Genomic DNA, 49,135 nt, shown 5'->3' with positions numbered 1-49,135 from the left:
GGTAGTGTGGGGTCTCCCCATGTGAGAGTAGGGAACTGCCAGGCATTAAATTAAGTAGTAAAACTGGTAAGCGGTTTCGAATTGCTTTTAACTCGAAAAATTATGTAGTAATTCATCGTTGCCGGTTGTTTAGAAATTAGGTGCGCTGATATGGCTCAGTTGGTAGAGCGCACCCTTGGTAAGGGTGAGGTCCCCAGTTCGACTCTGGGTATCAGCACCAGAGATTTGAATTCGATTTAAAACAGAATTTGCCTGGCGGCGATAGCGCGGTGGTCCCACCTGACCCCATGCCGAACTCAGCAGTGAAACGCCGTAGCGCCGATGGTAGTGTGGGGTCTCCCCATGTGAGAGTAGGGAACTGCCAGGCATTAAATTAAGCAGTAATCCGGGGAAACTCGGTAGTTGTAGAGAAATTCGGTGGAGCGGTAGTTCAGTTGGTTAGAATACCTGCCTGTCACGCAGGGGGTCGCGGGTTCGAGTCCCGTCCGTTCCGCCACTTAAATTGTAAAAGCCCTGAGCGTAGACTCGGGGTTTTTGCGTTATAAGCGATATGGTTTTTGAGTATTGTTTCGATTGGTTCTTTTATCGAAACAATCCTTTCATGTTTAATGTATTCCTCTTTTCTCTTCTTGCATTACAACTTATTTCGTAGTCTGTTTCATTTTTTCTCTGTTTAACCACGGCCATTCATTGAATATTTGCTATAAAATCCCTATAACAAGAGGGTGCCTTTGTTTAAGTAATGGGCATTGGTGTTCTGAATTTATAGCAGGCGAGGCGTGCGAAAAAAAACCTATGCAATGAGATATGTGGCGGGGCAACCAGCAGAGCGTATCTTCCCAACACGGCAAGCGTTTCCTCTGGAACAAATGCTACCAACAAGCCCACTGTTGTTGGAGCAGAGTGTTTTGCGTGTCATGGTGTGGAACATTTTTAAGCAACAAAGGATGAATTGGCTCTCTGTGTTACAGAGTTTTGGCAAAGATACCCAATTGGTTCTGTTGCAAGAAGCTCAGAGCACACCCGAGCTTATCCGTTTTGCGACATCTAACTATCTTTCCGCCGATCAGGTTCCAGCGATTGTACTCCCACAGCACCCTTCTGGGGTAATGACATTGTCAGCCACACAGCCTATGTATTGCTGCCCTTTACGGGAGAAAGAACCTTTACTGCGTTTATCGAAATCCGCATTAGTGACCGTATATCTGTTGCATGATGGACGACAATTGATGGTCATTAATATTCATGCGGTGAATTTCAGTTTCGGTGTTGAAGTTTATAGCAAGCAGCTTGAGTCGATCGGTGAACTGCTCGGTCACCATCGCGGTCCTGCTATTATGGCTGGCGATTTTAATGCGTGGAGTCAACCTCGAATTAGAGCGCTGTATCGTTTTGCTGCGCGTATGGCATTAGAAGAAGTGGGGTTTGTTGACGATCATCGTCGAAAAGCCTTTGGGCGTCCTCTGGATTTCGTGTTTTATCGTGAATTGGATGTGCTTCAATCTTCAATTTTGGTCACACAAGCCTCAGATCACAACCCCTTATTGGTTGAGTTTCAGTTGAAATGACCGATGAGTTATAAGAAAGGAAAACCACCTCTTTACTTGTCGATATCCAACTTTCGGAGGTGGCTTATTTAGGCTTCGATGGTTTCTTGATACCCGTTTACTAAGAATCAGGACTTGTCCTATTACTTACATAGAGTGTCAATCTGTCACCTGGTTGGATGTTGGCGTTTTTATTAATAACCGTGTTCCAACGCATAACATCTGCAATATTTACTCCATGGCGCTTAGCAATGCTGGAAAGTGAATCACCTTTACGTACCTGATAAGTGATTGAGCCACTTCGATTACCATTACTGGGCACCTTTGCTACTTGTAACGTTTGCCCGACCTTGAGCGAACCCGCATTACGTAGATTGTTCCAGCTTTGTAGATCCTTAGTACTTACCTTCAACCGCGCTGCGATTGTCGATAATGTATCTCCAGAGCGAACTTTATACTGCGAACTTCCTGTTGATTGCGCCAAGCTAGTCGGTTGTTGAATCGCTGCAATATCGCCATCTGCCAGTGAGTCTTTTAACTGATCAACATGAGCTTTTGGTACCATGATGTAATGTGGACCATTTGGTGCCGTCACATCGCGTTTATAACCGGTGTTATAGCTCTTGAGCTTAGTTAACGATAAACCTGCCATTTCTGCCGCTTGTGTTAATTGCATTTGCTGTCCAATATCGACTCTGGCTAATGCACGGCTTTCATTGGGTTTGGGCAAACTAACGCCGTATTTTTTACTATTTTTAAGAATATCGCTCAGAGCAAGCATCTTGGGAACATAGATGGACGTTTCACGAGGCAACGCTAATGCCCAAAAATTTGTCGTCTTACCCTTGGCTCTATTTGCTTTTATCGCTTGCATGACTCGCCCTTCACCGCTGTTATAGGCAGCAACTGTCAAAAGCCAGTCACCGTCAAACATGGTGTTAAGACGCTGCATCATATCCAATGCCGCAGTCGTAGACGCAACAACGTCGCGACGTCCGTCATACCATTGGTTTTGTTTCAAACCATAATTGCGTCCCGTGCCAGGAATAATCTGCCAGAGCCCAGCGGCATTGGCAGATGATGTGGCTTTCGGATCAAAAGCGCTCTCCACTATGGGTAGCAGTACCAGTTCCATCGGCATTTTACGTTGCTTAATCTGCTCGACAATCCAGTACATGTACGGCTCTGCCCGTAATGTTACATCGTGGAGATAGCTCTTATTTTTTAAATAACGCTTTTTTTGCTCGCGGATCCGGGCGTTTTCCGGAACCTCCATCTTCAGCTCGTCGCCAATGAAGTTCCACAGATCTTGTTGCGCGAGGCTTTCATCATCAAGCCATCGCGCCGAGGTCTCTCGACCATCTGCGAACTTTCCTGCTTCACTTTGACTTGCCGAAGACAGACTCTGTGCACGCTGTTTGGGTTGAGAGGTATCATGGGGAGAAACCTGACAACCGACCAGCAAGACAGAAGCGAATATCATCGCTTTAGCCTTCATATGTGTGTCAATAGTTGCTTAAAAGACGAGCAATAATACTTTGATTAGCTAATTAGCACAACCTAAACCTTCAGAAGCGGTCTTTCTGACTACGTAATAGAGCAAAAGCTTCCCAATTTTCTAATCTTTCGGGTTCTGATGATATTTTTCTTTTTAAATCAATATCATTGCAGCGTAGGAAGAGATTGATTTTTCTCTCTAATCCCAGCGTTGTTGGTAAAGTTGATTGAGATTTTTCTCGTATCTGACTGATTTTATGAAGATAAGCCTCAATAGTTGATTCTTCAGGCCAGATTGTGTGAGCAAATTCTAAATTTGAAAGTGTATATTCATGTGCACAACAGATTAGCGTGTCATCCGGTAGTTTTGATAATTTATTAATGGATTCAAATAGTTGCTTTGGTGTGCCTTCAAATATTCTGCCACATCCACCGGAAAATAAAGTATCACCACAGAATAAGTATGGCTGACTATAGTATGCAATATGACCAATTGTATGCCCCGGAACATCAAATACAGAAAATTCCGAATTTAATAATTTGATGGTTTTCCCAGCACTAACAACCGTTGTGGCACCTTTTTTTGCCGTTTCTTGGGGGCCAAAAACGGGCAAGTTTGTGTATTGCTCGATGATTTTTTTCACACCGTCGACGTGATCATGGTGATGATGAGTCAGCAAAATGGCTTCAGGAGAAAGTCGATATTCTTGCAGCGCCTTAATGACAGGCTCTGCTTCTCCAGGGTCGACAATCACGCAGTGATTGTCATGGTTGCTCAACAACCAAATGTAGTTGTCCTGAAGTGCTGGAATACTGATAAGATTCATTGATTGCCTCGTTTTGCTATCAGCCTGAGGAAGATAATAGAACATGAAACCTGCTCAAACCCCTCAGACATTCATTGCTCCCCACTCATGGGATGATATTTCCTGTGGCAAATTCTACCGTGAATCACTGGAGCAGGCATTAGTGCCTTGGTGGCCTAAGTTATTCGGATTTCATTTGCTTAAAATCGGGGAACTGAGTGCGGAAATCACGGTGAATGAATGCCCTATCTCACATCAGGTTAATGTGGGGCCTTATGGCAATAATTTACAAATTATTGCCGATCCTCATCAGTTGCCTTTCTCTGAAAAATCAATCGATGCCTGTTTATTAGCCCAAACATTGTCTTATTCTTCAGATCCTCACCGTGTATTACGCGAAGTTGACCGGGTATTGATCGATGATGGGTGGCTCATTTTGAGTACTTTCAATCCCATAAGCCTTGTCGGTCTGGGGAAACTCATCCCAAAAATAAATAAGCGGCAACCTTATTGTAGCCGCATGTTTACCCAAATGCGGATGATCGATTGGCTTGGTGTATTGAACTATGAAGTTGTGCATTGTGTCAGTTTTCACGTTACACCCTGGAGAAGAAACAAAGGAAAGTTAAACAAACACTTTCCTGTTTTTGGCTGCATTACGTTGATAGTGGCGCGGAAAAGGACTATTCCACTGATTGTTACGCCGATGCGTGCCAGGTTACGTAAGGCCCCGCTGCGTCGTACGGTGGGTGCAACAAAAATTTTTAGGCGTCAAAAACCGTAAGCGTGATATTTATTCGGGGTTATAGCCAACATCGTCTAGCGTAGGTGCACTGGCGGCGCTACGAGCGAGTTCATCGCAGCGCTCGTTCTCTGGGTGCCCGGCGTGGCCCTTCACCCACTCCCAGCGCATGGTATGACGCTGAATGGCTAAATCGAGACGCCGCCAGAGATCCTCGTTTTTTACCGGTTTTTTATCCGCCGTTTTCCAGCCGCGTTTCTTCCAGTTATGAATCCAACTTGTGATCCCTTGGCGCACATACTGGCTATCGGTGCTTAATACGACTTCACACGGAGAGGTTAATGTTTCAAGTGCGGCAATAGCGGCCATGAGTTCCATGCGGTTATTAGTGGTTAATCTATAACCTGCACTCAGCGTTTTTTCATGTTGTTTATAACGTAATAATGCGCCATAGCCACCTGGACCCGGATTCCCCAGACAAGAACCGTCGGTGAAAATTTCTACCTGCTTAAGCATCTCTGGTAGACTCTCCCTTATGGTGAAAACGGCAAGTCTGACATAAACGAAAACGATGAGCACTGAAATTACGCGACAAATTGTCCTGGATACGGAAACCACCGGTATGAATAAACTGGGGGTACATTATGAAGGACATAAAATTATTGAGGTTGGTGCGGTTGAGGTAATTAATCGTCGACTAACAGGGCGTCATTTTCATGTTTATATAAAACCGGATCGTTTAGTCGACCCTGAAGCCTATCACGTTCATGGTATTAGCGATGAGTTTTTGGCGGATAAGCCAACATACGCTGATATTGCTGATGATTTTCTCGATTTTATCCGTGGTGCTGAACTTGTTATCCATAACGCAACGTTTGATATCGGCTTTATGGATTACGAATTCCGGATGCTAAACCGAGATATCCCAAAGACGGAAACATTCTGTAAAATCACTGATAGCCTGTTTATGGCGCGCAAGATCTTTCCGGGAAAACGGAATAGTTTGGATGCGCTATGCGATCGTTATCAGATAGATAACAGTAAGCGAACGTTGCACGGCGCATTGCTCGATGCCGAGATTTTGGCGGAAGTTTATCTGGCAATGACTGGCGGTCAGACATCGCTGGCCTTTTCAATGGAAGGAGAGTCACAGCGGCAGGAAAATGAAAGCGAGACCATCCAGCGCATTACGCGTCCAGCTTCTGCCTTAAAAGTGCTTTATGCCAATGAAGAGGAATTATTTGCCCATGAACAGCGTTTAGATCTGATCGCCAAAAAGGGTGGCAGCTGTCTGTGGCGTAATGAATAAGTCTTGTTATGACAAAATAACGCTCGTTGAGATGAAATTATAAGCAAACAGAGTCGGTTAGTTATAAAAACCATTGACGTAATAGTACCATCATCTTAGTATTCATCCCGCTCAATGAGCACAGAGTGGAGCGGTAGTTCAGTTGGTTAGAATACCTGCCTGTCACGCAGGGGGTCGCGGGTTCGAGTCCCGTCCGTTCCGCCACTTATTTAGAAGCCCTGAATCGTTCCTGATTCAGGGCTTTGTCATTTTAATGTCTTCTCTTTTAAAAATCCCAATCCTCATCTTCTGTGTTTACGGCTTTACCGATAACGTATGAAGAGCCTGAGCCTGAGAAAAAGTCGTGATTCTCATCGGCATTCGGTGAAAGGGCAGAAAGGATTGCCGGATTAACATCGGTCATACTGGCAGGGAAAAGGGCTTCATAACCCAGGTTCATCAACGCCTTATTGGCGTTGTAGTGCAGGAATTTTTTTACATCTTCTGTCCAGCCAACGCTATCGTAAAGCTCCTGCGTGTATAAAATTTCATTGTCGTAAAGATCCTGTAAGAGGTCATAAGCGAAATCTTTAACTTGTTGCTGACGTGCAGCATCGACTTTCGCCAACCCTTGCTGAAACTTATAGCCGATATAATAACCATGTACGGCTTCATCGCGGATGATGAGCCGTATCAAGTCAGCCGTGTTGGTTAGCTTGGCGCGACTTGACCAATACATTGGCAAATAGAAACCAGAATAAAACAGGAAAGATTCCAGAAAAACGCTGGCCACTTTCTTCATCAGCGGATCGTCGTGCCGATAATGTGACAGAATGATATCGGCTTTTTTCTGTAACGCTGGATTTTCTTCACTCCAGCGATAGGCATCATCCACTTCGTTGGTCAGACACAGCGTTGAAAAAATAGAGCTGTAGGAGCGAGCATGAACCGCTTCCATAAAGCTGATATTGGACAACACGGCCTCTTCATGTGGCGTGATGGCATCAGGCATGAGTGTGGGTGCCCCTACTGTATTCTGAATGGTATCCAACAGCGTTAGCCCAGTGAATACTCGAATAGTGAGTTGGCGCTCATTGGCATTCAGCGTTCCCCATGAAGGAATATCATTGGAAAGAGGCACTTTTTCAGGTAGCCAGAAGTTGGATGTTAGCCTGTTCCAGACTTCCAAATCTTTATCATCTTCAATCTTGTTCCAGTTGATGGCCTGGACGCGCGTTAACAATGTCATAATCAGATTTCCTTTGACGATGGCTTAATCGGTTATAGGGCGCAGGACACACAGCCCTGAACCTCGGTTCCTTCCAGTGCCATCTGCCGTATACGGATGTAATAGATGGTTTTGATCCCTTTGGTCCACGCATAGATTTGTGCTTTATTGATATCGCGAGTGGTAGCGGTATCCCGGAAAAACAGCGTCAGCGACAAGCCCTGATCGACGTGCTGGGTCGCGGCGGCATAGGTATCAATAATTTTTTGCGGGCCAATTTCGTAGGCATCCTGGTAATACTCCAGGTTGTCATTTGTCATATAAGGTGCCGGGTAGTAGACCCGCCCGATCTTGCCTTCTTTACGGATCTCAATGCGCGAAACGATTGGGTGGATGCTTGACGTTGAATGGTTAATATAAGAAATCGACCCGGTTGGCGGCACGGCTTGCAGATTCTGATTATAAAGACCATAGGCCATAACGGATTCACGCAGCGTTGCCCAGTCCTGTTGATTTGGCAGGATAATTCCGGCCTGTGAAAACAGTTCTTTCACGCGCTCGGTGGTGGGCAACCAGCACTGTTCAATATATTTGTCGAAATATTCCCCAGAAGCATAGGTTGAGTTTTCGAAACCGTTAAAACGCTGGTCACGTTCTATTGCCAACTGATTTGATGCTCGAATGGCATGGTAGGCAACGGCATAAAAATAGATGTTGGTGAAATCAATTCCTTCTTCTGAACCATAAAAGATACGCTCTTTTGCCAGATAACCGTGGAGGTTCATCTGCCCTAAACCTATCGCGTGCGACTCATCATTACCTTTCTCAATTGAAGGCACGGAACGAATGTGGCTCATATCAGAAACAGCGGTCAGTGCCCGAATTGCCATTTCTACCGTTTGCCCGAAGTCGGGCGATGACATCGTTTTGGCAATATTTAACGACCCCAGATTGCAGGAAATATCTTTTCCGATATGGCTGTAGTTCAGATTCTCGTCGTATAGGCTGGCATCATTAACCTGTAAAATTTCAGAACACAGGTTACTCATGTTGATACGCCCTTGAATGGGGTTCGCGCGATTGACCGTATCTTCAAACATCATGTAGGGATAGCCAGATTCAAACTGAATTTCAGCCAGGATCTGGAAGAATTCTCTGGCCTTGATGTGCGATTTACGGATACGTTTATCGTTTACCATTTCATGGTATTTTTCACTGATGCTGATTTCCGACAGCGGAACGCCATAAACCTGTTCAACATCATAAGGTGAGAATAGGTACATCACCTGATTGTCTTTCGCGAGTTGGAACGTGATGTCTGGAATAACCACGCCCAGCGATAAGGTTTTAATACGGATTTTCTCATCGGCATTTTCGCGCTTGGTATCCAGAAAACGCAGAATATCAGGATGATGCGCATTGAGGTAAACCGCGCCAGCGCCTTGGCGAGCCCCTAATTGATTGGCATAGGAGAAGGCATCTTCTAACATTTTCATGACGGGAATAATGCCGGATGACTGGTTTTCGATTCGTTTAATCGGCGCGCCCGTTTCACGAATATTGGTTAGCATGAAGGCGACGCCGCCGCCACGCTTGGAAAGTTGGAGTGCGGAGTTAATTGCCCGACCAATCGACTCCATATTATCTTCAATACGCAGCAGAAAGCAGGAAACCAGCTCGCCGCGTTGCTTTTTACCGCAGTTTAGAAACGTTGGTGTCGCTGGTTGGAAACGGCCACTAATGATTTCGTCGACCAGTGCGCTGGCCAGCGCAGTGTCACCAGCGGCAAGCGTTAGTGCAACCAGACAGACGCGATCCTCGTAGCGTTCAAGATAGCGTTTGCCGTCAAACGTTTTGAGCGTGTAACCCGTGTAATATTTGAAAGCACCAAGGAACGTTTGGAAACGGAACTTGTGCGCGTAAGCCTGCTGGAAAAGACTTTTGATGAAGCTAAAGGTGTACTGATCCAACACCTCGGCTTCGTAATAGCCTTCTTCCACCAGATAGCGCAGTTTTTCTTCCAGGTTATGGAAAAACACGGTGTTTTGATTCACATGTTGCAGGAAATAACGTCGTGCGGCCAATCTGTCTTGTTCAAACTGAATATGCCCCTCTGCATCGTAGAGGTTTAACATCGCATTCAGCGAATGGTAGTCCAGCTCAGTTTTGGCTGGTTTAGCGATCATGGATTCTGTTGTTGCCAAAATTCAGTTACTCCCTTGCGCACATTCGCAACATCGTCTGCGGTGCCTAGCAATTCGAAGCGATACAGATAAGGTACCTGGCACTTCTGCGCGATGATGTCGCCTGCGATGCAGTATGCTGCACCGAAATTCATATTCCCTGCGGCAATGACGCCTCTCAGATAATCACGATTTTTCCGGTCATTCAGAAAATGGATTACCTGGCGTGGGACGGCACCTTTGCTACTGCCACCGCCATAACTGGGAACGACCAATATATAAGGTTGTGCCATTTTGAGTGTCGGAAGCTCATCCGCGATGGGGATACGCAGGGCGGGTAGTCCGACCCTGCCAATAAAGCGATGCGTGTTTTCCGACTGGCTGGAAAAATAGACCAGTGGGTTCATTACATCGCCTTACTGCAACCCTTGGGAGGCATGAAGCGTACTGATTTTGTCTGGACGAAAGCCACTCCAGTGATCGTCCGCAGTCATGACAACCGGAACCTGTTGATAACCTAAAGCTCTTACCTGCTGTAACGCCTGGGCATCTTCCGTTAAGTCCACCAGCTGATAATCAATTCCCTGTTTATCCAGTGCACGGCGTGTTGCGTTGCATTGAACACAATCTGGCTTAGTGAAAATAGTAATACGCATGATTCGTATTTACCTTTTGGCGTGAAAGAAGTTTGTCGGAGCGGCTATCTTTATGGGTACGTGTACCCAGACCGATCCACGAAGTAACCATCAGTAGTGATCGAGTTACGTTTTGAATACTAGATGTAGTTGTTTTAAAATTCAACCATACAATATATAGGAATTTGTCGTGACCTTATGTAAAAGGCGGCTAAGCCTGATGGGATAAGGGCAACACGAAATTTTCGTGAAAAATAACGTTTAGAAAATAAGATTAATGGTGATCACCGCGAGGGATGGGTGTGCTCTGTTTCCGCTGACACCTATGCGATCATATTGAGTCAGCGTGAAAAAGCCGAAATTATTGTGCGTAGGACAGTAACCCGAGTGAATTGCGGGCTAACGATTGGCATTTTTTTTGCGTTGGAATGGCGATTTTGCTGAGGTCTCGATAACTGTCCTCACCCATGGCTGTCATGTTATACGTATTGTAGTTACTAAGATCCCAGCGGTTTTGCTGTGCGAACGCCACCAACGTGCGGCGAATTTGCTCATTGGGTAGATCCTGATAGCCACAATTATTTTTCAGATAAACAAAAATTGCGGTCAGATCGGCCAGATCTTCGGCTTCAAATTCGTTAAGCGCCTTGCTGGCGGAGGAGAAGCTCATCAGACTCAGCAGGAGCATCACCAGCGCAGAGTTTTTCATGGTTAAGCCTGTTCTGGACATCGTCTGATGACGTTATCACAGATGTTGCCTTGGGTTCCAAACTTTCTTGTCGCCAGCGAGCGCCGTGTGGAGAAAAGATCATCTGGTCAGATGAAGTCGCGGCTATCAAGCTGGAGAGGGCTGGCATTCACCTCAGGCAAGTCGTTTCTTTTTGGTTAATCGTGCGATTACAGGCTATTTATCATTGATTGACGTCATGACGCCGACATCAAGCTCTGTTATTAATAATAAAGGCCTAATTCTATCGTTCATACTTTTATGATTTCTGGTGTCTGGCGCGTCAGTAGCGGGTTGTTGGCGGGATTGTTGCTGTTGCCTTTGGCAACGGTATTCCTTCAATCATTTTTTATGACGAGTGACCAGCCTATGACCTATTGGCAGACCGGATTACCGGTGTCTCTGCTTCATTCCGCAGTGACGGTCACCGGAACCGTATTGATCAGCCTGATCATTGGATTACCTGCCGCTTGGCTGATGGCGATGTATCGTTTTCCCGGCCAGAGAATGTTGCGATGGGGGCTCTGCTTGCCTCTGGCAATGCCTGCATTCCTGCTCGCTTATCTTTATGCCGATGTCTTGACGTTCATTAGTCCTTTTGTTGACCCTATCGTTAAGCCTTGGCGTGATTCATCATTTTGGCCGCCAGAGTTGATGGTTTCGCTCAGCGGTGCATGTATCGTGCTGGCATTCGTTCTGTATCCTTATATTTATTTATTGGTGCATCACGCGTTAGTGAGGCAACCTGCCAGCCTGATCAACGCTGCGCGGTTGCTTAAACATTCCCGCTCACAGGTGATATGGCGACTTTGTTTGCCTATAGCCCGGCCAGCGATTGTTACAGGGGCGATATTGGTTGCCGTAGAAGCGTTGGGTGACTATGGCACCGCATCTTATCTGGCGATCTCCACGTTAATGACGTCCGTGTTGGATATAGGACAGCAAGGCGATCTTATTACTGCGGCACGTATTGCTGTGGTGATGCTCCCTATTATTTTTCTCTTGGTTTTCCTGGCTTCTATCTGGCGACGTAAACAGCAGGTTTATCAGGCTTATTTTCAGTCAGCGCCGATGACCGTTCCTCTATTGACTGGCTGGCGGAGTGGTTTAGCGCAGTGCTACTGTTGGACGCTTGTTAGCCTGACGTTTATTTTTCCACTCTTGTATCTGATTTTTGAGGCTGCGGTAAATGTTATGCCGAGTTTGGATATGGCCTTCTTGCATGCGATGGGGAATAGCTTGCTGACGTCTGTCCTGGCCACCTTATTGATTACGCTGATGTCACTGCTATTTATTTTCTATACCCGCACGGCGGGGGCATTCGCTAACCCCCTTCCTGTAAAATTGGTCAATTTGAGCTATGCGATACCGGGTGCGATATTGGGGATCGGGCTATTTATTCCGCTGAGCTTGATTGATCGTTATATCGGATTGTTTGCTACAAACCATGGTTTTACTGCGCCTGAAATCGTGTTGTCAACGTCCTTGTTCATTCTGGTATTGGCCTATTGCGTGAAATTTGGCCGTCTGATGTTGGATGGGTTGGAACATCATATGGCAAAGATCCCTGTATCGTTGGATCAGGCCACGCTGTTGCTGAAATGCTCTGTTGGTCAACGCTGGACGCGGGTACATATCCCTCTGTTGCGACACAGTTTACTGTTTGGAGCGCTATTGATCTTCACTGAGGGTATGAAAGAGCTGAATGCTTCTTTATTACTCCGTCCGTTTCATCTTGAAACACTGGCAACCCATGTCTTCCGATTGGTTTCTGAGGATCAGATGGCTTCGCTAGCGTTACCCGCGTTGATTTTGGTTGTTATTGGTATTGCCCCCATAGTCGGTTTGAGCCGAATTCTGAACATCAAAGGATAATCAAATGGTGATGTCGGTGGATATTCTGAGCGTGCAGTCATTAAGCCATAATGTGCCGCAGGGATTGAGCCTGGAGAATGTCACGTTTGCCGTCAGGGCAGATGAAACCATCTGTTTGCTAGGGAGGAATGGGTGTGGCAAAACGACGTTATTGCAGGCTATTGCTGGTTTGTTACCGATAGACAAGGGGGAGATTCAGCTTGCAGGACAAACGCTGAGCAAGTCGGATCAGATTGTTCCGCCAGAACAACGTCAGGTCGGTATGATTTTTCAGGACGATGTGCTTTTTCCTCATCTGACGGTCACGGGTAACGTCGCCTTCGGTTTATATGGTCAACCCGATGATGATATTGCACGCGTTTGTAGCGAAATGCTCGAATTGCTTAAGATCGATGATGTCGCCTCTCGCTATCCTCATGAACTATCTAATGAACAACGGCAGCGCTTATCGATTGCGCGGGCGCTGGCCTGTGAGCCTAAGTTACTGTTGTTGGATGAACCTTTCCCCGGTGTAGACAGCCAACGCCGTTATCATTTGATCTCCGAACTCAGACAAATACTTAAACGGCGTCATGTCGCCGCTATTTTTGCCATGCATAACAGAGAAGATGCATTTGCCTGTGCCGACCATCTTATTTTATTGGAAGACGGTAAAATTGCTCAGCAGGGATATCCATCCGAGCTTTTCTACCGTCCTGTCAGCCGGTTTGTTGCCGATTTTATGGGAAATACGAACTACTTACCGGTGACGATCATGAGCGATCACCAATGGCAGAGTGTGTTGGGCGATCACCATGCAAATCATCCACTGAATCAGCCGATTGACTCGACGTGCGACTGGATGGTCCGTCCTCTGGACGTTGCGTTGGCATTGGACCCAGATGGCACAGCGCATGTTGAGGATCGGCTTTTTACTGGCACATCTAACCTTTATAACGTGAGCTTGGGAGAATTAACGATTTTGGTGCAGACCAGTAACTGGTTTGAGCCGGGACAGAATGTACGTCTCAGTATTAAAACCGATCAACCGGTACTTTTTCCTGTCACGCCGGCTACGGGGGAATAACCCCATAGGGTAGAACGGCCTTAGGTCTTCATCACGAATCTGTATGATTGCCAGTCCCCTCTTCTTGGGGGAGGAATGGGGATAACGCGTCATTTCTGGTATACTCCGCGCTCTTAGGCACTATCTGCCTGCGCTGACAGCGGCTCAGCATAGGGGCACTATCGGTTGAATCGTCGGCTTTGCTGATGATGTCGGATTCTTTTATTCAAAGAGTTATGAGTATGATGAAGCATACTGTAGAGGTCATGATTTCCGAGCAGGAAGTGATGGCTCGAGTTAATGAGTTAGGCCGGGAAATCAGCGATCACTACCGGGATCGTGGTAACGATATGGTACTGGTTGGCCTGTTGCGTGGCTCTTTTATTTTTATGGCAGACTTGTGCCGTGCCATCAATGTTTCTCATGAAGTCGATTTCATGACGGCATCCAGCTACGGCAGCGGCATGAACACCACCCGAGACGTTAAGATCTTAAAAGATCTGGATGAGGATATTCGCGGTAAAGATGTTCTGATTGTTGAAGATATCATTGACTCTGGCAATACGCTGAGCCGTGTCCGTGAGATCCTGCAATTGCGTGAACCGAAATCCCTGGCGATCTGTACCTTATTGGATAAACCGGAACGTCGTGAAGTGGATGTCAAGGTTGAATGGGTTGGGTTCTCCATCCCTGATGAATTCGTGGTGGGGTATGGTATTGATTACGCCCAGCACTATCGTCATTTGCCTTATGTGGGAAAAGTGATTCCTCAGTAATAAATGTATTGAGAAATAAATGCATTGAGGAATAAACGTATTGGAGAACGAATGACGCCCAACATTCATGGGCGTCACAATGGCATTAAGGCATGGAAGAAATGGCACGACGGTAGCGTTGTTCCAGTGTTTCCCTGCTGGTGGCGGTGACTTCCAAATCGCGCAATCGACCGTCCTGAATACCGTATACCCAGCCGTGGATCATGACTTTTTGCCCGCGTTTCCAGGCTGACTGCATAATGGTAGAGTGACCAAGGTTATAAACCTGCTCTACGACATTGATTTCACACAGCGTATTCAGTCGTTGCTCGGGAGGAAGTTCGCCTAGCAGTGAACTGTGTTTGTACCATAGGTCGCGAATGTGTAGCAGCCAGTTATTGATTAACCCCAACTCGGGATTTTCGACAGCAGCCTGTACACCGCCACAGCCATAATGGCCGCAGATAATAATGTGTTTAACTTCTAACACTTCGACAGCATATTGCACGACAGAGAGGCAATTGAGGTCAGTGTGTATCACCAGATTGGCAACGTTACGGTGAACAAACAGTTCTCCCGGTTCGAGGCTGGTCAAACTTTCGGCAGGTACGCGACTATCCGAGCATCCAATCCATAAGAAACGAGGTCGTTGTGCCTGCGCCAGCCGTTCAAAATAACCAGGATCTTCTTCCACCATCGTGTTGGACCAAAGCTGGTTATTGGCGATGAGTGTTTCAATATCTTTCATGAAAGTAAATGACCTGTAACAGACAAGAAGCAGTGGAGGTAATATAAGGCAACAATCGTCGTTTGAAAAACGATAGTTTTAAAATCGAAACTGTAGAACTCACTGATAATAAGGCAATCCATTTCTTATGACATATGCACTGGAACTGGCGCAATTAACCAAAACATATGCCGGTGGCGTCAAAGCGTTGCGTGGCATCGATCTGCGGGTTGAAGCGGGTGATTTTTATGCGCTGTTGGGACCCAATGGCGCAGGAAAATCCACCACCATCGGGATTATCAGCTCATTAGTGAATAAAACTGCCGGAAAAGTACAGGTTTTTGGTTATGACCTGGATCGGGATATTGTTAATGCAAAACGCCAACTGGGGCTGGTGCCGCAAGAGTTCAACTTCAACCAGTTCGAAACGGTATTGCAAATAGTGGTAAGTCAGGCGGGGTATTATGGCGTCAGACGCAGTGAAGCGTTGCTAAGAGCGGAAAAATATCTCAAACAGCTCGATCTCTGGGAAAAACGGAATGAAAAATCCCGTATGCTTTCTGGTGGGATGAAACGTCGTCTGATGATTGCTCGTGCATTGATGCATGAGCCTAAACTATTGATCCTTGATGAGCCTACTGCTGGCGTAGATATTGAATTACGTCGTTCTATGTGGGGTTTTCTGAAAGAACTCAACGCGCAGGGAACCACGATTATTCTGACGACGCATTATCTGGAAGAGGCGGAAATGCTGTGCCGCAACATCGGTATTATTCAGAATGGGGAATTGGTGGAAAATACCTCTATGCGCCATTTACTTTCCAAACTGAAATCTGAAACCTTTATTTTTGATTTGGCGGCCAAAAGTCCGTTGCCGCAGCTTGAAGGCTATCAATCCCGTTTGATTGACACCTCGACGCTTGAAGTTGATGTACTACGAGAGCAAGGTTTGAACGCCTTGTTCAGTCAGTTAAGTGCGCAGGGAGTACAGGTGTTGAGTATGCGTAACAAGGCAAACCGACTCGAGGAACTGTTCGTGACGCTGGTTAATGGTAATGGAGAAAAAGCATGATGCAACTGTATTGGGTGGCCTTGCAGAGTATCTGGATTAAAGAGGTCAACCGCTTTGGGCGTATCTGGGTACAAACGCTGTTACCACCGGTTATCACCATGACGTTGTATTTCATTATTTTTGGTAACCTGATTGGTTCGCGTATTGGTGAAATGCATGGCTTTGATTACATGCAGTTTATTGTCCCCGGACTGATTATGATGTCGGTCATTACCAATTCTTATGCGAACGTCGCGTCTTCATTTTTTAGCGCGAAGTTTCAGCGCAACATTGAAGAATTATTGGTTGCACCGGTTCCTACTCATGTTGTTATTGCTGGCTATGTTGGCGGCGGTGTGGCTCGTGGCGTATGCGTGGGCGTATTGGTCACCATTGTTTCGTTGTTTTTTGTGCCGCTGCATGTTCACGCCTGGTGGATTATTGTGCTGACGCTGCTGTTAACCGCCGTGCTGTTCTCATTGGCCGGTTTGCTGAATGCCGTATTCGCCAAAACATTTGATGATATCAGTCTGGTTCCAACGTTTGTATTGACGCCGCTGACTTATCTCGGTGGGGTATTTTACTCACTGACGCTGTTGCCTCCGTTCTGGCAGGCGGTATCAAAACTTAACCCTGTTGTGTATATGATTAGCGGGTTTCGCTATGGTTTCCTTGGTATTAATGATGTGCCATTGGTATTTACCATGACAGTGCTGGCGGGGTTTATCGTAGTCTTTTATCTGTTGGCATGGTGGTTAATTGAACGTGGTCGCGGGCTGCGGACGTAACGGTAGATAAATAAGGCGGTGTTTCCACCGCCTTTAGCCTATCGATAAAACGTCAGGCAACTTGCACAGGGATGGCTTTGGCCTGTCGTTGCAGTTCGTTATCTCCAGAAAAGTAGGCGACGTTAGGGCGATGTGTTCTTGCCTGTTCATCGGACATCTGGACATAAGAACAGATAATAAGTTTATCCCCCACACAGGCACAGCGCGCCGCCGCGCCATTCACCGAGATAATCTTTGAGCCTCTTTCACCAGAAATCGCATAAGTTGAGAAGCGCTGACCATTATCCACATTATAAATATCAATGGCTTCATATTCCAGAATGCCTGCGGCATCCATAAAATCCTGATCGATGGCGCAAGAGCCTTCATAGTGCAAATCAGCCTGGGTGACTTTCACCCGATGCAATTTGCCTTGCAGCATGGTACGTATCATCGCGTTGTTACCTCGGTTCATACAGTCAAATCGACCTGCTGGTTATCAATCAAACGTGCTTTGCCTAACCAGGCGGCCATGAGAACAACCGCACGAGTGCTGGTTGTCGTCAGGGGTTGTAGTGTGTCAGCGTCACAAATAAACAGTTCATCAGGCGTAAAACCCGCCTGCCGCAGTTTTTCTTCAGCCTGACCCAGTAAATCATCAATCTGTCGATCGCCGTTGGCTAATTGCTCAACCACGTTCGTCGTGATCCTATTTAACGCTGGGGCGAGTTTACGTTCTTCCGGGGTGAGATAGCCGTTACGTGAACTCAATGCCAAACCGTCTTTCGCTCGAATAATGGGGACGCCGATAATGCTGATGTCATAGCCCATATCTCTGACAAGCTGACGGATTAGCGCCAGTTGTTGGTAATCTTTTTCACCGAAGCAGGCGATATCCGGCTGTACCATATTGAACAGTTTGCTGACAATGGTTGCGACACCGCGAAAATGGCCAGGACGGCTGACTCCCTCTAGCATATAAGAGAGACCGGGCACTTCGACAAACGTTTGCGCTTCCAACCCATTTGGATATATCACATTTGGGCTAGGAGAAAAAACCAGATCGACCCCTTTCCGGTTTAGTTTTTCGCAGTCTTCCTGCAAGGTGCGAGGATAGTGAGTCAGGTCATCTTGCCGTTCGAACTGCATCGGGTTCACGAAAATACTGACAATAACGATGTCAGCGCGTGCTCTGGCTTCGTCGACTAATGCCAGATGTCCATCATGCAGATTCCCCATCGTGGGTACTAGCGCAATACGCTTTCCACTTTGACGCCAGCGGCGAACTTCGCGGCCCAGTAGCAGAGGGGTTTCAATAATCAACACGCTTCACTACTCCTTAAAACCTAATGAAAAGAATGTGCTTCAGCTGGATAAACACCTTGTTCTACCTCTTGAACATAGAGGCGGATGGCGGCACGAATATCACCACTTTGTGCTAAAAAGTTTTTGGCAAATTTAGGCGTTTTCTCACCCGTAATGCCAAGCGCATCATGCATAACGAGAATTTGGCCATCGGTGACGTTGCCCGCCCCAATACCAATAACCGGAATGGCAACGGCTTCTGTGATCCGCTGGGCTAGCGCGACCGGAACACATTCCAGTACTAATAATTGAGCACCAGCTTGTTCAAGGGCAAGGGCATCTTCAAGCAGCTGATTTGCTGCCGTTTCGTCTCGTCCCTGAATCTTGTAACCGCCGAAAATATTTACAGACTGCGGTGTCAGCCCCAGGTGCCCACAAACGGGAACGGCGCGTTCGGTGAGCATTTTCACCGTTGGAACCAGCCAACTTCCCCCTTCCAGTTTTACCATATTGGCACCTGCTCGCATGAGCTTTGCCGCCTGACCAAACGTTTGCTCGGGAGTGGCATAACTCATGAATGGCATGTCCGAAAGTAACATGGCAAAGGGGGCGCCGCGGCGAACACTATGGGTATGATAGACAATATCGTCGACAGTAACCGGGAGTGTTGAATCGTGCCCTTGTAAGGTCATGCCGAGAGAATCGCCAACCAACATGACGTTAATCCCTTGTTCATAGAACAAACGAGAGAAACTGGCATCGTAGGCCGTAATTGAAGCAAATTTCCGTTTTTCTTGTTTCCATTGGCGTAAATGGGAGATGGTCGTCGGTTTCATGACAGCCTTCCTATGTCAATAGGTCGAAGAATGAAAGGCGATCATTCTAATGGATGCTGATGCATAGGGATACATTCTTATGATCCCCCATTTGGCATGAAATATTGCAGAAGGTTGACTACGGGGGACAATGCAGAATGTAGACGATTTAATCGTGCTGAAGATCGTCCCATAATGTCAGACCATTGCGATCGACACAGGCAAGGCGATGAGAAAGCGATTCGCCATCAGGGAAATGCAGATCGGGAGCAATCTCCGCGAGGGGATACAACATAAACTCGCGGTTTTTCATATCGTAATGCGGAATGGTTAAGCGAGGGGTCTTCATCACAGTGTTCCCAAACAGAAGGATATCCAGGTCCAGTGTGCGAGGCCCCCAACGATGCGCTTTGCGCTCGCGTCCTTGTTCAAGCTCAATCGTCTGTGTACAGTCGAGCAGCTGTTCCGCTTCCAGCTCAGTATCTAAGGCAACAACGGCGTTGAGATAGTCTGGTTGATCCTGTGGGCCGAGTGGGCGGCTACGGTAAAAAGAAGAGCACTTGATCACTCGGGTACGCGATATGTTATCCAGCGCGATTAAAGCGGCTTTCACCTGATGTAATGGTTGAGCCAGATTGCTGCCCAACGCCAGATACACACACGTCATCAGACTTTTTCTCTGCGGAATTCTGTCGGTTTACGAGGGCGGCGAGGCCGAGAGCGACGATGAGGCGTAGGGCCATCATCCAGCGATTTCAGCATATTTTGCTGTAGTGGCGGGGCGGCAACCTGGAATTCACTCCACCATGCGCTCAGACGTAACAGTTCCTGATGGTTTTCAATTTCAGCACGCAGACAAAGCAGGTCATAAGCTGCACGGAATTTGGGATGTTCCATCAGTTTGTACGCCCGTTTTCCCTGACGACGAGATAAACGCAACTGCAATTGCCAGATATCCCGCACTAAAGAGGTAATGCGTTTAGGAATAGCCAAAGAACGGCACTGTTCATCCAATATATCGTTCATTGCCAGCGAAAATGCATCGAAATAGGCCAGACCACTTTCCTGTGCCAGTTTTTGTGCGTGCTCAATTAGCGGATACCACAGCATAGCGGAGAACAAGAATGCCGGATTAACGCGCATGTTATTTTGCAGGCGTTGATCGGTATTTTTTAAAACCTGTTCGACCATCCGTTCCAGCGTACTATCACCCGCTGCGGTAAAATGGCGGCTGATAAGTGGAAACAGTGGTTGGAATAGCTGGTATTCACACAACATTTTGTACGTTGGGTAACCGTAGCCGGTTTGCAGCAGCTTTAATGATTCTTCAAACATCCGTGCCGCAGGAATATCGTGCAGTAGCGCAGCTAAGCGAGGAATTGGCTGTGCGGTTTCCGGGCAGATAGTCATCCCCAGTTTGGCGGCGAAACGAACCGCACGCAACATTCTTACCGGGTCTTCACGGTAGCGGGTTTCGGGATCGCCAATCATACGAATGACGCCCTGGCGCAGATCGTTCAACCCATTAGTGTAATCACGGACGGTGAAATCAGCGATGGTGTAATACAGGCTGTTGATGGAGAAATCACGGCGCTGAGCGTCTTCCTCAATCGACCCGAAAATGTTATCGCGTAACAGCATGCCACTCTGAGCCTGCTGCGCGGAATTCTTGGTTTCTTGCTGTTCCTGATGTTGGTCATGATGACCGCGGAACGTTGCTACCTCAATCACTTCCGGGCCGAACATGACATGAGCCAGACGGAAACGGCGACCAACCAGACGGCAGTTACGGAAGAGTTTACGCACCTGTTCGGGGGTCGCATTCGTCGTGATATCAAAATCTTTGGGTTTTTTCCCCAACAGCAGGTCACGAACGCCACCACCGACTAAATAAGCCTCATAGCCCGCTTTGTTCAGGCGATAAAGTACCTTTAGCGCGTTATCACTGATATCGCTGCGTGAAATATTGTGCTGGTCACGCGGAATCACCGTCAAATGCTGACGCGGTTCCTCAGGTTCGACTGCTTCGCTCTCACGATTCAGTACTTTACGGCAAAAATTAGCGACTCGGGTAAAAATAATACACCTCGATAGTGATGGATAAATAAAGGCGACGTCCCGCCTGATGGGCGGCCAAGGATGACCCGCCACAAAAAATAGCGGCTAATCATAGCTCACCAAGCCCTCTTTGAGAATGCTCATGTGATCGCTGGCAGATTTATTGCCGCCTCTGTAGGAATTTTATTCAGTGACCAATGTCTTATCGCCCACTCAAGTAGAGACTCAAGCGCCAGATCGCGCCAGCTTTCCGGCAGCGGCTGATGTAAAAATTGTAATGCAGCAATCAATATCGGCCGAGGATCGTTTCCCGGTAGGGCAGGTGCGTGGTTTTGTTTGGATAGTTTTTGCCCTGCGGCATCAAGCACCAGCGGCAGATGAATATATTGTGGCTCCTGATAGCCAAGCTGACGATAAAGCGCAATTTGTCGTACTGTCGGCTCAATTAAATCTGCACCACGTACGATTTCGGTTATCCCTTGTTCATGATCGTCTACGACGACGGCAAGATTGTAGGCAAATAACCCGTCCCGGCGATGAATAATAAAATCCTCTTCAGCCAGCGCTCGGTCGGCATGTATCTCTCCACGCAAGCGATCGGTGAAATGGAATACGGGGGCTGACTGACGTAATCGCAGCGCGGCTTGTTCTGCATGGTGGCCAAGATTGCGGCAGTGGCCATCGTATTTGCCACCCAACTGTTGGATACGGTTGCGGGTACAGGTGCAATAATAGCTTAATCCACGCTGTTGGAGTTGGTGAAGCGCATCAAGGTACAACGAGTGTCGCTGCGACTGGTACACCACTTCGCCATCCCAATACAAACCATAGTGTTCCAGTTGGGAAAGAATACGGGATGCTGCGCCAGGAATTTCACGGGGAGGATCGATATCTTCAATTCGCACCAGCCAGCGTCCGTGTTGAGCACGGGCCTGAAGGTAACTGCCCAACGCGGCGACGAGTGAACCAAAATGCAGATCGCCAGAAGGTGAGGGGGCAAATCGCCCAATGTAATGATCGGTTTCTGACATAGTGATATGCGTGGTGTTAACGATACGCATGGTTTGCGAGCATAAAGCCTATCCCTGTGTACGCATGCTGTGCCCACAGGGTAGGCTTTCGAGTGGATAATTATCCTGCCATTTGCTTTTCGCGTATTTCTGCCAGCGTTTTGCAGTCAATACACAAATCAGCAGTCGGGCGTGCTTCCAGACGGCGAATGCCGATTTCTACGCCGCAGGAATCACAGAAACCAAAATCTTCGTCTTCGATCTTTTGCAATGTTTTTGCAATCTTCTTGATCAGCTTACGCTCCCGATCGCGGTTGCGTAGTTCGAGGCTAAATTCTTCTTCCTGTGCCGCGCGATCCACGGGATCGGGAAAATTGGCTGCTTCATCTCGCATATGCGATACAGTACGATCCACTTCGTCCCTGAGTTGATTGCGCCATGCTTCAAGAATACGCTTGAAATGAGCCAGCTGAGCGTCGTTCATATACTCTTCGCCCGGCTTCTCCTGGTACGGCTCTACTCCGGCAATTGCGAGAATGCTCAGAGAAGATGTCTTACGGTTTTGCCCTTCTTGCATGTTGCTTCTCCTACATAACACGACACGCACTATACCCTGCTTAGTTGACGTTACCGCGTTGTCGGTCACAATAAAGGTTGACGACTTTCACAATCCGAACGGCTTATTTTTAATAAGCGCTTCGGTGTCCCCTCACGTGCTCTCCAGCAGTAATGTCAATCACTCTGGGTACATCGATCCCCCTAGGGGGGAAAAACAGGCCGCTATAAATAGCAGATGAAGATTAGGTTGGCAATGGTTCCTGACACCGGCCCGATAAAGTGTGAGGAACCGCGAATTATCATCAGATGATAAACAACGTGTTAGCGTGTTATTACGGTGCTCACTTTATTTACCCTCAATACCCGTCATACTTCAAGCTGCTTGTGCGTTGGCTGCCCTTACTCACCCCAGTCACTTACTTATGTAAGCTCCTGGGATTCATGCGGTTGCCGCCTTCACGCAACTTGAATTATTTAGGGTATACATAATGGCAGCTTATGGGTAAGTTTGATGCCATCAGGGCATAATGTGGAGGCATAACATAAAATTTCAACCCCCTGCTGCTGTGCGATCATCAATAACTCAGCATAATGTGGATCAATGTGTCGGGCTGGTGAAACCATCGTAATTCCTGAATGTAGCACGGCGAAAAACAGCACGGCGCGTTCACCATTAGCCACGACCTGTTGCAGTTCACGTAAATGTTTCTGTCCTCTCAAGGTGACTGCATCGGGAAAGTAACCACATCCATGTTGCAATAATGTGACAGACTTGACTTCAATATAGCAGCTAATCTGGTCTGGTGCCTGTAAGAGCAGATCAATGCGGCTGTTTTCCGTACCGTATTTCACTTCGGTTTTTAACGTAGTATAGCCAGCCAGTTCCGCGATCCGATTTTCAGATACGGCTTCATGCACGACGGTGTTAGCACGCAGCGTATTGACACAAATCCATTCATTTTGCTGTGTTTCCGTTAATTCCCAACTATGGGGATACCGTCGTTTGGGGTTATCAGACGTGGAATACCAGACTGTGTCACCTGGTGTCGCACAGCCCGTCATGGCCCCAGTATTGGCACAGTGCAGCGTGAGCTGTTCGCCATCAGGGGTAACGACATCGGCAAGAAAGCGTTTGTAGCGTTTAATCAGCCGTGCAGGCTGCAAGCGAGGGGTAAATTGCATGGATATCCTAGAGTGGAGGTGATTCGATCAGTGGCCAGCTTGCGAGGGTCTCATAGCGGGTTCTGCCGTGCTCAAATAAAGACTGATACAGTGAGAAATGCGTTATGTTTACCGACCAATTGAAGCCCATTGGCGGGATGGAAACCGGTTTAGTCGCGCCACGTAACAGTGTGATATGGGGATGGAAAGGCTGGGTTGTTTGGTAACAGCCATTGCGTGCCGCCTGGGCACGTAATAATTCCGCCAATTGCAGTAAGCTTCTCGGTGCTTGCCGACATCCCATCCAGATCACGCCGGGACGCGGCCAATGACCTGCATCATTTAAATGTACGGTAAATGCCGATTGGCTGATTCGCCCTGCCAATGTGCGCAATACCTGCTCTTTTTGCGTACTGATTTCTCCAAGAAAAGCCAGCGTTAAGTGAAGATTGTCGGCGGCAACGGGTCGACCAGCTTCCGGTAAGAAATGGCCTGCTCGCCAGGCGATAATCTCCTGCTGAATTTTTTTCGGCAGTGATAAGGCAAAAAACAGTCGGCGGGTGGCGTGCATGTTTCTCTTCCTGTTCTGATTCCATCCGATGTTATTGGTATTCGATGCTACAATGCCCGCCGCTGAAAGTTAACTTTTACGGAGATCGTTGTGATGTTACCGCCCGTCAGTGCCGTATTAAATGACGTCATCACGGCGCTGCATACGTCGCCCCAAGTGTTGCTGAATGCGCCTACCGGTGCCGGGAAGTCAACCTGGCTACCGTTACAGTTACTGCAACAGGGTAACCTGAACGGACGGATCATTATGCTTGAGCCACGGCGGTTGGCGGCAAAAAGCGTGGCATGGCGTTTGGCGCAGCAATTGGGTGAAGAACCGGGGCAGACCATCGGTTACCGAATGCGTGCAGAGAGCCGGGTGAGTGCCTCGACGCGCCTGGAGGTGGTGACAGAAGGCATGTTAACGCGCTTATTGCAGCAGGATGCTGAGCTGAACGATATTGCGTTGGTGATTCTCGATGAGTTTCATGAGCGTAGTTTGCAGGCGGATTTGGCATTGGCGCTCTTGCTGGATGTACAGCAAGGTCTGCGAGAGGATTTGAAGCTGTTGATCATGTCTGCCACGCTGGACAACCCGCGTCTTGGCGCATTACTGCCATCGGCTATTCATGTCGTATCTGAAGGGCGAAGCTATCCGGTCGAACGCCACTATGTTCCGCTTAATACTCAGGAGCGATTGGAGGATGGGGTTGCTCGTCAGGTAAGACGGATAATGGCTGAGCAGACCGGATCGTTGCTGCTGTTTTTACCTGGTGTTGCTGAAATTAAGCGCGTTCAGGCTTTGTTGGACACAGTAATAGGGGAGGACGTGGATTTGTGTCCTCTGTATGGTGCGTTAACACTGGCAGAACAGCAAAAAGCGATTTTACCCGCTGAGCAGGGGCGCCGTAAGGTCGTGCTTGCGACCAATATTGCCGAAACCAGTCTGACCATTGAAGGGATTCGTTTAGTCGTTGATGGCTGCCTGGAGCGGGTGGCGCGTTTCGATGTAAAGAGCGGACTTACTCGTTTGGTTACCCAGCGCATTAGTCAGGCGTCGATGGTTCAGCGTGCCGGACGTGCTGGGCGATTAGCGCCTGGGATGTGCTGGCACTTGTGTTCCAGAGAGCAGGCAGAACGTGCTGCGGCGCAAAGCGATGCTGAAATTCTCAGTAGCGATCTGAGTCATTTCTTGCTGGATTTATTACAGTGGGGATGTGCGGATGTCGGTCAGCTCACCTGGCTGGATCGGCCACCAACGCCTGCTTTACAGTCTGCACGACACTTATTACGTCAATTAAACATTATTGACCAGCAGGATCGATTAACGTCTGATGGGCGAAAAATTGCTGCGCTCGGATGTGATGCACGGCTGGCAACCATGCTTTTTGCTGCGACTCGCCAAGGCGATGACGCTCTGGCAACGGCAGGTTGTCTGGCTGCAATGTTAGAAGAGCCGCCGCGTAATGGATCGATTAACCTGCTAGATTGGTTGCATCGACCATTAGCACATTGGCAGCGGCGTGGGCATCAATTGACGCGACGTTTGGCACCAGTGTCTGGTCGTATTAATTCGTCGTGGGCCGCTTGGCTATTGGCTCAGGCATTTCCCGATCGGATTGCCCGTCGACGCGGTCAGGATGGACGTTATCAGTTGGCGAGTGGCATCGGTGCGATGATGCCGGTTGATGATGCTTTATCTGGCAATGACTGGCTGTTGATTCCTGCGTTATTGCAAAACCACCATACTGCGGATGCCCGTATTTTACTGGCTTTACCGTTGGCGATTGATCAACTGGTGCAGCAACTTCCCGAGTTGGTCAGTGAGCATAACATCGTGCAGTGGGATGAAGAAAAAGGTACGCTGCGCGCCAGTCAACGTCGTCAGATTGGCCATCTGATTTTACAAACGCGGCCATTGACGAAACCGTCTGATGACGTGTTCCAGCAGGCAATGCTGAGCTGGCTGCGTGAACAGGGGTTATCCCTATTAAATTGGGATTCACCGGCGGCGCAACTTCGTGTCCGTTTGCAGTGTGCTCGCCAGTGGCTGTCCGAGACTGATTGGCCTGCGGTGGATGATGAAACGTTGTTAGCGACACTGGAGTCGTGGTTGTTGCCTTCTTTAGCCAGTGTACGTGATCTACGGACGTTGCGACAGGTGGATCTCTGTGAAGCGGTGATGCGACGGTTGGATTGGCCTCAGCGTCAACGACTGGATAGCCTGTTGCCGACTCATTACACTGTGCCAGGCGGTAGCCGTCTACCTATTGTCTATTATGAAGATCGTCCGCCCGTGTTATCGGTACGATTACAGGAGATGTTTGGTGAGCGGCAAAGTCCTATGCTGGCGGAAGGGCGTGTTGCGCTGGTACTGGAATTGCTATCACCCGCTCAGCGCCCATTGCAGATTACGCGCGATTTAGCTGCATTTTGGCAAGGGGCCTATCGTGAGGTACAAAAAGAAATGAAGGGGCGCTATCCCAAGCATGTCTGGCCAGACGATCCGGCAAATGCCGTGCCGACCCGCCGTACCAAAAAGTATCAGAATCACTAATTTCAGACGTTTCCGCTTTCTTGAAAAGTACGGCGGAAACAGAGTAGACGGCCTGAGCGTAGAGCGAGTGGTCGTTAGCAACCTGATGGAGAAGTAATAGTAATGTCTCGGGATGATCGCGAACCTATCGGGCGCAAAGGAAGAGCGTCAGGACGTAAGCCTACACGTAAGCAAACAATACGGCGTCGTAGAGATGACGATTATGATGATGATTATGAAGATGATCGGGATGATTTTGACGATGATGATGGCTATGACGATGATGAGGACGAGATGACCCGGAAACCGCGTAAGAAACGACGCTGGCTTGGGCTTTTCATCAAGGTTTCGCTGGTTTTTGCTGTCCTGATGGCAATTTATGGTGTGTATCTTGATGGCCAGATTCGTAGCCGCATCGAAGGTAAAGTATGGCAATTGCCTGCTGCGGTATATGGTCGCATGGTTAACCTTGAGCCAGGGATGTCTTACAACCAGAAAGAGATGATCAGTCTGTTGGAAGGCATGCAGTACCGTCAGGTCAGCCGTATTACTCGATCGGGCGAATTTAGCGTTCGGGGCAATACCATTGATATGCTGCGGCGTCCGTTTGATTTCCCGGACAGTAAAGAAGGGCAAATTAGCGCCCGATTGACATTTAATAACGATCGTCTGGCTCAGATTCAGAATCTGGATAACCAGCGTAATTTTGGTTTTTTCCGCCTCGATCCAAAATTGATCACGATGATGCAATCGCCGAATGGCGAGCAGCGGTTATTTGTTCAGCGATCGGGTTTTCCTGATTTGTTGGTGGATACGCTAATCGCAACGGAAGATCGCCATTTCTATGAACATGATGGGATCAATCCGTATTCGATTGCTCGCGCCTTTTTGGCAAATATTACGGCGGGGCGTGCGGTTCAGGGGGGCAGTACCTTAACGCAGCAGTTGGTTAAAAACTTGTTCCTGACCAATGAACGTTCGCTGTGGCGTAAGGCCAATGAAGCCTATATGGCGTTGATTATGGACTATCGCTACAGCAAAGATCGTATTTTGGAGCTGTATCTCAATGAGGTTTACCTTGGACAAAGCGGGGGCGATCAAATCCGTGGTTTCCCTTTGGCGAGCCTCTATTACTTTGGGCGTCCGGTTAATGAGTTGAGTCTGGATCAACAGGCTTTACTGGTTGGCATGGTGAAAGGGGCATCGCTCTATAACCCGTGGCGTAACCCGCAGATTACGCTGGAACGTCGTAATCTGGTATTACGTTTGTTACAAAATCAACAGGTTATTGATGGCGACCTGTACAACATGCTAAGCGCTCGCCCGCTAGGTGTGCAACCTAAAGGCGGCGTGATTAGCCCACAGCCTGCCTTTATGCAATTGGTTCGCCAGGAATTGCAGCAGCGCCTGGGCGATAAGATTAACGATTTGTCTGGCGTAAAAATCTTTACCACGCTTGATCCGGTCTCTCAGGATGCGGCGGAAAAATCGGTCGAGGATGGGATCCCGGCGCTAAGGGCAGCACGTAACGTGAATGATCTGGAAGCGGCAATGGTGATCGTTGATCGCTTTAGCGGAGAGGTCCGTGCCATGGTTGGCGGCTCGCAAACACAGTACGCGGGGTTTAACCGTGCATTGCAGGCTCGTCGTCCGGTGGGTTCTTTGGCAAAGCCGCCGACTTATTTGACGGCGTTGAGTCAGCCTGATGTTTATCGTTTAAATACCTGGCTGGCAGATGAGCCACTTTCGCTTAAACAACCTAATGGGCAACTCTGGCAGCCAAAAAACTACGATCGTGAGTTCCGTGGGCGTGTAATGCTGGTTGATGCCTTGGCTAATTCCTTGAACGTCCCAACCGTTAATCTGGGAATGGCCGTTGGTCTGGATCAGATTACTGCAACGTTAAAACGGTTAGGTATCCCTGAAAATGTCATTCAGCCAGTTCCCGCCATGCTATTGGGGGCGATCAGCCTGACGCCCATGGAAGTGGCTCAGGAATATCAGACAATCGCTAGCGGGGGCAATCGTGCGCCGTTGTCATCGTTGCGTTCAGTGATCGCAGAAGATGGTAGCGTGCTGTATCAAAGCTTTCCCCAGGCTGAACGCGCCGTTCCGGCACAGGCTGCCTATCTGACATTATATGGTATGCAGCAGGTGGTTGAGCGTGGAACCTCGCGTTCGCTGGCGGTTAAATTCCCTAATTATCATCTGGCCGCCAAAACCGGGACGACCAACGATCTGCGAGATAGTTGGTTTGCGGGTATTGACGGTAAAGAAGTCGCCATCTCGTGGGTTGGGCGTGATAACAATGGCCCGGCCAAGCTGACGGGGGCAAATGGGGCGCTGACAATTTATCGTCGCTACCTGGAAAATCAAACGCCGTTACCATTGATGCTCACGCCGCCAGAAGGTATTGCGACCATGACGGTAGATGCCAGCGGCAATGTCGTCTGTAACGGCAGTAGCGCTGGGCGCGTTTTGCCAGTATGGACGGATAACCCTCAGGCATTGTGTCAGGCTAGCCAGCCTCCGCAAGTGTCGCAACAGGAACAACAAAACGGTGAAGGCGTTGCCGACTGGATCAAGGAAATGTTCGGTCAGTAGCGCGTCATCTCCCTCATTATCCTCAGTTTTATGGGGGTAATGAGGGGCGCGATGTTTTGCCATCGTCTCTCCTCTCTGGGTTAAATTTCTTGCGGATAGCATTCCGTTACGCCTATCATGCAACCTTTATAATAATCATTATCGTTTGCGATATCCGTTAGCCGCATTACATCTGGTTAAAACTCAAAACGTTATGCAAAATCAAAATAGATTGCCTGATACCACGTTCAGACTGGATGAGGTGAGTTTCTCTATCACGGGGCGCACGTTGCTGCACCCTTTGTCGCTGACATTTCCCGTTGGCAAAGTTTGCGGTTTGATTGGCCATAATGGGTCAGGAAAATCCACGCTGTTGAAAATCCTTGGCCGTCATCAGCCAGCCAGCACGGGCGATGTGTTTCTGGAGGAGCAATCGGCGGCAGCCTGGGATAGCAAATCTTTTGCTCGTAAAGTTGCCTATTTGCCTCAGCAATTGCCTGCGGCAGAAGGGATGACGGTTCGTGAATTGGTCGCGATTGGTCGTTATCCCTGGCATGGGGCATTGGGGCGTTTTGGGAGCGTCGATCGGGAAAAAGTGGATGAAGCGATTACGATGGTTGGACTAAAAACGTTTGCTAACCGTCTGGTTGATAGCTTATCGGGAGGGGAACGGCAGCGGGCCTGGCTGGCAATGACGATGGCGCAGGATAGTCGTTGTTTGCTTCTGGATGAGCCGACTTCGGCGTTGGATATTGCCCATCAGGTTGAGGTGCTGGCGCTCATCCAAAGTATGAGTCGGGAACGCGGATTAACGGTGATCGCCGTATTGCACGATATCAACATGGCTGCCCGTTATTGTGACCATCTCGTGGCATTGCGCGGTGGTGAAATGATCGCTCAGGGTGAGTCTGCTGCGTTAATGCAAAGCGACGTACTGGAGAATATCTACGGTATCCCCATGGGGATATTGCCTCATCCCGGTGGCGGTGCCCCGGTAAGTTACGTTTGCTGATAATGTCTGATTTATTACTCCCAATGATGCCGCCAGATCGTGGCCGACGTCGTCTATTGACCGCGCTAATGCTGTCTCCTTTGATTTACTCTTCTGTCAGTAAAGGGGCAACTTATCCCGATCTTAATCGGATCGTAGCACTTGAATGGTTATCGGTTGAACTGGTGATGGCATTGGGGATCATCCCGATGGCGATTGCCGATAAACCCAATTATCACATCTGGGTTAATGACCCACCGCTCCCGGATCACGTGGTTGATGTAGGTTTCCGTACCGAACCCAATCTTGAGCAACTGGCACAGTTGAAACCATCGCTGATTATTTATGCCGAAGGGTACGGCCCTTCAGCTCAAAAAATGACCCGAATCTCCCCCATTATGGGATTCGGTTTTAGCGACAATAACGGCAAGCCTTTGACGGTTGCTAAGACATCGTTGGTGAAGCTTGCTAACGCTTTGGGGATTCCCCAGGCAGCGGAAAAGCACCTTACGCAGCTTTCACAATTTATGCAGCAGTCGGTTATCGACTTAACGCCATATAAAGCGCGTCCGCTCTTGCTGGTGACGTTATTGGATACGCGACATGCTTTGGTGATTGGTAAAAATAGTCTGTTCCAGGAAGTGATGGACGAGTTGGGGATCGAAAATGCCTGGAAGGGCGAAACCAGTTTCTGGGGCAGTACCATTATCGGTATTGAGCGCTTGACGGAAATTAACAATGCTCATGTGCTTTGTTTTGAGTACGACAATCGTACCTATATTGATCAGGTCGCTAGCAGTCCTCTTTGGCAGGCTATGCCTTTTGTTCGCGATCGGAGTTGGCAGGTGGTTCCTGCGGTTTGGTTGTATGGTGGCACGCTGTCTGCAATGCGTTTTGTCCGGGTTTTGGCGCAGGCATTGGAGGCAAGAGCGTGACCAAGATAAAAAAATCGCCAGACGCGATTTTCAACGTTGTTAGCGGTGGTCATGTTGCGGCCAGACATAAGAAACCGATCTTGCCGATCTTATTGATTGGCCTGTTGCTGCTCATTGCATTCGGTATGGGAGCGTACAATTTACAGTACCAATTACCGCTGGCGCAGTGGTCGCAAGGATTCTGGCAGCCTGATATCAATAATGTCCATCAATTGCTGTTTCACTATAGTTTGTTACCGCGCATGGTGCTGGCCTTGTTGGTTGGCGCAGGCTTAGGGCTGTGCGGCGTCTTGTTTCAACAGGTGTTGCGTAATCCACTGGCAGAACCTTCAACGTTGGGCATTGCATCAGGGGCCCAACTTGGCATCACGGTGGTGACGTTGTGGTCATTGCCGGGCGGTATTGCCGTTCAGCAAATTGCCGCGATGGTAGGGGCATTAACGATTGGTATCTTGGTTTTTGGTGTTGCCTGGGGAAAACGACTTTCACCGGTTACGCTGATTCTGGCTGGGCTGGTGCTCAGTTTTTATTGCGGTGCGGTAAACCAGATATTTGCGCTTTTTTATCATGAGCAATTACAAAGCCTGTTCTTGTGGAACAGTGGTGCCATGAATCAGCAGGATTGGAGTAACGTCCAATTTGTCTTACCTCGCTTTCTTATCTGCTTTTGTCTGGCGCTGTTATTGTTGCGCCCATTAACCCTGATCGGGCTGGATGATGGCGTAGCACGTAATCTTGGGCTTGGGCTATTGTTTGCGCGGCTAAGCGCATTGGGGATTGCGATCTTCCTGAGTGCGCAGTTGGTTAATGCCGTGGGTATTATCGGTTTTATCGGCCTTTTCGCGCCGTTGCTGGCAAAAATGTTGGGGGCTCGACGATTATTACATCGTTTGTTGCTGGCCCCGGTATTAGGCGCATTGTTGCTTGGTGTCGCCGATCAGGTTGTGATTTGGCTGACGTTAGTATGGCGCGAGGTGCCGACAGGTGCCGCTACCGCGTTGTTAGGTGCACCGATACTATTGTGGTTGCTGCCACGACTACGCAGCAATGGGACGCCAGCGGTAATGGATCGTGCCACTGAAGCGCCTATTGAGCGACACCAATGGGGTTGGTGGCTTCTTTTGGGGAGCATGACACTTGTGATGCTGACACTGATTGCCCTGATTTGGGGGAAAAACGCACAAGGGTGGCATTGGGCTAGCGGGGACATGCTAACCGATCTTTTGCCATGGCGTTGGCCACGGGTTTTAGCCGCATTATCTGCGGGTATGATGTTGGCGGTTGCGGGCACCTTAATACAGAAACTGACCGGTAATCCGATGGGGAGTCCGGAAGTATTGGGGATAAGTTCCGGGGCGTCATTCGGTGTCATTATTTTGCTATTTTTTGTGCCCGGTAACGCGTTTATCTGGTTGCTTCCTGCCGGGAGTGCGGGGGCCGCTTTGACGCTGCTGATCATGGTGGTGGTCGCGGGGCGGGGCGGGTTTTCCACGCAGCGGATGTTGCTGGCAGGGATCGCCTTAAGTATGGCGTTTGGGACCGTCATTACCCTACTGCTGGCCAGTGGCGATCCGCGAATGGGAAATGTATTGACCTGGCTTTCAGGGTCTACTTATGCCGTGGAAGCCGCCGATGCCGTGCGGACCGCGGTGATTGCCTGCGTGCTGCTGTTGGTCGTACCGTTGTGTCAGCGCTGGTTGCGGATTTTACCGTTGGGTACGACGACGTCGCGAGCGTTAGGGGTGGCAGTGACGCCGGTACGCCTGTCGGTACTTTTACTGGCCGCAATATTGACTGCGATGTCAACATTGCTTGTCGGCCCAATGAGTTTTGTGGGGTTAATGGCACCGCATTTGGCTCGTATGCTTGGGTTCAGTCGTGTTATTCCGCAGTTGTGTTGCTCTGCGTTGCTCGGTGGGGCGCTAATGGTCATGGCAGACTGGTGTGGCCGAATGATGCTGTATCCTTATCAGATCCCGGCTGGTGTGCTGGCGACATTTATCGGTGCGCCTTATTTTATTTATCTGTTACGCAAGCAGGCGAAATAAGGGTCTGATTAATCATAACGGCGTCAGTGGATGACGCCGTTATGATGATGGAAAAGCCAGATTGATTTACAAACGTGCGAAGCAGGATTGTGCCGCTTCTATCGTGCGGTCAATGTCTTCATTGCTATGTGCCAGCGACATGAACCCAGCTTCGAAGGCGGAAGGAGCGAGATAAATGCCTTCGTCCAGCATCATATGGAAAAAGCGTTTAAAACGTTCGACATCGCATTGCATGACATCCTGATAGCAGGTCACGCTTTCAGCATTGGTAAAGAACAGACCAAACATTCCACCCGCCTGATTAATAACCAATGGAATGTTTTCCGCTTTGGCGGCAGACAACAGCCCAATAGTGAGTCGTTGCGTCAGTTCAGTCAGCTTTTGGTGGACACCGGGCTTGGCGACTTCCGTTAGGCAAGCAAACCCGGCAGCCATGGCAATGGGGTTACCGGACAGCGTTCCTGCCTGATAAACGGGCCCTGTTGGAGCCAGCGCCTGCATTATTTCACGCTTGCCGCCGAATGCGCCAACTGGCATACCACCGCCGATAATTTTACCTAAACAGGTGAGATCGGGCTGAACGCCATAATGGGATTGCGCACCCGCCAGAGCCACACGAAAACCGGTCATCACCTCATCAATAATAAACAGGGCACTGAATTCATCACACAGTGCACGTAAACCCGGTAGAAATTCGGGCAGGGGTGGAACACAGTTCATGTTACCCGCAACGGGTTCGACAATGATGGCGGCAATCTCTTGCGGATACTGTTCAAATGCGGCGCGGACGGAAGCGAGGTTGTTATAGGTACATGTTAAGGTATGGCGAGCGAAATCTGCCGGAACGCCGGGGGAGTTAGGCTGGCCAAGCGTCAACGCGCCCGAGCCTGCTTTGACGAGCAAACAATCGGCATGACCATGATAACAGCCTTCGAATTTGATGATTTTATCGCGACCGGTATAGCCGCGAGCCAGACGAATGGCGCTCATTGTCGCTTCTGTGCCTGAGTTCACCATGCGAACCATATCCATGCCAGGCATGAGTGATGTCACTAAACGTGCCATCAGCACTTCCATTTCCGTTGGCGCACCAAAGCTCAAACCACGTTCTGCCGCCGCGATCACGGCTTGACGAATGGCGGGATGATTATGTCCCAGCACCATCGGTCCCCATGAGCCGACGTAATCAATATAGGATTTGCCGTCTGCGTCATAAAGATAGGCACCATCAGCGCGTTCAATAAATAACGGCGCCCCACCGACGCCATTAAATGCACGTACCGGCGAATTGACGCCGCCCGGAATGAGTTGCTGTGCCGCAGCATACAGACTTTCAGATTTGTTCATTAAAGGGGTCCTGACGTTGCATTTGTCATTGGAAGATAGGTCATTCTAATAAACTGGCCGCAGATTATGAAATCTTTGTGCTGATATCAGAGTAAACGTCATCCGCTCGTAAACGGCTTTCGGTGTGCAACCTCTCCCCGAATGGGTAGAATAATGACCCATTTTTCTTTTCGGCTTTATAACCTGTGCCTAGATTGCATACATCGTCGTCCTCTTCATTTTCTTCCTCTACGGCCGAACGTAACGCGGCAATAAAACAATTTATGCGACGTGATAAAGCGCCGGTATTGATTTTGATGTTGGCTGCCGTGGTGGGGACTCTCGTTGGGTTGATTGGTGTCATTTTTGAAAGAGCGGTGGGATGGGTGACGCACCAGCGTATGTCAATATTAAATGAGCCATCTGAAGGTTGGGTGGTCTGGCTATTGGCTTTCATGATCTCCGCGTTGCTTGCGATGTTTGGTTACTATCTGGTTCGACGATTTGCACCGGAAGCCGGAGGATCCGGGATCCCTGAGATTGAAGGTGCGCTTGAAGCGCTCCGTCCTGTGCGCTGGTGGCGTGTGCTTCCTGTTAAGTTTTTTGGCGGCATCGGTACTTTAGGGGCTGGCATGGTTTTGGGGAGAGAAGGGCCAACGGTACAATTAGGCGGAAATATTGGTGGTATGGTTTCTGATCTCCTCCCCAAAAGACTACAGGAAGGGCGACACTCTTTGTTGGCAACAGGTGCAGCCGCAGGGCTTTCGGCGGCGTTCAATGCACCATTGGCGGGGATTCTGTTCATCATCGAAGAAATGCGTCCACAGTTCCGCTACAACCTGATTTCCATCAAAGCGGTATTCATTGGCGTCATTATGTCGAGTATTGTGTTTCGTCTGTTTAATGGCGAACAGGCGGTAATCAATGTGGGACAATTGCCGTCCGCGCCACTTAACACACTATGGTTGTATCTGGTTCTTGGCATGATTTTTGGTGTTGTTGGGGTGCTGTTCAATGCATTGGTGCTGCGTGCTCAGGCATTCTTCCTGCAATATCATCATCAACATTTGTCTCGTTTTTTACTGGTCGGCGCTATCGCTGGCGGCATTTGTGGCGTGCTTTCGCTGTCGTTTCATGAAGCAACTGGCGGTGGGTTCGAATTGATCCCAGTTGCAGCGGCGGAGCATTACAGTATCAGCATGCTGCTGTTTATTTTTATTATCCGTGTGTTCATGACACTCCTTTGCTTTGGTTCGGGGGCTCCTGGCGGTATTTTTGCGCCGATGCTGGCGTTAGGGACATTACTCGGTATGGCGTTTGGAATGGCAGCCAATCAATTTTTCCCTGATTATGCTATTGGCGCTAGCACGTTTGCGATTGCTGGCATGGGGGCATTATTCGCGGCATCGGTGCGGGCACCGCTCACCGGTATCGTGTTGGTTCTAGAGATGACAGACAATTACCAGCTTATTTTACCGATGATTGTCACTTGCCTGGGAGCGACGCTATTGGCGCAGTTTTTAGGTGGCAAACCCTTGTATTCATCTATTCTGGCACGCACATTACAACGACAGGCCCAAGCAGAAAAAGCCTGATAGCCGGGTGGTGTGATGATTAATTCAACAAAATACGTCAAATCTTGAACGTTTTGGTCTACTGCTGGATAATAAGCGTATGATTGGGTATGCATGACGATGACCCTGAGTTGGGAGTATAAAGAGATGAGCGACGATATAGCATTGCCACTGCAATTTACCGATGCAGCAGCGAGTAAAGTGAAAAACCTGATTGCCGATGAAGAAAATCCTGAGCTGAAGCTTCGGGTTTATATTACCGGCGGGGGATGCAGCGGTTTTCAATATGGTTTTACCTTTGATGATCAGATTAATGAAGGTGACATGACCATTGAAAAGCAGGGCGTTGCTTTGGTTGTCGATCCGATGAGTCTTCAATATCTGGTAGGCGGTGCCGTTGATTACACGGAAGGATTGGAAGGGTCACGTTTTGTCGTCACTAACCCGAATGCCAAAACAACCTGCGGGTGTGGTTCCTCCTTCAGCATCTAACAGGGCGTTTAACTGCACTGTATAAAAGATGTTGGCAGATAAAAGTGAGGAATGAGGGCCGCCGCGACGGCGATAATGTGTGCGCCCCCGTCATCCAAAAGTTAAGAAAAATAAACCCCGTGAACGGAAGTGGTTCACGGGGTTTGGTTTTTATTGTCAGGCTTGGTCAATCTTCAGCGTTACCATTCGACGGTAATCAAGCGGTTCTCTGTGTGAACATTGGTTTTCCCTTCTGCTATCGGTTCTGATGGCAGGTATGATTCCGTGATTTTGGGTTGGGCTACGGAATCCACATTGCATTTCATTTGATATTGCCCGGCATGTGATGCAATACCGCATGCAGGAAGGATCGTCAGTCGGGCGTTAATTTGCCCACTGCCGCTCCCAGCATAGGCCGGAGCACAGGCTGCCAGAAGCAAACCTGCGCCAAGCAGCGTCTTTCTCATTTTCTGATTACCTGGTGTTAAAAGAACCGATATCGGTCCAAAATAGTGCTCTTTATTTTTGGTCGTACTTTTGACATTTTTGCCGGGTGGATAGTATGAAACAGACAGTATGAAACGGATCGTATGAACTTCCACCAATGCGCTGATATTATCGTCAAACTATTGTGACGCAAATGTAATAACTGTTACAAACTGTATGTGAGTTATCGTATCTAAATCAATAATGCTTTCTGATTATTTTTATCTATTCATTGATTGATGGCAGGGCGTTTAGCTGTTGACAAATTCGCTGTGCTGCTAAAAATAATCGGGGACCACTGCGATTAAACCAGTCTTCATTTACGGCAATAACCGGCACGTCGAGCTGTGGCAGCCAAAATGCTTTTGTATTGGCGATCGCCGTTGCTGAACCACTCACGATGATTGCCTGCGGGTCGCGTCTTAACACTTGTTCCCGACTGACCTGTGGCCAGGGAACCGGGCTGTCACTGAAGATATTCTGTGCACCGCATAACGATACGATCTGACTTTGCAGCGTGTCTTTTGACGATGTGAAAAGTGGCATTAGGCCAAATTGCATAAAAACTCGTCGTGGTGGATGTGTTTTACCCGAGGATGTGACGTTTGCGTAACGTTGTCTCAAATCTGCCGCTTGTTGAAGCAGTGCCGCTGCTGATTTTTCCGCTTGTTCGGGATGTTCACTGTATTTTGCCAGTTGTTGTAACGTCGCGGGGATATCTTCCAACGTCTTAAGGTCGAAATAAACGATAGGAATACCGAAACTAGCCAACTGTTCCAATGGCCTTTGTGGATTGCCCTCTCGCCAGGCCAGAATAAGCTCGGGCTTGAGTGCCAGAATACGTTCCAGATTGATTCCTTGCCAGGACGCCACCTGCTCTAGCTTTTTTGCTTCCGGAGGATAGTCAGACCAGGTACTGACTGCAATGAGCTGATTCCCCATCCCCGCAGCATAAGCAAGCTCGGTTGCATGGGGAGCCAGACTAATGACGCGTTTAGGTATGGCATTTGCCGTCGCTAATAGCGAAAAAAACAGAACGCCCAATAGGCGCAACGTCCATGGCTTTATCATGATTAACGTTTAGACAATGCCAGTAACATGGTTTCTACCATACGGGTAGATTGTTCAGCGGCGACAGTCAGAAACTCATCGAAGCTTAGATGTGATACCTGATCGGCGACGTCAGAAATAGCCCGAACGATGACGAAAGGAACACCAAACTGATGGCAAACATGTGCCACAGCCGTTGCTTCCATTTCTACGGCGATAGCCTGAGGAAAGGTGGTGCGGATGCGAGCGAGTGGCGTGGCACCGTTGATAAATGCGTCTCCACTAACGACAAGACCGCGAACGGCCTTAAGTTGCAGTTTAGCGATAGCATCCTGTGCTAGCGTAATTAACAGCTCATCAGCCATAAATGCTGCCGGACAACCAGCCATTTGACCCGGTTCATAGCCAAAAGCGGTCACGTCAGCGTCATGGTAGCGCACTTCATCGGAGACAACGATATCGCCAACTTTTAGTGTAGAGGCGAGCCCACCTGCTGAGCCGGTGTTAATGACGACATTCGGCTGGCAATGTTCCAGTAGCAGTGTGGTACCCAGTGCAGCGGAAACTTTACCAATACCGGATTTCAGCAAGGCGACATCAACGCCGTTCAACTGTCCGGTATAAATCTCACACCCGGCACGTTGTCGTGTTTCACGATTCTCGATGCGATCTCGCAGAAGCGTCACTTCTTGTTCCATAGCGCCGATAATGCCGACTTTCATAGGGTTCCCCGTAAATTCTGTTATAAATGGAAGATGTGTCACAAGGGGTAGTCTATCATGGCTAACGGAGTGAGATGGAGTAAGGAAATCATGCCGTAGCCATTTGACATGGAGAACCGTATGTCTGATATCGATTTTGCCAAGAAAATGAGTTTTCAGCGTCATTTCAGCCGCCCTAAATCGGCTGACGATGCGTATGCCATTGTTCGTCAATTTGAAAGCGATCGTGGCCGCATCATTAACTCCGCAGCGATTCGACGATTACAACAAAAAACGCAGGTTTTTCCGCTGGAACGGAATGCGGCTGTCCGTTCCCGTCTGACTCACTCTATGGAGGTGCAGCAGGTTGGACGTTACATCGCCAAAGAGATTTTGCACCGATTGCAATCTGAAAATCGCCTGGAAATGCTTGGGCTAGCTGACAAACAGACACCCTTTGAAAGCATGATAGAAATGGCGTGTCTGATGCATGACATTGGTAATCCTCCTTTTGGACATTTTGGTGAGGCGGCAATTAACCAGTGGTTTAGAAAACTTTTGGCTACGCATTCTCTGGATGTAACAGATGGGCATCGAGTGGATGATTGCAAGGTTCATGCATTGCGGATGCAACAGGATGGGTTGGACGACTTACGTAGTCAGGTCAGACAAGATTTGAGCCATTTTGAAGGTAATGCGCAGGCCATTCGACTGGTCCATACCTTGTTGAAACTCAATCTGACCTATGGTCAGGTGGGGTGCATTCTGAAATATACCCGCCCCGCGTATTGGCATGGGGAACCGCCAGCAGAATTCGATTATCTGATGAAAAAGCCGGGGTACTATCTGGCGGAAGAAGCGTTTGTCACTAGGCTGCGCGAGGAACTGGCGATGGGGGAATTTCATCGTCACCCGTTCACTTACATTATGGAAGCCGCCGACGATATTTCTTATTGCATTGCGGATCTGGAAGACGCCGTTGAGAAGGATATTCTCACGATTGAAACGCTCTACGAACGCCTGCGGGAAAACTGGGGCGATATTGGCGAAAAAGATCTTTTTACGAAAACGATTGGCCGTGCCTATGACGAGCGCGATCGCCTGAAGTGGCGCAGCTATGACGATCAATTTTTCATGAATCTGCGAGTTTACACCGTCGGGCAATTGGTTCCTCATGCTGCACAACGCTTTATGGATAATCTGTCGGCTATTTATGCGGGGGAGTTCAACCAGGCGTTATTGGAGGACAAAAGCCCTTCGAATGAATTGCTGAAAATATTTAAGCAGGTAGCGCTTAAGCACGTCTTTAACCACCATGAAGTCGAGCAGTTAGAGTTACAAGGCGATCGTGTTATTCGGGGGCTATTGGATATTTACAGTCCATTGCTTGATATGCCGTATCAGGAGTTCACTCGGCTGGTGAACGATGATAGTCATAAACACTATCCCATAGAAACTCGGCTGTATCATAAATTATCCAGTAAACACTGCCTTGCTTACCGTGAAGCCGTAGAAAAGCAGCAAGGGCTTCCGCCGAAAGAACGGGAGATTTATGAATATTATTATCGGGCCCGTTTAATTCAGGATTACATCAGTGGTATGACGGATTTATATGCTTACGATGAGTATCGAAGATTGATGGCGGCGGAATAAAAATTTTTGTAAAGCGAACCAATATTTTCTTACGCTTCCTCATCTTCTCGGGATGAACTTTGTCAGGCCAATATTATCTCATACAGCACGACCACGGTATGCATGCGTTACCTGCCAAACAGCGGTTAATCGAATGGGTTAGCTGCTGTCTTGTTTTTTAAACGATGATGCATATACCAGGTCGTGGAACCTGCGTGATGATTAACATGAGATATATCCCTATGAAAAGAAAACCATTGGTTCTCAGTGCGTTGGCCTTAAGCCTGGCATTGGCGATGGGGCCTATCGCTGCTCATGCAGCAGAACCCGCTCAATCTTCGCCTTCCAGTGGACAACTTCCTAGTCTGGCTCCGATGTTGGAAAAAGTGATGCCTTCTGTCGTGAGTATTTATGTGGAAGGGCACACCAGTGCCAGCAAAGAGAAAATCCCTCAGCAGCTCCAGCCTTTTTTTGGTGAAGATTCTCCGTTCTGTCAGGACGGTTCCCCTTTTCAGGCATCTCCCATGTGTCAAGGTGGCGATGATGAAGGCGCAGCCCCCAGACAGCAAAACTTTCAGGTATTGGGCGCAGGGGTCGTGATTAACGCCGAAAAAGGTTATGTGGTGACGAATGCCCATGTGATTGAGAATGCGGATAAAATCCAGATAAGATTGAGCGACGATCGTAAATTTGATGCCAAAGTGATCGGTAATGATCCGCGTTCGGACATTGCGCTGGTGCAACTGAAGGATTTTAAAAATCTGACGGCAATTAAAATGGCTGACTCCGATCAGTTGCGAGTCGGGGACTATACGGTAGCGATCGGGAATCCCTATGGGTTAGGGGAAACCGCAACGTCCGGGATCGTTTCGGCATTGGGTCGGAGTGGATTGAATATTGAAAATTACGAAAACTTTATTCAGACCGATGCGGCGATTAACCGAGGTAACTCCGGTGGGGCGCTGGTTAATCTTAATGGTGAATTGATCGGCTTGAATACGGCGATTCTGGCACCGGATGGTGGCAACATCGGTATCGGTTTTGCTATCCCAAGTAATATGGTGAAGAGTCTGGTTGGGCAGATTGTTGAGTTTGGTGAAGTGAAACGTGGTGAGCTGGGGATTACCGGTACAGAATTAAATTCTGAACTGGCTCAGGCCATGAAGGTGGATGCTCAACGAGGCGCTTTTGTCAGCCAGGTCCAACCAAAATCTGCGGCCGCCGAAGCGGGAATAAAAGCCGGTGACGTGATTGTGACGCTAAACGGTAAGGCTATCAGCAGTTTCTCTGCATTACGGGCTCAGGTGGGTTCGTTGCCGATTGGAAGTAAGGTCTCTCTTGGACTATTGCGGGAGGGGAAACCGGTAACGGTTAATGTGACGCTCCAACAAAGCAGTCAGGCGCAAGTCGCTTCGGGTAACCTCTACTCTGGCATTGAAGGTGCTGAGCTAAGTAACACGGAACAAAATGGTCAGAAGGGTGTAAAGGTCGATAACGTTAAACCGGGTACGGCCGCAGCAAAAATTGGTCTGAAAAAAGACGATATTATTTTCGGTGTAAACCAGCAGGCAATACAGAATATCGGTGAGTTGCGTAAGATTTTGGATAGCAAACCTACGGTTCTGGCGCTGAATATTCGGCGTGGTGATACTAATCTCTATTTGCTAATGCAGTAATGACTGTCTGGCGCCAGATACGGTTCTATTTGGCGTCAGCCGTTTTCCTACCACATTTTGTGAGTTCTTCCACAGATTTAGCCAAATTCCCCATTCTTTGTTAATTTGCACAATGTATGGTGCAACATGTGACGTTATGCTGGTGCAATTGTCAGTGTTCCTCGCAGAGGTAGAAATGGCGTCGTATCATCTTAATGCCAAGATGGCCCAGGATATAGTCGCACGAACCATGCAAATTATTGATAGTAATATCAACGTGATGGATGCTCGCGGGAAAATAATTGGCAGTGGCGATCAGGAACGGCTAGGCGAACTGCATGAAGGGGCATTGCTAGCGCTGTCTCAAGGTCGGGTGGTGGATATTGATGAGGCGGTTGCTCGCCATTTGCACGGTGTTCGCCCAGGCATCAATCTGCCGTTGAGAATTGATGGTGAGATCGTGGGCGTGATCGGTTTGACCGGGAACCCCAGCCAGTTGAGACAATATGGCGAACTGGTTTGTATGACAGCGGAGATGATGCTGGAGCAGGCCAGACTATTGCACATGCTGGCGCAGGATAGCCGTCTGCGCGAAGAACTGGTTTTGAACTTGATTCGGACTGACGAATTATCCCCGGCGCTAATGGAGTGGGCGCAGCGTCTGGGAATCGATCTGAATAAACCGCGTGTCGTGGCTGTACTGGAAGTGGATAGTGGGCAACTCGGTGTAGACAGTGCGATGGAAGAGTTGCAACAGTTGCAGACGCTTTTGACTACGCCTGAACGCGACAATCTGATTGCTATCGTGTCCCTGACTGAAATGGTGGTGCTCAAGCCAGCGCTGAACAGCCACGGTCGTTGGGATGCGGAAGAGCATCGCCGCCGGGTAGACCATCTGTTATCACGTATGGCGGAAAGTAGTCGGCTTCGTGTTCGTCTGGCGTTAGGCAATTATTTCCCCGGTCCCGGTAGTATTGCGCGTTCTTATCGTACCGCGAGAACCACCATGAGCGTTGGCAAGCAACGCATGCCGTCACAACGCTGTTATTACTATCAGGATTTGATGTTGCCGGTATTGCTGGATAGCCTACGTGGTGGCTGGCAGGCAAATGAACTTGTCCGTCCACTGGCTAAGCTTAAGGCTATGGACAGTAATGGGTTGCTACGCCGGACGTTGGGGGCGTGGTTCCGTAACAATGTTCAGCCGGGTACGACAGCTAAATCATTGTTTATTCATCGTAATACGCTGGAGTATCGTCTTAATCGCATTTCTGAGCTTACTGGGCTGGATCTGGGCAATTTCGACGATCGTCTGCTGCTGTATGTTGCCCTGCAACTTGATGAAGAAGACTAATCAAGTGAGATGAGCTGGATAACGTTACACGCACTTAATGTGATTGTGGCGTTATTCCAGTGTGCCTAAGGCTAGCCTACGCCCCCAACGTGAAAGCGTGTGGGGATAATTTACTTAGATTGAAAACTATTACATAACCATAAACAATATAACGCTATAGCATAAATTATCGCGAAACAGTATTTTTGCCCTCTCCCTATATCCTCTATTGTCACTCCCATGTCGCTGGTCGGTAACCATGTTGGTGAACCACCTAAATCCGTAGCATTCGTCGTTATTTTTATATTCACCTGATTCGTTATGTTTTTTCGTCACGTTATCGAACAGGTTAATAAATACTTTCAAATTTTAGGGAGTGATAATAATGTCAATACGTCGCCTGGGACTCTCTGTTGCTACGGCAGCACTCTTATTTTCTGGTGCCGCTTCTGCGGCAACGGAATTATTAAATGTGTCTTATGATCCTACTCGTGAACTTTATCAGCAGTATAACGCCGCTTTTATTAAGCATTGGAAAGCGACGACGGGTGAGGATATTTCTATTAAGAATTCACACGGCGGTTCGGGTAAACAAGCGCGTTCTGTCATAGACGGTTTACAGGCCGATGTCGTTACTCTGGCTTTGGCTGGCGATATTGATGCGCTTAACTTAAATCAACCCATTATCGACCCTAAATGGCAGGCTCGCTTGCCAGATAACAGTACGCCTTATACTTCTACCATTGTTTTTCTGGTGAGAAAGGGTAACCCGAAACAAATTAAAGATTGGAACGATTTGGTGAAACCGGGCGTGGAAGTGATCACGCCGAATCCGAAGACTTCTGGTGGCGCTCGCTGGAATTTCCTGGCTGCCTGGGCTTACGCGAAAGCGTTACCGGGTGGAAATGATGAGAGTGCGCTGAAATTTGTGACGGAGTTATATCGCCATGCGCCTGTTCTGGATACTGGTGCGCGGGGATCGACGATTAGCTTTGTACAGCGTCAGTTAGGCGATGTGCTGTTGGCGTGGGAAAACGAAGCCTATCTTTCTTTGAAAGAACAAGGGGGGGATCAGCTTGAAATTGTGACACCTTCTTTGTCCATTCTGGCTGAACCGCCTGTTGCCGTGGTTGATAAGGTTGTAGAGCGTAAGGGAACGCAGAAGCAGGCTGAAGCCTATCTGCAATACCTTTATAGCGATGATGCACAACGTATTATCGGTAAAAATTTCTATCGTCCACGTAATGAAAAAATTGCCGAGGAATTTAAAGATCAGTTCGCTCCGGTGAAGTTGGTCACCATTGATAAGGATTTCGGTGGCTGGAAAGCCGCACAGGACAAATTCTTTAATGATGGTGGTGTATTTGACCAGATATTTAAAGAAATTAATAAGTAATTGATGGGTTTGTATTTCAGATAGCCGCTATTTATATAGCGGCTTTGATTCGTCGGCAATGATTTAATTCGCCAGGATCTTTGAGTATGACAATTAAAGGCACATTATGTCACAGCGTTCCTCCTCGGTGATCCCCGGCTTCGGATTAACTTTAGGTTTTAGTCTGAGCTATTTAGGGTTAATTGTTCTTATTCCATTGGCGGGTATGTTTCTTTATGCCAGCCAATTAACGTTGGCACAGTTCTGGACATTAATTACCAGTCGTCAGGTGCTTTTCTCTCTTCAATTGTCCTTTGGCACGGCACTGGCTGCTGCGTTTATTAACGGTATTTTGGGGACGTTACTGGCGTGGGTATTGGTTCGTTATACCTTTCCTGGTCGTAAAGTGATTGATGCGATGATAGATATGCCGTTTGCCTTGCCAACGGCAGTCGCGGGTATTGCTTTAACCGCGCTATATGCCCCCAATGGCCTGATTGGTTCACTGTTTCCCTTCAAAATCGCCTATACGGGGATAGGCATTACGCTGGCGCTGATTTTTGTTACGTTGCCTTTTGTCGTTCGCACATTGCAACCCGTGTTAGCGGATATCCCGAAAGAAATTGAGGAGGCGGCTGCGTGTCTCGGTGCCCGGCCCGTACAAGTGTTCCGCCATGTCCTGATTCCTGCATTACTGCCAGCCTGGTTGACTGGGTTTGCGCTGGCTTTTGCTCGTGGTGTTGGAGAATACGGTTCTGTCGTTTTTATTGCGGGCAATATTCCATTTAAAACGGAAATTCTGCCGTTGCTGATCGTCTCAAAGCTTGATCAATATGATTATAAAGGGGCAACCGGGATTGGCGTATTTATGCTGTTGGTTTCCTTCATTATGCTGTTGCTGATTAATTTACTGCAACGCCGTATTCAACCGAAACTGTAAGGCAGAACGGCATGGAACAAGTTATTTCTTCTCGGGTGAGTCCAACAAAATCCCACAAGCAGCCAACAACGTATTACGTACTGGTATTGCTGGCATGGATAATTTTCTTTCTAGTTTTAGTGTTGCCGCTGCTAATGGTGGTTACTCAGGGGTTGGATAAAGGCGTTGGGGCATTCTGGGATGCGATTTCCGAACCTGATGCTATTTCTGCATTAAAACTGACCTTACTGGCTACGGTGATTTCTGTACCGCTGAATGTCGTGTTCGGACTGGCAACGGCGTGGTGTGTGACCAAGTTTGAATTTCGTGGCAAAAGCTTTTTGTTAGCGCTAATCGATTTACCGTTTTCTGTTTCTCCTGTTGTGGCGGGGTTGGTTTACGTCCTGCTGTTTGGTGCCCAAAGTAAGCTATATCCCTTTCTAACGGCGCATAATCTGGAGATCGTTTATGCCGTTCCCGGCATCGTGCTGGCGACGATTTTTGTCACGCTCCCTTATGTCGCGCGTGAACTGATCCCACTGATGGAGCAGCAAGGATCGCAGGAAGAAGAGGCGGCAAGGCTGCTGGGCGCAAATGGATGGCAAATGTTCTGGCATATCACGCTGCCGAATGTGAAGTGGGCACTGATTTACGGCGTGGTGCTGTGTACTGCCAGAGCCATGGGCGAGTTTGGTGCCGTATCCGTTATCTCTGGTCATATTCGTGGGTTGACCAACACGCTGCCGCTACATATTGAGATTCTTTATAACGAATATAACATCGTCGCTGCTTTTAGCGTCGCCATTCTACTGCTGGTGATGTCATTGGTCGTTCTGCTATTACGCCAGTGGAGTGAAAACAGATTAACGAAGCAAATACAGAAACAACAGGAGTTGACCAAAAATGAGCATTGAGATCCGAAATATTAATAAGCAATTTGGTCAGTTTCGGGCGCTAAACGACATTAATCTGGCGATTCAGAGCGGTGAACTGGTGGCGCTCTTAGGACCGTCGGGATGTGGGAAAACAACGCTATTACGTATCATTGCCGGATTAGAGCAACCGGATAGTGGGAATATTATTTTCCATGGTGAAGATGTTTCTGTTCACGATGTTCGCAAGCGTAATGTTGGGTTTGTTTTCCAGCATTATGCGTTGTTCCGGCATATGACGGTGTTTGACAATGTGGCGTTTGGGCTAAGAATGAAGCCAAAGTCAGTGCGTCCATCGAAACGTGATATTGAACAGAAAGTTCATGAGTTATTGAATCTGGTTCAGCTCGATTGGTTGGCAGATCGTTATCCTGAACAACTTTCCGGTGGGCAGCGTCAGCGTATTGCGTTAGCACGTGCGCTGATTGTTGAGCCAAGTATCCTGCTGCTGGATGAGCCTTTTGGTGCGTTGGACGCCAAAGTTCGTAAAGAATTACGTCGCTGGCTTTCTCAGTTACATGAAAACATTAATCTGACATCGGTATTCGTGACGCATGATCAGGAAGAGGCGATGGAAGTTGCCGATCGTATTGTGCTGATGAATAAGGGCGTTATTGAACAGATCGGTTCTCCGGATGAGGTTTATAACCGGCCAGCAAGTGAGTTTGTCTATCACTTCCTGGGAGACAGTAACCGGCTGAAAATTGCACAAACGGATGAAACCATTCTATTCCGTCCTCATGAGGTTGCTCTGTCCACACAGGCTCAAGAAGGATATCAGCCTGTGACAGTTCGTGATATTCGTCCATTGGGCGCATTGACTCGCCTGTCATTAAAGCTTGGTGATGAAAACGAACTGATAGAGGCAGAAGTAGCAAAAGATGATTTGAGTTTACACGGTTTGCAAAAAGGTGACGTCATTCAGTTCAAACCCAAACGTTATAACCATGATTGGGAAATTTAAGATGATATAAAAAACGCCCGATAAAGGGCGTTTTTTATATTGATGGTAAGTCGGTTAGCGATAAGCAGGATTGGATGAAACGGAATAACGACCACTACCAACCAACATAATAATGATTCCGCCAAAGAAGTAGAGCGCTTCGACTTCCAGCGCCCAGGCACCAACTTGAGTCAGCGTAAAGAATTTCGATGTGCCGACCATCAATGTTGCCACAACAAGAGTTAATGCAGCGATCAAACCTGATACTCGGGTAAAGACACCTAAAATAATCAGGATAGGAGCAACGACTTCGCCAACGTAAACGCCGTATGCGATGAATCCGGGTAATCCAATACCTTGGAGCGTATCCACTATCCAACCTACGCCATGCTCTACTTTTGCGATCCCATGAAGCAATAGTAAGACGCCGATAGTTAAGCGTAATAAAAGTTTACCTGCGTCAGGATGATCGGTTAAACGAGTGAACCATTGATTTGCCTGAGAAATCATAATGAATAGCCTTGTATATGATCGAAGAGATTACCCATTGGGATATACCCGTCATACTTCAAGTTGCTTGTGCGTTGGCTGGTCAAATTCGTTCCCGACGAATTTGTCCTTCGCTTGCCGCCTTCATGCAACCTGAATTATTTAGTGTATAGGCATATAGTGTTGTTGTTTCTGAGGTGGATAGAAACCAAATAGATTTGATATATATTGTCAAAAAATTGCGTTAAGTGACTGCTGAGACTGATGATGAAAGCACTGGATGGCTTTTCAAAATAGATAAAACGTTGGTGAAAGATAAAAGATGGAAATGGAATATTTCTCTGATTAGCAAAGACTTCAGGTGAGGACTAACTCAAGACAGGATTTATTTTGCGGAATTGGTGGGTCGTGTAGGATGACTCAGCCTCCGGCTTCGCCCCTTCGGGGCCAACGCTACGCGTTGTTGCTCGCTTCGCTCGACTCGAACCTGAACGCAGGTTCTCACCTGCACAACACGTGCAATATGCAAACTAGGCGGATTAACTCAAGACAGGATTTATTTTGGGTAATTGGTGGGTCGTGCAGGATTCGAACCTGCGACCAATTGATTAAAAGTCAACTGCTCTACCAACTGAGCTAACGACCCGCAGAAGTGGTGGGTGATGACGGGATCGAACCGCCGACCCCCTCCTTGTAAGGGAGGTGCTCTCCCAGCTGAGCTAATCACCCACTTCTGTACTTCATGTTCACAAGAAAACAGCTGGTATGAGAATGGTGGGTGATGACGGGATCGAACCGCCGACCCCCTCCTTGTAAGGGAGGTGCTC

General features: G+C 48.4%; 45 protein-coding genes, 5 tRNA genes, 1 rRNA gene and 1 other RNA gene. 26 read left to right on the top strand and 26 right to left on the bottom strand.

Going from position 1 to position 49,135, the window contains the following annotated elements:
- Nucleotides 1-144 precede the first annotated feature (144 nt).
- The 4 genes from ACKPVM_RS19155 (at nucleotide 145) to ACKPVM_RS19140 (ending at nucleotide 1,568) form a co-directional block, all read left to right on the top strand.
- Nucleotides 145-220 (top strand) — tRNA-Thr (locus tag ACKPVM_RS19155).
- A 31-nt stretch (nucleotides 221-251) separates the two neighbouring features.
- Nucleotides 252-367 (top strand): 5S ribosomal RNA (gene rrf, locus ACKPVM_RS19150).
- A gap of 52 nt (nucleotides 368-419) precedes the next feature.
- Nucleotides 420-496 (top strand) — tRNA-Asp (locus ACKPVM_RS19145).
- A 283-nt stretch (nucleotides 497-779) separates the two neighbouring features.
- Nucleotides 780-1,568, top strand: coding sequence for an endonuclease/exonuclease/phosphatase family protein (locus tag ACKPVM_RS19140; RefSeq protein WP_409311389.1), 789 nt, complete (start codon nucleotides 780-782; stop codon nucleotides 1,566-1,568).
- Nucleotides 1,569-1,668: 100 nt separating this feature from the next.
- Here the strand turns inward: ACKPVM_RS19140 and mltD are convergent, their stop codons facing one another.
- Nucleotides 1,669-3,045, bottom strand: coding sequence for a murein transglycosylase D (mltD, locus tag ACKPVM_RS19135; protein ID WP_409311388.1), 1,377 nt, complete (start codon nucleotides 3,043-3,045; stop codon nucleotides 1,669-1,671).
- A gap of 70 nt (nucleotides 3,046-3,115) precedes the next feature.
- Entirely contained in the window at nucleotides 3,116-3,871 is a 756-nt protein-coding gene (gene gloB, locus ACKPVM_RS19130; protein WP_409311387.1) for a hydroxyacylglutathione hydrolase, read from the bottom strand.
- Nucleotides 3,872-3,914: 43 nt separating this feature from the next.
- Between gloB and ACKPVM_RS19125 the strand changes: the two genes are divergently transcribed.
- On the top strand, nucleotides 3,915-4,634 hold the full coding sequence (locus tag ACKPVM_RS19125) for a class I SAM-dependent methyltransferase (protein ID WP_409311386.1): 720 nt from the start codon (nucleotides 3,915-3,917) through the stop codon (nucleotides 4,632-4,634).
- A 9-nt stretch (nucleotides 4,635-4,643) separates the two neighbouring features.
- Here ACKPVM_RS19125 and rnhA read toward each other — a convergent pair whose 3' ends face one another.
- Nucleotides 4,644-5,210 carry a ribonuclease HI gene (gene rnhA / locus ACKPVM_RS19120; protein WP_409311385.1) on the bottom strand — a complete coding sequence of 189 codons (567 nt, stop codon included), beginning with the start codon at nucleotides 5,208-5,210 and terminating at the stop codon, nucleotides 4,644-4,646.
- Here rnhA and dnaQ point away from each other — a divergent pair.
- On the top strand, nucleotides 5,164-5,901 hold the full coding sequence (gene dnaQ, locus ACKPVM_RS19115) for a DNA polymerase III subunit epsilon (RefSeq protein WP_409311384.1): 738 nt from the start codon (nucleotides 5,164-5,166) through the stop codon (nucleotides 5,899-5,901). The genes rnhA and dnaQ overlap by 47 nt on opposite strands.
- Before the next feature lie 127 nt (nucleotides 5,902-6,028).
- A tRNA-Asp gene (locus ACKPVM_RS19110) sits at nucleotides 6,029-6,105 on the top strand.
- Nucleotides 6,106-6,166: 61 nt separating this feature from the next.
- On the opposite strand, the gene nrdF is transcribed toward ACKPVM_RS19110, so the two are convergent.
- From nrdF to ACKPVM_RS19085, 5 genes are all read right to left on the bottom strand, one after another.
- Entirely contained in the window at nucleotides 6,167-7,129 is a 963-nt protein-coding gene (gene nrdF / locus ACKPVM_RS19105) for a class 1b ribonucleoside-diphosphate reductase subunit beta (RefSeq protein ID WP_409311383.1), read from the bottom strand.
- Between the two features lie 32 nt (nucleotides 7,130-7,161).
- Nucleotides 7,162-9,312: a class 1b ribonucleoside-diphosphate reductase subunit alpha gene (nrdE, locus tag ACKPVM_RS19100; RefSeq protein ID WP_409311382.1), complete on the bottom strand. Its 2,151-nt coding sequence runs from the start codon at nucleotides 9,310-9,312 to the stop codon at nucleotides 7,162-7,164.
- Nucleotides 9,291-9,698 carry a class Ib ribonucleoside-diphosphate reductase assembly flavoprotein NrdI gene (nrdI, locus tag ACKPVM_RS19095; protein WP_409311381.1) on the bottom strand — a complete coding sequence of 136 codons (408 nt, stop codon included), beginning with the start codon at nucleotides 9,696-9,698 and terminating at the stop codon, nucleotides 9,291-9,293. The genes nrdE and nrdI overlap by 22 nt, the downstream gene beginning before the upstream one ends.
- Before the next feature lie 9 nt (nucleotides 9,699-9,707).
- A complete protein-coding gene (nrdH, locus tag ACKPVM_RS19090) occupies nucleotides 9,708-9,947 on the bottom strand; it encodes a glutaredoxin-like protein NrdH (protein WP_409311380.1) in 240 nt (79 codons plus the stop codon).
- 340 nt (nucleotides 9,948-10,287) lie between these two features.
- Nucleotides 10,288-10,635, bottom strand: a complete 348-nt coding sequence (locus ACKPVM_RS19085; protein ID WP_409311379.1) for a YacC family pilotin-like protein — start codon at nucleotides 10,633-10,635, stop codon at nucleotides 10,288-10,290.
- A 279-nt stretch (nucleotides 10,636-10,914) separates the two neighbouring features.
- Between ACKPVM_RS19085 and ACKPVM_RS19080 the strand changes: the two genes are divergently transcribed.
- The 3 genes from ACKPVM_RS19080 (at nucleotide 10,915) to hpt (ending at nucleotide 14,349) form a co-directional block, all read left to right on the top strand.
- On the top strand, nucleotides 10,915-12,528 hold the full coding sequence (locus ACKPVM_RS19080) for an ABC transporter permease (protein ID WP_409311378.1): 1,614 nt from the start codon (nucleotides 10,915-10,917) through the stop codon (nucleotides 12,526-12,528).
- Between the two features lie 4 nt (nucleotides 12,529-12,532).
- Nucleotides 12,533-13,594 (top strand): ABC transporter ATP-binding protein, encoded by a 1,062-nt coding sequence (locus ACKPVM_RS19075; protein WP_409311377.1) that lies wholly within the window; start codon nucleotides 12,533-12,535, stop codon nucleotides 13,592-13,594.
- A gap of 215 nt (nucleotides 13,595-13,809) precedes the next feature.
- On the top strand, nucleotides 13,810-14,349 hold the full coding sequence (gene hpt / locus ACKPVM_RS19070; protein WP_409311376.1) for a hypoxanthine phosphoribosyltransferase: 540 nt from the start codon (nucleotides 13,810-13,812) through the stop codon (nucleotides 14,347-14,349).
- Nucleotides 14,350-14,434: 85 nt separating this feature from the next.
- Here hpt and can read toward each other — a convergent pair whose 3' ends face one another.
- A complete protein-coding gene (gene can, locus ACKPVM_RS19065; RefSeq protein ID WP_409311375.1) occupies nucleotides 14,435-15,076 on the bottom strand; it encodes a carbonate dehydratase in 642 nt (213 codons plus the stop codon).
- 127 nt (nucleotides 15,077-15,203) lie between these two features.
- On the opposite strand from can, the gene ACKPVM_RS19060 reads away from it, so the two are divergent.
- On the top strand, nucleotides 15,204-16,127 hold the full coding sequence (locus ACKPVM_RS19060) for an ABC transporter ATP-binding protein (RefSeq protein ID WP_409311374.1): 924 nt from the start codon (nucleotides 15,204-15,206) through the stop codon (nucleotides 16,125-16,127).
- Nucleotides 16,124-16,894 carry an ABC transporter permease gene (locus tag ACKPVM_RS19055; protein ID WP_409311373.1) on the top strand — a complete coding sequence of 257 codons (771 nt, stop codon included), beginning with the start codon at nucleotides 16,124-16,126 and terminating at the stop codon, nucleotides 16,892-16,894. Before ACKPVM_RS19060 ends, ACKPVM_RS19055 begins: the two co-directional genes overlap by 4 nt.
- Before the next feature lie 52 nt (nucleotides 16,895-16,946).
- Here ACKPVM_RS19055 and panD read toward each other — a convergent pair whose 3' ends face one another.
- The 9 genes from panD to thpR form a co-directional block, all read right to left on the bottom strand.
- The gene (gene panD, locus ACKPVM_RS19050) at nucleotides 16,947-17,327 is read right to left on the bottom strand and encodes an aspartate 1-decarboxylase (RefSeq protein WP_409311372.1); all 381 of its coding nucleotides are present in this window, start codon (nucleotides 17,325-17,327) and stop codon (nucleotides 16,947-16,949) included.
- 17 nt (nucleotides 17,328-17,344) lie between these two features.
- Nucleotides 17,345-18,199, bottom strand: a complete 855-nt coding sequence (panC, locus tag ACKPVM_RS19045) for a pantoate--beta-alanine ligase (protein WP_409311371.1) — start codon at nucleotides 18,197-18,199, stop codon at nucleotides 17,345-17,347.
- A 20-nt stretch (nucleotides 18,200-18,219) separates the two neighbouring features.
- A complete protein-coding gene (gene panB, locus ACKPVM_RS19040; RefSeq protein ID WP_409311370.1) occupies nucleotides 18,220-19,014 on the bottom strand; it encodes a 3-methyl-2-oxobutanoate hydroxymethyltransferase in 795 nt (264 codons plus the stop codon).
- Between the two features lie 148 nt (nucleotides 19,015-19,162).
- On the bottom strand, nucleotides 19,163-19,660 hold the full coding sequence (gene folK / locus ACKPVM_RS19035) for a 2-amino-4-hydroxy-6-hydroxymethyldihydropteridine diphosphokinase (RefSeq protein WP_409311369.1): 498 nt from the start codon (nucleotides 19,658-19,660) through the stop codon (nucleotides 19,163-19,165).
- Nucleotides 19,660-21,072 (bottom strand): polynucleotide adenylyltransferase PcnB, encoded by a 1,413-nt coding sequence (pcnB, locus tag ACKPVM_RS19030; RefSeq protein ID WP_409311393.1) that lies wholly within the window; start codon nucleotides 21,070-21,072, stop codon nucleotides 19,660-19,662. Before pcnB ends, folK begins: the two co-directional genes overlap by 1 nt.
- Before the next feature lie 119 nt (nucleotides 21,073-21,191).
- Nucleotides 21,192-22,082, bottom strand: a complete 891-nt coding sequence (gluQRS, locus tag ACKPVM_RS19025; RefSeq protein ID WP_409311368.1) for a tRNA glutamyl-Q(34) synthetase GluQRS — start codon at nucleotides 22,080-22,082, stop codon at nucleotides 21,192-21,194.
- Nucleotides 22,083-22,182: 100 nt separating this feature from the next.
- On the bottom strand, nucleotides 22,183-22,638 hold the full coding sequence (dksA, locus tag ACKPVM_RS19020; protein ID WP_409311367.1) for an RNA polymerase-binding protein DksA: 456 nt from the start codon (nucleotides 22,636-22,638) through the stop codon (nucleotides 22,183-22,185).
- A gap of 455 nt (nucleotides 22,639-23,093) precedes the next feature.
- Nucleotides 23,094-23,801, bottom strand: coding sequence for a DNA/RNA nuclease SfsA (gene sfsA / locus ACKPVM_RS19015; RefSeq protein ID WP_409311366.1), 708 nt, complete (start codon nucleotides 23,799-23,801; stop codon nucleotides 23,094-23,096).
- 7 nt (nucleotides 23,802-23,808) lie between these two features.
- Complete coding sequence (gene thpR, locus ACKPVM_RS19010) at nucleotides 23,809-24,351, bottom strand: RNA 2',3'-cyclic phosphodiesterase (RefSeq protein ID WP_409311365.1); 543 nt, start codon at nucleotides 24,349-24,351, stop codon at nucleotides 23,809-23,811.
- A 90-nt stretch (nucleotides 24,352-24,441) separates the two neighbouring features.
- Between thpR and hrpB the strand changes: the two genes are divergently transcribed.
- From hrpB to fhuB, 5 genes are all read left to right on the top strand, one after another.
- On the top strand, nucleotides 24,442-26,886 hold the full coding sequence (gene hrpB, locus ACKPVM_RS19005; protein ID WP_409311364.1) for an ATP-dependent helicase HrpB: 2,445 nt from the start codon (nucleotides 24,442-24,444) through the stop codon (nucleotides 26,884-26,886).
- 102 nt (nucleotides 26,887-26,988) lie between these two features.
- On the top strand, nucleotides 26,989-29,469 hold the full coding sequence (mrcB, locus tag ACKPVM_RS19000; protein WP_409311363.1) for a bifunctional glycosyl transferase/transpeptidase: 2,481 nt from the start codon (nucleotides 26,989-26,991) through the stop codon (nucleotides 29,467-29,469).
- A 193-nt stretch (nucleotides 29,470-29,662) separates the two neighbouring features.
- On the top strand, nucleotides 29,663-30,460 hold the full coding sequence (fhuC, locus tag ACKPVM_RS18995) for a Fe3+-hydroxamate ABC transporter ATP-binding protein FhuC (protein WP_409311362.1): 798 nt from the start codon (nucleotides 29,663-29,665) through the stop codon (nucleotides 30,458-30,460).
- A gap of 2 nt (nucleotides 30,461-30,462) precedes the next feature.
- A complete protein-coding gene (gene fhuD, locus ACKPVM_RS18990) occupies nucleotides 30,463-31,374 on the top strand; it encodes a Fe(3+)-hydroxamate ABC transporter substrate-binding protein FhuD (protein WP_409311361.1) in 912 nt (303 codons plus the stop codon).
- Nucleotides 31,375-31,451: 77 nt separating this feature from the next.
- A complete protein-coding gene (gene fhuB / locus ACKPVM_RS18985; protein ID WP_409311392.1) occupies nucleotides 31,452-33,422 on the top strand; it encodes a Fe(3+)-hydroxamate ABC transporter permease FhuB in 1,971 nt (656 codons plus the stop codon).
- Between the two features lie 66 nt (nucleotides 33,423-33,488).
- Here fhuB and hemL read toward each other — a convergent pair whose 3' ends face one another.
- On the bottom strand, nucleotides 33,489-34,769 hold the full coding sequence (hemL, locus tag ACKPVM_RS18980) for a glutamate-1-semialdehyde 2,1-aminomutase (RefSeq protein WP_409311360.1): 1,281 nt from the start codon (nucleotides 34,767-34,769) through the stop codon (nucleotides 33,489-33,491).
- A gap of 185 nt (nucleotides 34,770-34,954) precedes the next feature.
- On the opposite strand from hemL, the gene clcA reads away from it, so the two are divergent.
- Together clcA and erpA are read left to right on the top strand one after the other, a co-directional pair.
- Nucleotides 34,955-36,343, top strand: coding sequence for a H(+)/Cl(-) exchange transporter ClcA (clcA, locus tag ACKPVM_RS18975; RefSeq protein WP_409311359.1), 1,389 nt, complete (start codon nucleotides 34,955-34,957; stop codon nucleotides 36,341-36,343).
- A gap of 126 nt (nucleotides 36,344-36,469) precedes the next feature.
- Nucleotides 36,470-36,814 (top strand): iron-sulfur cluster insertion protein ErpA, encoded by a 345-nt coding sequence (erpA, locus tag ACKPVM_RS18970; protein ID WP_409311358.1) that lies wholly within the window; start codon nucleotides 36,470-36,472, stop codon nucleotides 36,812-36,814.
- Nucleotides 36,815-36,993: 179 nt separating this feature from the next.
- On the opposite strand, the gene ACKPVM_RS18965 is transcribed toward erpA, so the two are convergent.
- The 3 genes from ACKPVM_RS18965 to mtnN all read right to left on the bottom strand — a co-directional run bounded on the left by ACKPVM_RS18965 (nucleotide 36,994) and on the right by mtnN (nucleotide 39,051).
- Nucleotides 36,994-37,260, bottom strand: coding sequence for a hypothetical protein (locus ACKPVM_RS18965; protein ID WP_409311357.1), 267 nt, complete (start codon nucleotides 37,258-37,260; stop codon nucleotides 36,994-36,996).
- Nucleotides 37,261-37,504: 244 nt separating this feature from the next.
- Nucleotides 37,505-38,350 (bottom strand): vitamin B12 ABC transporter substrate-binding protein BtuF, encoded by an 846-nt coding sequence (gene btuF / locus ACKPVM_RS18960; RefSeq protein ID WP_409311356.1) that lies wholly within the window; start codon nucleotides 38,348-38,350, stop codon nucleotides 37,505-37,507.
- A 2-nt stretch (nucleotides 38,351-38,352) separates the two neighbouring features.
- On the bottom strand, nucleotides 38,353-39,051 hold the full coding sequence (mtnN, locus tag ACKPVM_RS18955) for a 5'-methylthioadenosine/S-adenosylhomocysteine nucleosidase (RefSeq protein WP_409311355.1): 699 nt from the start codon (nucleotides 39,049-39,051) through the stop codon (nucleotides 38,353-38,355).
- A 120-nt stretch (nucleotides 39,052-39,171) separates the two neighbouring features.
- Between mtnN and dgt the strand changes: the two genes are divergently transcribed.
- The 7 genes from dgt (at nucleotide 39,172) to ACKPVM_RS18920 (ending at nucleotide 47,840) form a co-directional block, all read left to right on the top strand.
- The gene (dgt, locus tag ACKPVM_RS18950) at nucleotides 39,172-40,683 is read left to right on the top strand and encodes a dGTPase (protein ID WP_409311354.1); all 1,512 of its coding nucleotides are present in this window, start codon (nucleotides 39,172-39,174) and stop codon (nucleotides 40,681-40,683) included.
- Between the two features lie 221 nt (nucleotides 40,684-40,904).
- Nucleotides 40,905-42,338, top strand: coding sequence for a serine endoprotease DegP (gene degP / locus ACKPVM_RS18945; RefSeq protein ID WP_409311353.1), 1,434 nt, complete (start codon nucleotides 40,905-40,907; stop codon nucleotides 42,336-42,338).
- 175 nt (nucleotides 42,339-42,513) lie between these two features.
- Nucleotides 42,514-43,671: a CdaR family transcriptional regulator gene (locus ACKPVM_RS18940; protein WP_409311391.1), complete on the top strand. Its 1,158-nt coding sequence runs from the start codon at nucleotides 42,514-42,516 to the stop codon at nucleotides 43,669-43,671.
- Nucleotides 43,672-44,041: 370 nt separating this feature from the next.
- Complete coding sequence (locus ACKPVM_RS18935; RefSeq protein WP_409311390.1) at nucleotides 44,042-45,046, top strand: sulfate ABC transporter substrate-binding protein; 1,005 nt, start codon at nucleotides 44,042-44,044, stop codon at nucleotides 45,044-45,046.
- 106 nt (nucleotides 45,047-45,152) lie between these two features.
- Complete coding sequence (cysT, locus tag ACKPVM_RS18930; protein WP_409311352.1) at nucleotides 45,153-45,965, top strand: sulfate ABC transporter permease subunit CysT; 813 nt, start codon at nucleotides 45,153-45,155, stop codon at nucleotides 45,963-45,965.
- An 11-nt stretch (nucleotides 45,966-45,976) separates the two neighbouring features.
- Nucleotides 45,977-46,858 carry a sulfate ABC transporter permease subunit CysW gene (gene cysW, locus ACKPVM_RS18925; protein WP_409311351.1) on the top strand — a complete coding sequence of 294 codons (882 nt, stop codon included), beginning with the start codon at nucleotides 45,977-45,979 and terminating at the stop codon, nucleotides 46,856-46,858.
- On the top strand, nucleotides 46,848-47,840 hold the full coding sequence (locus tag ACKPVM_RS18920; protein ID WP_409311350.1) for a sulfate/molybdate ABC transporter ATP-binding protein: 993 nt from the start codon (nucleotides 46,848-46,850) through the stop codon (nucleotides 47,838-47,840). Before cysW ends, ACKPVM_RS18920 begins: the two co-directional genes overlap by 11 nt.
- A 54-nt stretch (nucleotides 47,841-47,894) precedes the next feature.
- Here the strand turns inward: ACKPVM_RS18920 and ACKPVM_RS18915 are convergent, their stop codons facing one another.
- The 4 genes from ACKPVM_RS18915 to ACKPVM_RS18900 form a co-directional block, all read right to left on the bottom strand.
- Nucleotides 47,895-48,329: a DoxX family protein gene (locus ACKPVM_RS18915; protein ID WP_409311349.1), complete on the bottom strand. Its 435-nt coding sequence runs from the start codon at nucleotides 48,327-48,329 to the stop codon at nucleotides 47,895-47,897.
- 378 nt (nucleotides 48,330-48,707) lie between these two features.
- Nucleotides 48,708-48,833, bottom strand: a non-coding RNA gene (locus tag ACKPVM_RS18910) — RtT sRNA.
- Nucleotides 48,834-48,878: 45 nt separating this feature from the next.
- Nucleotides 48,879-48,954, bottom strand: a tRNA-Lys gene (locus ACKPVM_RS18905).
- Nucleotides 48,955-48,961: 7 nt separating this feature from the next.
- Nucleotides 48,962-49,037 (bottom strand) — tRNA-Val (locus tag ACKPVM_RS18900).
- Between the last annotated feature and the right edge of the window lie 98 nt (nucleotides 49,038-49,135).

Origin of the sequence: Pectobacterium hainanensis (genome assembly GCF_046237015.1) — a bacterium.
Classification (GTDB): Bacteria; Pseudomonadota; Gammaproteobacteria; order Enterobacterales; family Enterobacteriaceae; genus JBJYIN01.
Note: the sequence above shows the minus strand (reverse complement) of the source record. Positions and strands in the feature narration are given on the sequence as shown.

Excerpts from the sequence above, each read along its gene's own strand:
- mltD (WP_409311388.1), bottom strand. The coding sequence starts at position 3,045 with ATGAAGGCTAAAGCGATGATATTCGCTTCTGTCTTGCTGGTCGGTTGT.
- gloB (WP_409311387.1), bottom strand. The coding sequence starts at position 3,871 with ATGAATCTTATCAGTATTCCAGCACTTCAGGACAACTACATTTGGTTG.
- ACKPVM_RS19125 (WP_409311386.1), top strand. The coding sequence starts at position 3,915 with ATGAAACCTGCTCAAACCCCTCAGACATTCATTGCTCCCCACTCATGG.
- dnaQ (WP_409311384.1), top strand. The coding sequence starts at position 5,164 with ATGAGCACTGAAATTACGCGACAAATTGTCCTGGATACGGAAACCACC.
- nrdF (WP_409311383.1), bottom strand. The coding sequence starts at position 7,129 with ATGACATTGTTAACGCGCGTCCAGGCCATCAACTGGAACAAGATTGAA.
- nrdI (WP_409311381.1), bottom strand. The coding sequence starts at position 9,698 with ATGAACCCACTGGTCTATTTTTCCAGCCAGTCGGAAAACACGCATCGC.
- nrdH (WP_409311380.1), bottom strand. The coding sequence starts at position 9,947 with ATGCGTATTACTATTTTCACTAAGCCAGATTGTGTTCAATGCAACGCA.
- ACKPVM_RS19085 (WP_409311379.1), bottom strand. The coding sequence starts at position 10,635 with ATGAAAAACTCTGCGCTGGTGATGCTCCTGCTGAGTCTGATGAGCTTC.
- ACKPVM_RS19080 (WP_409311378.1), top strand. The coding sequence starts at position 10,915 with ATGATTTCTGGTGTCTGGCGCGTCAGTAGCGGGTTGTTGGCGGGATTG.
- ACKPVM_RS19075 (WP_409311377.1), top strand. The coding sequence starts at position 12,533 with ATGGTGATGTCGGTGGATATTCTGAGCGTGCAGTCATTAAGCCATAAT.
- hpt (WP_409311376.1), top strand. The coding sequence starts at position 13,810 with ATGAGTATGATGAAGCATACTGTAGAGGTCATGATTTCCGAGCAGGAA.
- can (WP_409311375.1), bottom strand. The coding sequence starts at position 15,076 with ATGAAAGATATTGAAACACTCATCGCCAATAACCAGCTTTGGTCCAAC.
- ACKPVM_RS19060 (WP_409311374.1), top strand. The coding sequence starts at position 15,204 with ATGACATATGCACTGGAACTGGCGCAATTAACCAAAACATATGCCGGT.
- ACKPVM_RS19055 (WP_409311373.1), top strand. The coding sequence starts at position 16,124 with ATGATGCAACTGTATTGGGTGGCCTTGCAGAGTATCTGGATTAAAGAG.
- panD (WP_409311372.1), bottom strand. The coding sequence starts at position 17,327 with ATGATACGTACCATGCTGCAAGGCAAATTGCATCGGGTGAAAGTCACC.
- panB (WP_409311370.1), bottom strand. The coding sequence starts at position 19,014 with ATGAAACCGACGACCATCTCCCATTTACGCCAATGGAAACAAGAAAAA.
- folK (WP_409311369.1), bottom strand. The coding sequence starts at position 19,660 with ATGACGTGTGTGTATCTGGCGTTGGGCAGCAATCTGGCTCAACCATTA.
- gluQRS (WP_409311368.1), bottom strand. The coding sequence starts at position 22,082 with ATGTCAGAAACCGATCATTACATTGGGCGATTTGCCCCCTCACCTTCT.
- dksA (WP_409311367.1), bottom strand. The coding sequence starts at position 22,638 with ATGCAAGAAGGGCAAAACCGTAAGACATCTTCTCTGAGCATTCTCGCA.
- sfsA (WP_409311366.1), bottom strand. The coding sequence starts at position 23,801 with ATGCAATTTACCCCTCGCTTGCAGCCTGCACGGCTGATTAAACGCTAC.
- thpR (WP_409311365.1), bottom strand. The coding sequence starts at position 24,351 with ATGCACGCCACCCGCCGACTGTTTTTTGCCTTATCACTGCCGAAAAAA.
- mrcB (WP_409311363.1), top strand. The coding sequence starts at position 26,989 with ATGTCTCGGGATGATCGCGAACCTATCGGGCGCAAAGGAAGAGCGTCA.
- fhuC (WP_409311362.1), top strand. The coding sequence starts at position 29,663 with ATGCAAAATCAAAATAGATTGCCTGATACCACGTTCAGACTGGATGAG.
- fhuD (WP_409311361.1), top strand. The coding sequence starts at position 30,463 with ATGTCTGATTTATTACTCCCAATGATGCCGCCAGATCGTGGCCGACGT.
- hemL (WP_409311360.1), bottom strand. The coding sequence starts at position 34,769 with ATGAACAAATCTGAAAGTCTGTATGCTGCGGCACAGCAACTCATTCCG.
- erpA (WP_409311358.1), top strand. The coding sequence starts at position 36,470 with ATGAGCGACGATATAGCATTGCCACTGCAATTTACCGATGCAGCAGCG.
- ACKPVM_RS18965 (WP_409311357.1), bottom strand. The coding sequence starts at position 37,260 with ATGAGAAAGACGCTGCTTGGCGCAGGTTTGCTTCTGGCAGCCTGTGCT.
- btuF (WP_409311356.1), bottom strand. The coding sequence starts at position 38,350 with ATGATAAAGCCATGGACGTTGCGCCTATTGGGCGTTCTGTTTTTTTCG.
- mtnN (WP_409311355.1), bottom strand. The coding sequence starts at position 39,051 with ATGAAAGTCGGCATTATCGGCGCTATGGAACAAGAAGTGACGCTTCTG.
- dgt (WP_409311354.1), top strand. The coding sequence starts at position 39,172 with ATGTCTGATATCGATTTTGCCAAGAAAATGAGTTTTCAGCGTCATTTC.
- degP (WP_409311353.1), top strand. The coding sequence starts at position 40,905 with ATGAAAAGAAAACCATTGGTTCTCAGTGCGTTGGCCTTAAGCCTGGCA.
- ACKPVM_RS18940 (WP_409311391.1), top strand. The coding sequence starts at position 42,514 with ATGGCGTCGTATCATCTTAATGCCAAGATGGCCCAGGATATAGTCGCA.
- cysT (WP_409311352.1), top strand. The coding sequence starts at position 45,153 with ATGTCACAGCGTTCCTCCTCGGTGATCCCCGGCTTCGGATTAACTTTA.
- cysW (WP_409311351.1), top strand. The coding sequence starts at position 45,977 with ATGGAACAAGTTATTTCTTCTCGGGTGAGTCCAACAAAATCCCACAAG.
- ACKPVM_RS18920 (WP_409311350.1), top strand. The coding sequence starts at position 46,848 with ATGAGCATTGAGATCCGAAATATTAATAAGCAATTTGGTCAGTTTCGG.
- ACKPVM_RS18915 (WP_409311349.1), bottom strand. The coding sequence starts at position 48,329 with ATGATTTCTCAGGCAAATCAATGGTTCACTCGTTTAACCGATCATCCT.